This is a genomic window from Nocardia sp. NPDC058640 (assembly GCF_042716995.1).
Lineage (GTDB): Bacteria > Actinomycetota > Actinomycetes > Mycobacteriales > Mycobacteriaceae > Nocardia.
The window spans coordinates 83,695-140,149 of record NZ_JBHXRG010000006.1 but is presented as its reverse complement, the minus strand read 5'-3'; the positions used below and the strand labels follow the sequence as shown (position 1 = coordinate 140,149).

General features: G+C 67.9%; 56 protein-coding genes (2 of these 56 running past the window's edge). 31 read left to right on the top strand and 25 right to left on the bottom strand.

What is annotated here, in order from left to right; translation table 11 throughout:
* The 3 genes in view from ACFWU5_RS11135 to ACFWU5_RS11125 are tightly spaced (at most 58 nt apart) and all read right to left on the bottom strand, a layout consistent with a single transcriptional unit that may run on beyond the window.
* A protein-coding gene (locus tag ACFWU5_RS11135) for a ubiquinol-cytochrome c reductase iron-sulfur subunit (RefSeq protein WP_379267011.1) crosses the window boundary here: on the bottom strand, positions 1-1,112 show its 5' portion. 28 nt of this gene lie to the left of the window's left edge; 1,112 of the gene's 1,140 nt are visible here — the first part of the coding sequence; its start codon is at positions 1,110-1,112; its stop codon lies beyond the left edge, outside the window.
* Positions 1,109-1,978, bottom strand: a complete 870-nt coding sequence (locus ACFWU5_RS11130; RefSeq protein ID WP_379244162.1) for a c-type cytochrome — start codon at positions 1,976-1,978, stop codon at positions 1,109-1,111. The genes ACFWU5_RS11135 and ACFWU5_RS11130 overlap by 4 nt, the downstream gene beginning before the upstream one ends.
* 58 nt (positions 1,979-2,036) lie before the next feature.
* Positions 2,037-2,648 carry a heme-copper oxidase subunit III gene (locus ACFWU5_RS11125; protein ID WP_379244160.1) on the bottom strand — a complete coding sequence of 204 codons (612 nt, stop codon included), beginning with the start codon at positions 2,646-2,648 and terminating at the stop codon, positions 2,037-2,039.
* A 181-nt stretch (positions 2,649-2,829) separates the two neighbouring features.
* On the opposite strand from ACFWU5_RS11125, the gene ACFWU5_RS11120 reads away from it, so the two are divergent.
* A complete protein-coding gene (locus ACFWU5_RS11120) occupies positions 2,830-3,246 on the top strand; it encodes a hypothetical protein (RefSeq protein WP_379267010.1) in 417 nt (138 codons plus the stop codon).
* A 93-nt stretch (positions 3,247-3,339) separates the two neighbouring features.
* Positions 3,340-4,401 (top strand): anthranilate phosphoribosyltransferase, encoded by a 1,062-nt coding sequence (gene trpD / locus ACFWU5_RS11115; protein WP_379267009.1) that lies wholly within the window; start codon positions 3,340-3,342, stop codon positions 4,399-4,401.
* A gap of 5 nt (positions 4,402-4,406) precedes the next feature.
* On the opposite strand, the gene ACFWU5_RS11110 is transcribed toward trpD, so the two are convergent.
* From ACFWU5_RS11110 to ACFWU5_RS11090, 5 genes are all read right to left on the bottom strand, one after another.
* Positions 4,407-4,682 (bottom strand): Lrp/AsnC family transcriptional regulator, encoded by a 276-nt coding sequence (locus ACFWU5_RS11110; RefSeq protein WP_379244154.1) that lies wholly within the window; start codon positions 4,680-4,682, stop codon positions 4,407-4,409.
* Between the two features lie 4 nt (positions 4,683-4,686).
* Entirely contained in the window at positions 4,687-5,238 is a 552-nt protein-coding gene (locus ACFWU5_RS11105) for a hypothetical protein (protein WP_379267008.1), read from the bottom strand.
* 117 nt (positions 5,239-5,355) lie between these two features.
* Positions 5,356-7,176: a DEDD exonuclease domain-containing protein gene (locus ACFWU5_RS11100; RefSeq protein WP_379267071.1), complete on the bottom strand. Its 1,821-nt coding sequence runs from the start codon at positions 7,174-7,176 to the stop codon at positions 5,356-5,358.
* Between the two features lie 107 nt (positions 7,177-7,283).
* Complete coding sequence (locus ACFWU5_RS11095) at positions 7,284-8,345, bottom strand: tetratricopeptide repeat protein (RefSeq protein WP_379267007.1); 1,062 nt, start codon at positions 8,343-8,345, stop codon at positions 7,284-7,286.
* Positions 8,342-9,562, bottom strand: coding sequence for an ATP-binding protein (locus ACFWU5_RS11090; RefSeq protein WP_379267006.1), 1,221 nt, complete (start codon positions 9,560-9,562; stop codon positions 8,342-8,344). Before ACFWU5_RS11090 ends, ACFWU5_RS11095 begins: the two co-directional genes overlap by 4 nt.
* A 662-nt stretch (positions 9,563-10,224) precedes the next feature.
* Between ACFWU5_RS11090 and ACFWU5_RS11085 the strand changes: the two genes are divergently transcribed.
* From ACFWU5_RS11085 to ACFWU5_RS11025, 13 genes are all read left to right on the top strand, one after another.
* A complete protein-coding gene (locus ACFWU5_RS11085; protein ID WP_379244145.1) occupies positions 10,225-10,794 on the top strand; it encodes a C40 family peptidase in 570 nt (189 codons plus the stop codon).
* A 193-nt stretch (positions 10,795-10,987) separates the two neighbouring features.
* Positions 10,988-12,052, top strand: coding sequence for an NlpC/P60 family protein (locus ACFWU5_RS11080; protein WP_379244143.1), 1,065 nt, complete (start codon positions 10,988-10,990; stop codon positions 12,050-12,052).
* Between the two features lie 9 nt (positions 12,053-12,061).
* Positions 12,062-13,060: a hypothetical protein gene (locus ACFWU5_RS11075; RefSeq protein ID WP_379267005.1), complete on the top strand. Its 999-nt coding sequence runs from the start codon at positions 12,062-12,064 to the stop codon at positions 13,058-13,060.
* A gap of 19 nt (positions 13,061-13,079) precedes the next feature.
* Entirely contained in the window at positions 13,080-14,207 is a 1,128-nt protein-coding gene (locus ACFWU5_RS11070; RefSeq protein WP_379267004.1) for a glycosyltransferase family 4 protein, read from the top strand.
* 44 nt (positions 14,208-14,251) lie between these two features.
* Positions 14,252-14,647 (top strand): polyketide cyclase / dehydrase and lipid transport, encoded by a 396-nt coding sequence (locus ACFWU5_RS11065; protein ID WP_379267003.1) that lies wholly within the window; start codon positions 14,252-14,254, stop codon positions 14,645-14,647.
* Between the two features lie 24 nt (positions 14,648-14,671).
* The gene (locus tag ACFWU5_RS11060; RefSeq protein WP_379244136.1) at positions 14,672-15,106 is read left to right on the top strand and encodes an SRPBCC family protein; all 435 of its coding nucleotides are present in this window, start codon (positions 14,672-14,674) and stop codon (positions 15,104-15,106) included.
* 26 nt (positions 15,107-15,132) lie between these two features.
* Positions 15,133-16,383, top strand: coding sequence for an ArsA family ATPase (locus ACFWU5_RS11055; RefSeq protein WP_379267002.1), 1,251 nt, complete (start codon positions 15,133-15,135; stop codon positions 16,381-16,383).
* Positions 16,373-17,020, top strand: a complete 648-nt coding sequence (locus ACFWU5_RS11050; RefSeq protein WP_379267001.1) for a hypothetical protein — start codon at positions 16,373-16,375, stop codon at positions 17,018-17,020. Before ACFWU5_RS11055 ends, ACFWU5_RS11050 begins: the two co-directional genes overlap by 11 nt.
* On the top strand, positions 17,017-18,012 hold the full coding sequence (locus tag ACFWU5_RS11045; RefSeq protein ID WP_379267000.1) for an ROK family protein: 996 nt from the start codon (positions 17,017-17,019) through the stop codon (positions 18,010-18,012). Before ACFWU5_RS11050 ends, ACFWU5_RS11045 begins: the two co-directional genes overlap by 4 nt.
* A gap of 115 nt (positions 18,013-18,127) precedes the next feature.
* Positions 18,128-18,856, top strand: coding sequence for a lysophospholipid acyltransferase family protein (locus ACFWU5_RS11040; RefSeq protein ID WP_379244128.1), 729 nt, complete (start codon positions 18,128-18,130; stop codon positions 18,854-18,856).
* Positions 18,857-18,977: 121 nt separating this feature from the next.
* A complete protein-coding gene (locus ACFWU5_RS11035) occupies positions 18,978-20,348 on the top strand; it encodes an ABC1 kinase family protein (RefSeq protein ID WP_379266999.1) in 1,371 nt (456 codons plus the stop codon).
* A 68-nt stretch (positions 20,349-20,416) separates the two neighbouring features.
* On the top strand, positions 20,417-21,970 hold the full coding sequence (locus ACFWU5_RS11030; protein WP_379266998.1) for an alkaline phosphatase D family protein: 1,554 nt from the start codon (positions 20,417-20,419) through the stop codon (positions 21,968-21,970).
* Positions 21,971-22,021: 51 nt separating this feature from the next.
* Positions 22,022-23,293: an FAD-dependent oxidoreductase gene (locus ACFWU5_RS11025; protein ID WP_379244122.1), complete on the top strand. Its 1,272-nt coding sequence runs from the start codon at positions 22,022-22,024 to the stop codon at positions 23,291-23,293.
* A 62-nt stretch (positions 23,294-23,355) separates the two neighbouring features.
* On the opposite strand, the gene ACFWU5_RS11020 is transcribed toward ACFWU5_RS11025, so the two are convergent.
* Positions 23,356-23,772: a cytochrome c oxidase subunit 4 gene (locus tag ACFWU5_RS11020; protein WP_379244120.1), complete on the bottom strand. Its 417-nt coding sequence runs from the start codon at positions 23,770-23,772 to the stop codon at positions 23,356-23,358.
* A 10-nt stretch (positions 23,773-23,782) separates the two neighbouring features.
* The gene (locus ACFWU5_RS11015; protein ID WP_379266997.1) at positions 23,783-24,904 is read right to left on the bottom strand and encodes a cytochrome c oxidase subunit II; all 1,122 of its coding nucleotides are present in this window, start codon (positions 24,902-24,904) and stop codon (positions 23,783-23,785) included.
* Positions 24,905-25,256: 352 nt separating this feature from the next.
* Between ACFWU5_RS11015 and asnB the strand changes: the two genes are divergently transcribed.
* Complete coding sequence (asnB, locus tag ACFWU5_RS11010) at positions 25,257-27,200, top strand: asparagine synthase (glutamine-hydrolyzing) (protein WP_379266995.1); 1,944 nt, start codon at positions 25,257-25,259, stop codon at positions 27,198-27,200.
* Between the two features lie 116 nt (positions 27,201-27,316).
* Here the strand turns inward: asnB and ACFWU5_RS11005 are convergent, their stop codons facing one another.
* Positions 27,317-28,243: a carbohydrate kinase family protein gene (locus tag ACFWU5_RS11005; RefSeq protein ID WP_379244324.1), complete on the bottom strand. Its 927-nt coding sequence runs from the start codon at positions 28,241-28,243 to the stop codon at positions 27,317-27,319.
* Positions 28,244-28,465: 222 nt separating this feature from the next.
* Positions 28,466-28,822, bottom strand: a complete 357-nt coding sequence (locus ACFWU5_RS11000) for an iron-sulfur cluster assembly accessory protein (protein ID WP_056816608.1) — start codon at positions 28,820-28,822, stop codon at positions 28,466-28,468.
* 259 nt (positions 28,823-29,081) lie between these two features.
* Here ACFWU5_RS11000 and ACFWU5_RS10995 point away from each other — a divergent pair, with 259 nt between their 5' ends.
* Positions 29,082-29,738, top strand: coding sequence for a DUF3043 domain-containing protein (locus tag ACFWU5_RS10995; RefSeq protein ID WP_379244114.1), 657 nt, complete (start codon positions 29,082-29,084; stop codon positions 29,736-29,738).
* 82 nt (positions 29,739-29,820) lie between these two features.
* Here the strand turns inward: ACFWU5_RS10995 and ACFWU5_RS10990 are convergent, their stop codons facing one another.
* Positions 29,821-29,988, bottom strand: a complete 168-nt coding sequence (locus ACFWU5_RS10990; protein ID WP_379244113.1) for a hypothetical protein — start codon at positions 29,986-29,988, stop codon at positions 29,821-29,823.
* Positions 29,989-30,074: 86 nt separating this feature from the next.
* On the opposite strand from ACFWU5_RS10990, the gene ACFWU5_RS10985 reads away from it, so the two are divergent.
* Entirely contained in the window at positions 30,075-31,028 is a 954-nt protein-coding gene (locus ACFWU5_RS10985) for a helix-turn-helix domain-containing protein (protein ID WP_379244112.1), read from the top strand.
* Here ACFWU5_RS10985 and ACFWU5_RS10980 read toward each other — a convergent pair.
* Positions 31,017-31,454, bottom strand: a complete 438-nt coding sequence (locus tag ACFWU5_RS10980; protein ID WP_379266994.1) for a hypothetical protein — start codon at positions 31,452-31,454, stop codon at positions 31,017-31,019. The genes ACFWU5_RS10985 and ACFWU5_RS10980 overlap by 12 nt on opposite strands.
* Positions 31,451-31,897: a MarR family winged helix-turn-helix transcriptional regulator gene (locus tag ACFWU5_RS10975; protein WP_379266993.1), complete on the bottom strand. Its 447-nt coding sequence runs from the start codon at positions 31,895-31,897 to the stop codon at positions 31,451-31,453. The genes ACFWU5_RS10980 and ACFWU5_RS10975 overlap by 4 nt, the downstream gene beginning before the upstream one ends.
* A gap of 228 nt (positions 31,898-32,125) precedes the next feature.
* Between ACFWU5_RS10975 and ACFWU5_RS10970 the strand changes: the two genes are divergently transcribed.
* The 5 genes from ACFWU5_RS10970 (at position 32,126) to ACFWU5_RS10950 (ending at position 36,479) form a co-directional block, all read left to right on the top strand.
* On the top strand, positions 32,126-33,028 hold the full coding sequence (locus ACFWU5_RS10970; protein WP_379266992.1) for an alpha/beta hydrolase: 903 nt from the start codon (positions 32,126-32,128) through the stop codon (positions 33,026-33,028).
* Positions 33,029-33,173: 145 nt separating this feature from the next.
* Entirely contained in the window at positions 33,174-33,710 is a 537-nt protein-coding gene (gene cobU, locus ACFWU5_RS10965; RefSeq protein WP_379266991.1) for a bifunctional adenosylcobinamide kinase/adenosylcobinamide-phosphate guanylyltransferase, read from the top strand.
* 76 nt (positions 33,711-33,786) lie between these two features.
* Complete coding sequence (cobT, locus tag ACFWU5_RS10960) at positions 33,787-34,860, top strand: nicotinate-nucleotide--dimethylbenzimidazole phosphoribosyltransferase (protein ID WP_379266990.1); 1,074 nt, start codon at positions 33,787-33,789, stop codon at positions 34,858-34,860.
* Positions 34,861-34,885: 25 nt separating this feature from the next.
* Positions 34,886-35,632, top strand: a complete 747-nt coding sequence (locus tag ACFWU5_RS10955; RefSeq protein WP_379266989.1) for an adenosylcobinamide-GDP ribazoletransferase — start codon at positions 34,886-34,888, stop codon at positions 35,630-35,632.
* A gap of 133 nt (positions 35,633-35,765) precedes the next feature.
* Positions 35,766-36,479: an MBL fold metallo-hydrolase gene (locus tag ACFWU5_RS10950; RefSeq protein ID WP_379244098.1), complete on the top strand. Its 714-nt coding sequence runs from the start codon at positions 35,766-35,768 to the stop codon at positions 36,477-36,479.
* Between the two features lie 54 nt (positions 36,480-36,533).
* Here ACFWU5_RS10950 and ACFWU5_RS10945 read toward each other — a convergent pair whose 3' ends face one another.
* On the bottom strand, positions 36,534-37,631 hold the full coding sequence (locus ACFWU5_RS10945; RefSeq protein WP_379244096.1) for a branched-chain amino acid aminotransferase: 1,098 nt from the start codon (positions 37,629-37,631) through the stop codon (positions 36,534-36,536).
* A gap of 42 nt (positions 37,632-37,673) precedes the next feature.
* Entirely contained in the window at positions 37,674-38,774 is a 1,101-nt protein-coding gene (gene gcvT, locus ACFWU5_RS10940) for a glycine cleavage system aminomethyltransferase GcvT (protein WP_379244094.1), read from the bottom strand.
* Positions 38,775-38,878: 104 nt separating this feature from the next.
* Between gcvT and ACFWU5_RS10935 the strand changes: the two genes are divergently transcribed.
* Positions 38,879-40,450 (top strand): phosphatase PAP2 family protein, encoded by a 1,572-nt coding sequence (locus tag ACFWU5_RS10935; protein ID WP_379266988.1) that lies wholly within the window; start codon positions 38,879-38,881, stop codon positions 40,448-40,450.
* A 40-nt stretch (positions 40,451-40,490) separates the two neighbouring features.
* Here ACFWU5_RS10935 and ACFWU5_RS10930 read toward each other — a convergent pair whose 3' ends face one another.
* The 3 genes from ACFWU5_RS10930 to msrA form a co-directional block, all read right to left on the bottom strand.
* Positions 40,491-41,483 carry a hypothetical protein gene (locus ACFWU5_RS10930; protein ID WP_379266987.1) on the bottom strand — a complete coding sequence of 331 codons (993 nt, stop codon included), beginning with the start codon at positions 41,481-41,483 and terminating at the stop codon, positions 40,491-40,493.
* Positions 41,484-41,652: 169 nt separating this feature from the next.
* Entirely contained in the window at positions 41,653-42,621 is a 969-nt protein-coding gene (locus tag ACFWU5_RS10925) for a hypothetical protein (RefSeq protein ID WP_379266986.1), read from the bottom strand.
* A 135-nt stretch (positions 42,622-42,756) separates the two neighbouring features.
* Positions 42,757-43,272 (bottom strand): peptide-methionine (S)-S-oxide reductase MsrA, encoded by a 516-nt coding sequence (msrA, locus tag ACFWU5_RS10920; protein WP_379266985.1) that lies wholly within the window; start codon positions 43,270-43,272, stop codon positions 42,757-42,759.
* Positions 43,273-43,448: 176 nt separating this feature from the next.
* Between msrA and ACFWU5_RS10915 the strand changes: the two genes are divergently transcribed.
* Both ACFWU5_RS10915 and ACFWU5_RS10910 read left to right on the top strand, forming a co-directional pair.
* Positions 43,449-43,913 carry a carboxypeptidase-like regulatory domain-containing protein gene (locus ACFWU5_RS10915; RefSeq protein ID WP_379266984.1) on the top strand — a complete coding sequence of 155 codons (465 nt, stop codon included), beginning with the start codon at positions 43,449-43,451 and terminating at the stop codon, positions 43,911-43,913.
* Between the two features lie 111 nt (positions 43,914-44,024).
* On the top strand, positions 44,025-45,968 hold the full coding sequence (locus tag ACFWU5_RS10910; RefSeq protein WP_379266983.1) for a GMC family oxidoreductase N-terminal domain-containing protein: 1,944 nt from the start codon (positions 44,025-44,027) through the stop codon (positions 45,966-45,968).
* Between the two features lie 62 nt (positions 45,969-46,030).
* Here ACFWU5_RS10910 and ACFWU5_RS10905 read toward each other — a convergent pair whose 3' ends face one another.
* The 4 genes from ACFWU5_RS10905 to ACFWU5_RS10890 are packed head-to-tail and all read right to left on the bottom strand — an operon-like array spanning position 46,031 to position 50,692.
* Positions 46,031-47,332: an AAA domain-containing protein gene (locus tag ACFWU5_RS10905; protein ID WP_379244081.1), complete on the bottom strand. Its 1,302-nt coding sequence runs from the start codon at positions 47,330-47,332 to the stop codon at positions 46,031-46,033.
* A complete protein-coding gene (locus ACFWU5_RS10900) occupies positions 47,329-48,810 on the bottom strand; it encodes a hypothetical protein (RefSeq protein WP_379266982.1) in 1,482 nt (493 codons plus the stop codon). The genes ACFWU5_RS10905 and ACFWU5_RS10900 overlap by 4 nt, the downstream gene beginning before the upstream one ends.
* Positions 48,807-49,892: a hypothetical protein gene (locus ACFWU5_RS10895; protein WP_379244077.1), complete on the bottom strand. Its 1,086-nt coding sequence runs from the start codon at positions 49,890-49,892 to the stop codon at positions 48,807-48,809. Before ACFWU5_RS10895 ends, ACFWU5_RS10900 begins: the two co-directional genes overlap by 4 nt.
* Entirely contained in the window at positions 49,889-50,692 is an 804-nt protein-coding gene (locus ACFWU5_RS10890; RefSeq protein WP_379266981.1) for a hypothetical protein, read from the bottom strand. The genes ACFWU5_RS10895 and ACFWU5_RS10890 overlap by 4 nt, the downstream gene beginning before the upstream one ends.
* A gap of 90 nt (positions 50,693-50,782) precedes the next feature.
* Between ACFWU5_RS10890 and ACFWU5_RS10885 the strand changes: the two genes are divergently transcribed.
* Positions 50,783-52,291, top strand: coding sequence for a leucyl aminopeptidase (locus ACFWU5_RS10885; RefSeq protein ID WP_379266980.1), 1,509 nt, complete (start codon positions 50,783-50,785; stop codon positions 52,289-52,291).
* Here the strand turns inward: ACFWU5_RS10885 and ACFWU5_RS10880 are convergent, their stop codons facing one another.
* Positions 52,292-52,642 (bottom strand): oxidoreductase, encoded by a 351-nt coding sequence (locus ACFWU5_RS10880; RefSeq protein WP_379266979.1) that lies wholly within the window; start codon positions 52,640-52,642, stop codon positions 52,292-52,294.
* Between the two features lie 233 nt (positions 52,643-52,875).
* On the opposite strand from ACFWU5_RS10880, the gene sucB reads away from it, so the two are divergent.
* The 4 genes from sucB to lipB all read left to right on the top strand — a co-directional run.
* Positions 52,876-54,627, top strand: coding sequence for a 2-oxoglutarate dehydrogenase, E2 component, dihydrolipoamide succinyltransferase (sucB, locus tag ACFWU5_RS10875; RefSeq protein ID WP_379266978.1), 1,752 nt, complete (start codon positions 52,876-52,878; stop codon positions 54,625-54,627).
* 12 nt (positions 54,628-54,639) lie between these two features.
* Positions 54,640-55,533, top strand: coding sequence for a TIGR01777 family oxidoreductase (locus tag ACFWU5_RS10870; RefSeq protein WP_379266977.1), 894 nt, complete (start codon positions 54,640-54,642; stop codon positions 55,531-55,533).
* A 7-nt stretch (positions 55,534-55,540) separates the two neighbouring features.
* Complete coding sequence (locus tag ACFWU5_RS10865; RefSeq protein WP_379266976.1) at positions 55,541-56,044, top strand: GNAT family N-acetyltransferase; 504 nt, start codon at positions 55,541-55,543, stop codon at positions 56,042-56,044.
* A 65-nt stretch (positions 56,045-56,109) separates the two neighbouring features.
* Positions 56,110-56,455, top strand: partial view of a lipoyl(octanoyl) transferase LipB gene (gene lipB, locus ACFWU5_RS10860; protein ID WP_379266975.1) — the 5' portion only. It continues 404 nt past the right edge of the window; 346 of the gene's 750 nt are visible here — the first part of the coding sequence; the start codon lies at positions 56,110-56,112; its stop codon lies beyond the right edge, outside the window.

The following is a 56,455-nucleotide window of genomic DNA, read 5'->3' as shown; positions in this document are numbered from 1 at the left end:
CCGAGCGGCTCGATGAAGTCGCCCGCGGCGACCAGGAAGCCCTCGGAGTTGACGGTGATCGGCAGCTGAGGCAGTGCGCGGGCGGCAGGACCGAAGACCGGCTTACCCCACTCGGTCGCCAGGAACTGCGACTGGTGGCAGGGGCACAGAATGCGGTTGGTCTGCTGCTCGAACAGCGAGGTGGGGCAGCCGAGATGGGTGCAGATCTTCGAGTACGCGAAGTAATCGCCGAAGTTGAAGCTCTCCTGGCCCTTGCGCTTGATCGCCTTCTCGGCGTCTTCGGTGCGCAGGCGGATCAGCATCACGGCGTTACGGATGCCGCGCAGCGACTGCAGGGTCTCGTGCGAGTCCCCGCGCCACTTCTCTTTCCACGGGAACACGGTTTCCATCGAGCCCGCGTCCAGATCCTCCGGACGCACCAGCACGATGTCTTCCGGGCGACCGGTGTCGCGGCGGATGTAGACGGTCTCGCCCGGGTAGTCCGGGGTCCAGCCCGAGACCCACAGCGGCGACTTGTCGCGCTTGGCCCACGGGTTCTTGATCATGCCGCCGATGAACACCAGGCCGGCACCGATACCGAGCACGCCGACACCGGCACCCGCGGTACCGAGCATCATCTTGCGACGACCCAGCGTGGAGGTGTCCAGCGCGTCCTGCAGCTCGGCCACCAGGGTGCGGCGCTCGACCTCGGGCGACGGGCCGTCGTGGCGCTGCTGGATGGAGATCTCGGCCGGGATGAACTTCTTGCGGATCAACACCACCGCGATGCCGATGACCAGCACCGAGATGCCGAAGGTCAGGCCGATCAGCGGGGTGAACAGCGAGTAGGCCGCGTGGCCCTCGTCGCCGTTGCCCTTCCACTCCCACGGCCAGAACAGGAAGACACCGATCAGCGCGGCGGCGGACAGGCCGGAGATGGCGAACCAGAACGTGACCTCACGTTCGGCGCGCTTCTCGGCCTTGGTGCCCGGCACCGGCCACCGCTCGTTGCGGTAGACAACATCGACGTCGTCGCGCTTCGTGCCGAGCTCCGCGAGCTCGGCGGTCGACATCGCGTCGAGTTCGTCTTCGGTGGGTTCGCGACCCATGTCGCCAATCTCCTGTCCACTCATGATCGGGATCCGATCCACATCGCTGCGCCGACCACGGCGGTGATGCCGATGACCCAGATGGCGAGACCCTCTGTGGCCGGACCGAAGCCGCCCAGATCCCAGCCGCCGGGAGCCTTCTCCTCGGCGGAGTTCCTGACGTAGGCGACGATGTCGCGCTTCTCCTCCGGCGTGAGCTGCCGGTCGGAGAACTTGGGCATGTTCTGCGGGCCGGTGAGCATCGCGTCGTAGATCTGCTGCTCGTTGGCCTCGGCCAGCGGCGGCGCGAACTTGCCACCCGACAGCGCTCCACCGCGACCGGTGAAGTTGTGGCAGGAGGCGCAGTTCATGCGGAACAGCTCCGAGCCACGGGCGATGTCGTCGCCGCGCAGCGATTCCTGCGCGATCTCACCGTTGGCGTCACGGACCACCGAGGGGCCGCCGCCGTTGGCCGCGACGAACGCGCCCATCGCGTCGGTCTGGTGCGCGTCGAACTTGGCCGGCTTGCGCAGCGCCTGGGCGCCGTTGGCGGCCATCGGCATACGACCGGAGGAAACCTGGAAGTAGACCGCGGCCTCGCCCACACCGATCAGGCTGGGACCACGGTCGGGCACACCCTGCAGGTTCGCGCCGTGGCACGTCACGCAGGAGGTCTCGTACAGCTGCTTGCCCTCGCGGATGAGCGCGGACTGGTCCTCGTGCGCGGTGGCGACCTGCGGCGCGGGGGTGAGCGCGGCAGCCAGGAAGCCGGCTCCGACCAAGCCGATCATCAGCGCGAGAGCACCCGCGATACGACGACGGGTGCGACGCTGTTTACGCGCCTTGGCGGCGGCCTGCCCGGTGCCGGGGCCGACGGCGGGCTCTGGGGCCGACGGGGGAGATGAACTCATCTGTGTCCCTTTGGAGTAGACGGAACCGACTTGTGCAAAAGCTTGGTGCGCCAGCGCGCTAGCGGACGAAGTAGATCGTGGCGAACAGCCCGATCCAGACGATGTCGACGAAGTGCCAGTAGTACGACACCACGATCGCGGCGGTGGCCTGGGCGGGGGTGAACTTGCTCAGCGTGGTGCGGATGAGCAGGAACACGAACGCGATCAGACCGCCGATCACGTGCAGACCGTGGAAGCCGGTGGTGATGTAGAAGACCGAGCCGTAGGAGCTACCGGCGATCGTGGTTCCCTCGTGCACCAGGTGGTAGTACTCGTACCCCTGGCCGAACACGAAGAACGCACCCATCAGCAGGGTGATCGTGTACCAGCGGCGAAGGCCGAACACGTCGCCCTTCTCCGCGGCGAACACGCCCATCTGGCAGGTGAACGACGATGCGATCAGCACGGCCGTGACCGGAATCGCGAGCGTCATGTTCAGCTCGGTCGGCTCCGGGGGCCAGTTGCCGTGCGCTTGCGCGCGCGCAACGAAGTACATCGCGAACAGACCAGCGAAGAACATCAACTCGCTCGACAGCCAGATGATGGTTCCGACGCTGACCATGTTGGGCCGGTTCAGCGAATGCACACGCTGAGTAATGGCCGATCCTGGGGTGCCTACTGCGGTCGTCACGGGGTAAGTATGACTCTTCGTAGTACGACACATGTACCCGGGTACGAAAGTTTGTGGCGCGAGTCGGAAAACCCACGCACAGAGGGGGTCTACGACTTCCGTCGGCGTGTTGGCGACGATCGCGCGACAACACATTGTGACAGCGGTTGATGTGGATAGGCTGAGACGCGAGGAGGCGGCGATGGTCGTGGTTCGGATGTGGCGGCGCCTGTTCGGTGGGTCCGCGCAAGCGTTGGATCCCGCGCGCGGGGACCTGGAGGTGGTGGCGTCGAGTTTCGACGACGTCGAGGCGTGTTCGACGGCGTTGGATCGGGCGAGCGAGCTGGATCGGGAGGCCGACGCGGTGTTGCGACACCATCTGCGCCTGCCCGCCGACCAGGTCGACGCGGCGTGTGAGATCGCGGGATACGACGGGTATGAACGCGTCGACAGCGATGCCGCGTCCGGGGACTTGGTTCCGATCATCTTGCAGCGAGTGCAACGACTGGATCCGCTGACCTGTTCACAGGAACGCTCGCGCATGGCGGGCCTCGCGCAACGCCACGACGGGATCGCCGACGGGTGGGACGCCCTGCAACCGCCGCGTACAGCCCCTTAAACTTGCCCGAACGGCGCAAAAGACATTGCGCCACCTCCGCGGTGCCCGATCTAGTAGTGGCGCAACGGTGTCGTCGAAGGAGAAGCAGAGCGAATGAGCGTGCGCAGCTGGCCCCAGGTGCTGGGAACCCTCGCCGACGGTGGCGACCTGGCCGCGGACGACACCACCTGGGTGATCGACGAGATCTTCACCGACAACGCCACCGCCGCCCAGATCGCCGCGTTCGGCGTGGCCATGAAGATCAAGGGGCCCACACCCACCGAGCTGGCGGGCATGGTGGCCGGCATGCTCGGGCACGCGAAACTGGTGCGCATCGACGGTGACGCGGTCGATGTCGTGGGCACCGGCGGGGATCGTTCGGGGTCGGTGAACATCTCGACCATGTCCTCGGTGGTCGTGGCCGCGGCCGGAGTGCCGGTGGTCAAGCACGGCAACCGGGCGGCGTCGTCGAAGTCCGGCGGTGCCGACGTGCTCGAGGCACTGGGTGTGAAGCTGGCGCTGGGTCCGGAATCGGTGGCGCGGTCGGTGCGCGAAGCCGGGATCGGGTTCTGTTTCGCGCCGCTGTTCCACTCCGGGCTGCGGTTCGCCGGGGCCGCGCGCAAGGAAATCGGCATTCCGACCGTGTTCAACGTGTTGGGTCCGTTGACCAATCCGGCGCAGCCGCGCGCGGGGCTGATCGGGTGCGCGTTCGCCGATCTGGCGCCGGTGATCGCGGGCGTGTTCGCCGCGCGGGGATCCAGTGCGCTGGTGGTGCGTGGGCGCGACGGCCTGGACGAGATCACCACCTCCGACCTCACCGATGTGTGGGTGGTCAGCGGTGGGCGGATCCGTCAGACGGTGCTGGATCCCACGGTGCTTGGCATCGCCCGCGTGGATCTGGCGGAACTGCGCGGCGGGGACGCCGAGGTCAACGCCAGGGTCGCGCGGGAGGTGTTCGCGGGGACGCCCGGTGCGGTGCGCGACGCGGTGCTGCTGAACTCGGCCGCGGCGATCGTGGCCTATGACCTGTCGCGCGGGGTCGGCGACGTCGATGCCGATCTGGACGCGGCACTGGCCGGTGGGCTCGAGCGCGCCGCCGCCGCGGTGGACAGCGGCGCGGCGGCGAAACTGCTACAGAGCTGGGCCGAACTCACCCAGGTGCTCGACGAGCGCTGAAAGCCCTACTCCCCCAACGAGAATCCGGCCTCGACATCGTGGCTGGCGTAGGACTTGAACGCGATATGCGTGGTGGTGTCGACCACGCCGTCCACCTTGTCGATGCCCTCGGTGACCACGTCGGCGATGCGTTCGAAGTCGCGTACGCGCACGATCGCGATCAGGTCCACGTCGCCCGCGCAGGAGTACACCTCGGTGACGCCTTCGGTGTCGGCCAGTGCCTGCGCGGTCTCGGGGATGCGAGAGCTCTGCGCCTGGATCATCACGATCGCGGTAATCATGGGATCACTCTAGAACTTCCACGCCCGCGGTGGCAGCTTTGAACCGTCGCATCAGGTCGTAGCTCTTCACACCCGGTGCGGTTTCCAGCGAACTGGACACGTCGACGCCGTAGGGGTGGTGTCGGGCGATCACCGCGGCGACGTTGTCGGGGTCGAGGCCGCCTGCCAGCACGACTCGGCCCGGTTGGGCGCGCACCCAGTCGGGGAACTCCTCGAACACGCCGGAGCCCGCGCTGGCGTCGTAGAAGAAGTACTGACTGGTCTGGTCGGGTTCGGGTGGGGTCGCGGAGCAGAAGGCCAGGTTCGGCAGGTCGGCCCACTGGTAGAGCTGGACGACGTCGAAGGCATCGGCGACATCCGCGACTTCTCTTGCTTCCAGTGCGACGGCGAAGGTGGTGATGCGGCCGCGGGCGTAGTCGGCCAGCGCGCGGGCCTGTTCGGGGGTGCGGTAGCGCTTGCTCTTGGTGGTGGTCATGACGCCGATCGCGGAGTACCCGAGCTCGACGGCCCAGTCGATCTGCTCCTCGGTGGTCAACCCGCACACCTTCACGAACATTCGCCGCTACTCCTTATCTCTGTGCCCGCCGCCCGCGGGTCGTGGTCCATGATCCAGGATCGCCCCTTCGGCCGACTCCAGCGGCTGCACCCGCCGAACTTCCACCCCTTGCATTTCTCACCGTTCGGCCAGGTATTGCTCTTCGGCACTCTTGGTGGTCGCGGCCGTGCGCGCGAGTTGCGCCCAGCCCATCCAGCGCGCGGCGCCGTGGAGGGGTTCGCAGTACCCGTCGCTGGTCCGCACGATCCGTGCACCGGGTTTGGCCAGCCACCGCGCGATGACGCCGACTTCCTCCGGCGGCGCACCACGCAGCGGCGGGACGTCGTGGTCGGGCTGCATAGATGCGAGGTCGCCTGCATCGGTGGGCAGATGGGTCCGGACTTCCGACCTATCACCCGTCTCGGGGATCACCGTTTCGGCGGCGGCCACGATCTGGTCGACCAGCGCCATCGGTGGGGTGCCGCGGGCGGCGGTGCCCGCGGAGGCGAGGCGGCCGTAGCGGATGACGGAGAATTCCCAGCCGCCCGCACCGTCGGGCAGCGCGATGATCAGCTCCGCCAGGCGAGCCAGCGCGGCCAGTCGCTGGGTGCGGTGCAGTCGGGTGACCACAGTGGCGGTGCGATCGCGAAGCCGGGCGGCTGCCTCGAAATGCTGTGCGGCGGAATAGGTTTCGATGCGATCGATCATGGATCGAAGCAGAGCGTCGGAACGCCCGGTGAACAGATCGCGGACCGCGTCGACGGCGGGTGCATACCTGACCGCGTCGAGATCACCGTCCTGGCGCGCGGCGGAGCACCCACCGACGACCGCGGGCGGACAGGTGTGTTTCGCCGCACGCGACAGCCGAGTCGCGCACGTCCGCATCCCCGCGAACTCTGCGATGATCAACCCCACCTCCACGGCATCGGCACGAGAAGTGAACGGCCCCACCGCCGTTCGAGTCGGCGTGCGCACCGCGATCAATCGAGGGAACGCCTCGTCGCTGAGCGTGAGCCACCATCCCCGCTTCGGGAACTTCGACCGACGGTTGTACGGCGGCGCGTGCGCGGCCAGCAACCGCAACTCCCGCACCCCCGCCTCGAGCCCGTGCGCGCACACCACGTGATCGACCCGAGTCGCCAGCGCCACCATCTCTTTCATCCGGCCGCGAGTCTCCGAACCGGTGAAGTAATTGCGCACGCGCCGACGCAGATTTACCGCGGTCCCTATATAGAGGACTTCATCCGACGGTCCACGGAACAGATACACGCCCGGTGAGGCAGGCAGATCGGTCGCGAAAGTGCGCTTGGCGCGCTGGGTTCCGGTGACGCCGGGCAGATAGTCCAGCAGTTCGGTCAGGCTGTGCACGCCCTGATTGCCGACGCGTGCGATCAGCGCGTGCAACACGTCGACGGTGGCGCGGGCGTCATCGAGCGCGCGGTGCGTCGGCGTGACCGACGCACCGAGAATCCGGGCCAGCACCCCGAGCTTCGCCGACGGCGCCTCATCGCGCGTGAGCACCCGCCGCGCCAACTTCACCGTGCACAGCACCTGCGGGTTGGGCCAGGCGATGTCCTGCCGTGCCGCGGCGGCTTTGAGAAAGGCGGTATCGAAGCGCGCGTTGTGCGCCACCAGCACCGCCCCCGCCGCGAACTCCATGAACCCCGGCAGCACCTCCGCGATCCGCGGCGCCCCATAAACCATCGCGGTGGTGATCCCGGTGATCTGCACGATCGCGGGCGGTATCGCGTACCCCGGATTCACCAACGTCGCGAACTCCCCCAACACCTCTCCCCCACGCACCTTCACCGCCCCGATCTCGGTGATCGCATCCCGATCAGCGCTGGTCCCGGTCGTTTCCAGGTCGACAACGACGAAAGTGGTGGCATACAGCGGCGTATCGAGCTCATCGAAGGCCAGCTGCCGCGCGGCGGCTGGGAGCGGAACGGGATCGGGCACGGCGAGCAGCGTAGGGCGGGGGTCCGACAGACTCGCCGCGTCCGAGCGGTTCACCCCTCCGACGATCGATGTCAGCGCCGTCCGTCGAACCGACGGCAGGTCGGCGATCAGCCGCCCGGCGACGTCCATCGCGGTGCGCCCGTCGGCGCCACTGTTATCGGCGCGCGCAGATCACCGGGCACGAATGTCTCGGAATGTCGAGGCTGCGACGGCGGCGCGAAAAGTGGAGAGTTCACCAGCTTCGCCAAGAACAACATGGCCAGGACGATCACGGCACCGACAACCCCGACCATTCTGAATGCCGCGCGCACCTTCGACTGGACGGGCTCCTGTGAGCGCCGCGCCGGTCGACCAGGGTGCCGCACCGGATCCGTCCCGGCCGCAGGAGCTGGTGCTCGTGCGGGCGAGCCGCCGTCAGCAGGCGAAGAGCTCGCTGAGTCGAACGCATCGGCAGGCTGGTCGTTGCCCGACCTCGCGGCCGCGATCCACGCCAGCAGATCACGCACGCGAGACCCGAAGCCCGGGTCGATCTCGGCAGCTCGCCGCAACCACAGGTCCGCTCGAGCCAACTCGCCTCGGTGCGCTGCGTCGTAGCCGAGCAGAAACAGCGCTTCGGCATCATCGGGATCCAGTTGCAGCGCGCGGTTGATCGCCTGCCGCCCAGCCTCACAGAAGTCGGGCTCTTGCCCGTCCCAGAGGATCTGTCCCCGCAAGCGATGGAGGTCGGCGTTGTCGGGTTCGAGTTCGAGCGCGGTCTCGATCGCCGCTATCGCACCGGGCTTGTCGCGATGCCGGACCGCCAATGCCAGCGCCCGATATGCCCCCACGCGTGTCGGATCCAGCTCGAGGCAGCGACGCGCTGCCACGATCGCCGCTTCCTCGTGCTGGACCGCGCGGGGGTCATCACCGGCACGCTCGGCCGAGACGCCCTCGACGATCGCGACGACCTCCCAGGGGACCGCGAAGTCCGGCCGCAGCCGGATGGCGTCCCGTGCCACCTCGGTGGCACGGGAATATTCGCCGGTCTGCATCAAGGTCACGGCCAGCATGGCGACTGCCACGACGTTGTCGGGCTCGGCGGCGACCACCTGCGCGAACTTCTCTCGGGCGGCCTCGTGACGCCCGAGTTTTTCCAAGACCATCGCCCGGTCGAACTCCACCGATGTCATCGACGTCCCTTCAGATACCGCGCCAGCTCGTCATAGCTGCCGTCACCGTTGGCGAATTCGACCACATTGCGGGCAGATTCGAACCACGCCCCCGTGCTCGCCCGGATCTGAGCCAACGCCGCTTGCACGTCCGGCATGCCGATCGGGCGCACCTCACCGGTGCGCATCGAGTCGGCCATCGCGAGTTGGGTGGCCGAGGTGCAGACGTGGGCGAGGTCGGCGCCGGAGAGGCCGTCGGTGTGGGTGGCGAGGGCGTTGAGGTCGATGCCTGCCACGGGGCGCTCGCGCAGGTGGTAGTGCAGGATCGATTTTCGGGCGGCGAGGTCGGGGAGGCCGACGAAGATCATCCGGTCGAAGCGGCCGGGTCGGCGCAGGGCGACGTCGACGTCCCAGGGGTGGTTGGTGGCACCGAGCACGAACACGCCGTCGTTGCTGTGGGTGGCCGAGTCCATTTCGGTGAGCAGCTGGTTCACGACCGTGCGCATGCCCGAGGACGCGTGCATCTGACTGCGTTTGTGGCCGAGTGCGTCGACCTCGTCGAGGAACAGCACGCAGGGGGCGTTGCGCCGGGCCAGCTCGAAGACGCTGTGCAGGTTGCGTTCGCTGGCACCGATGTAGATGTCGAGAATGTCGGCGATCTCGATCGGGTAGAAGTTGGCCCCGAGCTCACCGGCCACCGCCGAGGCGATGAACGTCTTGCCGCAACCGGGCGGGCCGTAGAGAAGAAGGCCGCCGCGCGCCGACGTGCCGAAGGCCTTGGCCAGTTCGGGATTGCGCAGCGGGCCGAGCAGCGTGAGGTCGAGTTGCCGCTTGACCTCGGCCATGCCGCCGACATCGGCCAGTCGCAGGGCGGGGCGTTCGACGGTGGCGGCGTCGTCCTCGGTGACGAAGTCGGTGGGCACGCCGTGCACGAACGCCGGTTCGATGATGTCGCCGACTTCGTGTTCGGCGGCGGCCCAGTCGAAGCCCGACGGTGCCGCGGCGGCGGTTTCCTGAGCGGGAGAAGCGCCGGACAGCGCCGTCGTGCACCGCGTCATCAACCCCAGGACCTGCGCGTTTCCCGGATCATGGCCGAGCGCGACCCCACAGTGTGCCAGTCCATCGGCATAACGCTGCCGCTCGATCAGCAGCTCGATGACACACACGCGCAGCGCGAGCACCTCCGGACTGCGATCCAGCATTGTCAGCATGTCGGTCAGAACCTGGTCGTCGGCCACCCGCGCCCCCTTCGAACTGCGAACATTCGGCCGTACCTTAACTGCCACAATGGTTTTCCGCCGAGGCGATGGGACCGGACCGGACCGCTGCGCGACGCGGGGCAACGGGGCTCGGGATCTTCTGTGCCGGGATTTCGGTGCGAGGGTTTCGTTCTGATCCGAACAAAATGCCCAAGATCAAACTCAAAAGTGACCGGGCTCACACATATTGGAAATTCACATGAATTCCTAAGATTCCAACGGGTAATCGGCCTTACCGGTCGGCGGGTGCCGGAGTCGGCGGCGCGCCGCCCGCGCGGTGAGCCACGCAACACACCCCGCGCGAGCGCTTGTTACGTACGCCACCTGCGCATTCACCGATTCCCTTCGGGAAAACGCCCGAGAAGACGGCGCCTCCGACGCGCCGCTAGCACCGAAAAATCTCGGCTGACGCGACCTGGCGTTATCGTTTCGTGATCGGGTGTGACCCAGCTCGCACCCATTCTTCGGCGATATCACCCAAAACGCCCTTTGGACCCATGTCCGACTTTACAAACCCCCGTGATGTCTTCGTAACCTTTTCGAGACCTCACGGAGTCCCGCCGACCGGAAACGGCTAGCGAGACGAAGCCCGCCGCGTCATACGGATGCGTCGTCGTGGGGCAGATTGGAAGTTCCGCATCATGGCGAACAACACCGTCAAGCGTCAGGCGCAGCGTGCCGTTGCCGTCGGAGCCGTCGGCGCTGCCACCATCGGCGCGTTCCTCCTGCCGATCGCCCCGGCATCGGCGACGCCGGTGACCGTGCCCGGCATCGGCACCTTCGAGGTTCCCAACGAGATCCCCCTGCCCCAGGGTGTGCCCGGCATCGAGATCCCGGCCGCACCGCCGGTGTTCACCGCACCGCGCGCCACCGCCGCCGACATCGCCGTCGACGCCGCGCTGAGCAAGATCGGCTCCCCCTACGTCTACGGCGCCGCGGGCCCCAACGCCTTCGACTGCTCGGGTCTGGTCCAGTGGGCCTACGCCCAGGCAGGCGTCGACATTCCGCGCACCAGCGGTGCCCAGCTGGGTGCGGGCACCCCGGTGTCGATCGACGCCCTGCAGCCCGGCGACATGGTGTCGTTCTACGGTGGCGGCCACTCCGGCCTGTACACCGGCGACGGCAACGTCGTGCACGCCTCCACCGCGGGCACCCCGGTCCAGATCGCCTCGGTGTCGTCGATGCCGTTCGCGGGCGCTCGCCGCTTCTGAGTCGACGCGGGGTACGGTGCGTCGTTCACGGGGAAGGGCGCACCGTCACCGCCGGTTCAGCGGAAGTCCAGCCTCGCTGGACACGGGCGCATACTGTTCCGTAACCTGATCGAGACCTTCTCGGCTGACGGGAAGTTCGCGCTGCGGTATGCGCTGGAATCGGCGACAACGAGAGAACGGGGCACGGGGCACTGTGACTGCACACCACCGGAACTCACGCGTCACGCGTGGTCTGGCCGGGACCCTGTCCGCCGCGATCCTGGTGTGCGCGATCTACTCCGCGGGCCCCTCGGTCGCCGACCCGGTCGCCCTGCCCACCACCGCCACGGACGCGATCACCGCGATGGTTGACCTGTCGCACCGGTCCGAGCAGCTCAATCAGCAAGCGCTGAACGCCCAGATCGATCTCGACGCGAAGCTGGCGACGCAGCGCGTGGCCGACGACAAGGTCGCCGCCACCACCGCGGTCGTGGAGGCCGCCCGCGCCGAAGTGCGCAAGTTCCAGCCGATGATCGACCGCACCGCCGTGGCCGCCTATACCGGCGTGCGCACCAACAGCATGTTCGCGGTGCTGTCCAGCGGTTCGCCGCAGCAACTGCTGGACAAGATGTCCACCCTGGATGTGCTGGGCCAGCAGACCGCCGACACCGTGCGCCAGTTCAAGCTGGCCGCCGACGCCGCCACCGCCGCGGACACCGTCGCCCGCGCCGCCGCCGACACCGCGCACGCCGCGACCGCCGCCGCCGATGCCGTGCGCATCGACGTCGACCGCAAACGCCAGGAGCTGGCCACCTCCACGACCCAGGTGGTCGAAGCGTGGAGCCAGCTGTCCGCGCGCGACAAGTCCGCGCTGGCCGGTTCGCCGTTCCCGCCCGGTTTCGACCGTGATTCGCTGCTGGCCGGGCTGGTCCCCGGCAGCGGCACCAGCGCGTTGGCCGCCGCGTTGACCCGCGTGGGCGATCCGTATGTGTGGGGTGCCACCGGCCCCGATCAGTTCGACTGCTCCGGTTTGGTGCAGTGGGCGTTCAAACAGGTCGGAAAGAGTGTGCCGCGCACCAGTTCTCAGCAGGCCAGCTATGGCACGCCGGTGTCCAAGGACGAGCTGCTGCCCGGTGACGTGATCCTGTTCTATCCCGACATCACCCACGTGGGTATCTACGCGGGCAACGGAATGATGGTGCACGCCTCCACCTTTGGTGTGCCGGTGGCTGTCGCGCCGATCAACACCACCCCGTACCACTCGGCCCGGCGATACTGAGCGGCACCGGTGACCGATCCGTTCCCTCGCCCCGGCCTGCGTTCGTGGTTGTCGTCGAACGGCAGACTCGAATTCTGCATCACCCTCGCCTCGGTCACCCTGTTGACCGGGGCGTGCGTGGCCCTGATCCTGGTGCCGCGCAACGCGGGTCCGCTGCAGCTGGCCACCGATGAGGCCGAGGTGCTGGGCACGTCGACCGCGATCGACAATCCGCGCCTGAGCTCGGTGCGCCGCGACCTGCAGCCCTACGGCCCGATCCTGGTACGTGAAGTCGACGCCTCGCAGGCATTGCTGGTGGCGCATCCGAGCCATCGCGCCGACCTGGATGTGCTGGAACATCAACTGCCCCCGGCCATTTCGGATGTGAGCCAGGTGTGGGGCACCGACTGGAACCGCGCGCCGGTGGTGGTCGTGGCGGGCAGCCCGGCCGAGTTCACCGCGCTGACCAGGTCCGCGGGCACCACCGCCGCCGACGTGGCCGCGGTGTCGCTGACCGGGTCCTACACACCAGGCACGCAACCCACCGACCAGCGCGTGGTGTTCAACCCCGACGCGCGCCGCCGAGTCGGCAACGAAGGTCTGGCCACGCTGTTGCGTCACGAGCTCACCCACGTCGCGACCAGGGCCGATACCGCCGACGGCGCGCCGCTGTGGATCCTCGAGGGTTTCGCCGAGTACGTGGCCCAGCGCACCCAGGGCAGCACTTTCTCTCAGATCGCGCCCACCCTGACCACCCGGTTACGCGCGGGCACGCTGCCCACCGACTTCGTCGTCGACGCCGATTTCACCGGTGTCGACGCGGCCTACGCGTACGAAAGTGCTTGGAGCGCTTGCGCATACCTGGCCGACCGGTACGGCACCGCCACGCTCACCGCGCTGTACAAGCAGCTCGCGACCGGCCCCAAGTCCCCCGCGGCGCAAGATGCCGTGTTCACCGATGTCCTGCGCGCCTCGCGCGCGGAGTTGCTCGACGGGTGGCGTGCCTGGTTGCGCGGCCACGCCGTCTGACCGGTTAGGTTGTTCTCTTATGGCTCGAACTCTGCTGGTCACCAACGATTTCCCGCCGCGGCCGGGCGGAATCCAGTCCTATCTGCAGGCGCTGTCGCATCAGCTGCCGCCCGAGGATCTCGTCGTGTACGCGCCGCGCTGGCGTGGTGACAGCCACGAGAAGTTCGACGCCGCGCAGAAGTTCCAGGTCGTGCGTCACCCGTCCACGCTGATGCTGCCCACCCCCGCGGTGATCAAGCAGGCCGGCGCGCTGCTGCGCGAACATCAGTGCGACACCGTGTGGTTCGGTGCGGCCGCACCGCTGGCGGCGATGTCGCCGATGCTGCGCCGCGCCGGTGCGCAGCGCATTCTGGCCAGCACGCACGGGCACGAGGTCGGCTGGTCGATGCTGCCGGGTTCGCGCCAGGTGTTGCGGTCGATCGGCGAGCACACCGACGTGATCACCTACGTCAGCAAGTACACGCGCGGGCGTTTCGCGTCGGCGTTCGGCCCGCACGCGGCCCTGGAACACCTGCCGCCCGGCGTCGACCCCAGCGAATTCCGGCCCGATCCCGCCGCCCGCGAGGAGTTGCGGGCCCGCTATGGGCTCGGCGACCGGCCGACGGTGCTGTGCCTGTCGCGGCTGGTCCCGCGCAAGGGCCAGGACATGCTGATCGTGGCGATGAACGAGATCCGCGAGCGGGTGGACGGCGCGGTGCTGGTGATCGCGGGCGGCGGCCCGTACGAGCCGCGGCTGCGCGCGTTGTCCGAGGCGCTGGGCGTGCAGGACAGTGTGGTGTTCACGGGCAGGGTGCCTTCGGGCGAGCTGGCCGCGCACCACACCCTCGCCGACGTGTTCGCGATGCCGTGCCGCACGCGCGGGGCCGGCCTGGACGTCGAGGGCCTTGGCATCGTGTTCCTCGAGGCGTCGGCCACCGGTGTGCCCGTGGTCGCCGGTGATTCCGGTGGCGCCCCCGAAACCGTGCGCGAGGGCGAGACCGGGCTGGTCGTGCACGGCCGGTCGGTGTCGCAGATCAGCGACGCCATCGTCGAACTGCTCACCGATCGCGACAAGGCCGCCGCGATGGGTGCCGCGGGTCGCGCGTGGGTGGAACAGAACTGGCATTGGGATCGGCAGGGTGCCCGCTTGCGGGAACTGCTGCGGTGACACCCCGGCCGGTCGCGGGTGTGGCGTCTACTACGCTGCACCAGGTGAGCAGTATCCAGGTCGCCGATCAGACTTTCCTCGCCGCCCCCGGCACCGCGGTCGCCCCGGTGCTGTGCGCCCCGAACAACTGGCAGCGCTGGTGGCCCGACCTGCGCCTGGACGTGCGCGAGGACCGCGCCGACAAAGGCATCCGCTGGACCGTGGCGGGCGCGCTGACCGGCACCATGGAGGTCTGGCTGGAAGCCGTCCCCGACGGCGTGATCCTGCACTACTTTCTGCACGCCGAACCCACCGCCGCGGAGTCGAAGTCGGCCCGCACCCTGGCCGCCGCCAACCGCTCCCGCCGAGTAGCGGGCCGCAACATGGCCTTCGAACTCAAAGCCCGCCTCGAAGCAGGCCGCCCCGCAGGTGTCGCCCCCGCAGTCGCAGCACTCCACTGATTCAGAGAATAGGGATTCGTTGTTATGGCTGACAGGACTCAACGCTCGATCCTCATCGACGCACCTTCACGGGAAGTGATGGCCGTCATCGCGGATCTGGAGTCCTACCCCGAGTGGGTGGCCGCCGCGAAGTCTGTCGAGGTCCTCGACCGTGACGCGCAGGGCCGCGCCGCCAAGGCCCGTTTCGTGCTGGACGCGGGCGTGGTCAAGGACACCTACGTGCTGTCGTACACCTGGCGCGCGGACGGCATGGCGGTGAGCTGGGAACTGCTCACCGGCGACCTGCAGAAGGCCCAGGACGGCAGCTACGAACTGTTCGATCGACCCGGCGGCACCGAGGTGGTCTACGAACTCACCGTCGACCTGAACATCCCGATGATCGGCATGTTCAAGCGCAAGGCCGAGAAGGTCATCACCGATACCGCGTTGAACGAACTGAAGAAGCGGGTCGAAGGCTGAACGCCCCGGGCGGAACCCGCGTCGAATTGTTCGTCGGCAAGGGCGGTGTCGGGAAGACCACGCTGGCCTGCGCGACGAGCATGACCTATGCCCGCTCCGGCCAGCGCGTGCTGATCGCGTCGCTGGACCAGGCGCATTCGCTGGGTGACGCACTGGGTTTCCGTATCGCCCACGACCCCGGCACGGTCGCGGGCGTGGTCGGGGTCGCGCCCGGCATCGAAGCGATCGAGATCGACTCACTCGCCCTGCTGGAAGACCGTTTCCGCGATGTGGTGGCAATGCTGGCCAAGGGCGGCAACCACGACCACGGCATCGACCTGGCCGCGCTGGACCCCGCCGAGCTGACCGGTCTGCCCGGCGTGCAGGAACTGTTGATGCTGGTCGAAATCGCCCAGTACGCCGAGGAAAACGACTGGGACGTCATCGTGGTGGACTGCCCGCCCTCGGCCGACATGCTGCGCATCGTCACCGCCCCCGACACGATGCTGAACTATCTGGAACGCCTGTGGCCCAAGCACGCCCGCACGATGAGCGCGATCAGCCTGGACCTGCGCAAAGCGGTCCTGGCGGCGGCGGTCGAACGGATCGTGGTCGCGGTGACGCAGGTGCGTGACCTGCTGGCCGACCGCACCCGCACCAGCGCCCGCCTGATCACCGGCCCCGAACAGGTCGCCGTCGCCGAGGCCCGCCGGGTCCGTTCCGCGGCCGCGCTGCTCGGCCTTCGGATGAACGCGGTGGTGGTGAACAAGGTGCTGGCCGCGGTGCCGCCGCCCGGCGACAACGCCCACCCGGCCGTGCACTGGTACCTCAATCGGCGCGCCGAACAGTTGGAAGTCGTTGCCCGGCTGCACGAACAACTCACCGACGTCCCGATCTTGATCGCGGCGCACGCGGGCGCCGAACCGGTGGGTGTGCATTCGCTGTCGGCGTTCTCCTTTTCGCTCGACACGCTGCCCGCCCAGCACGCTGCAGGTGCGGAAACCGGTGAACCGATGGTTCGATGGGAGTCCGGCTCCGGTGTCGACTCCGTGTACGCGATGCGGATGCGGCTGCCGGTGGTCGATCCCGGCACCTTGCGGCTGGGCCGAGTGGAGGACGATCTGATCGTGGGAGCCGACGGGGTACGCACCCGCGTGCGCCTGGCACCGGTGCTGCGCCGCTGCACGGTGGCGGGCGCCGAACTCGATACCGGTCATCTCGTGGTCCGCTTCCGGCCCGATCCGCGGGTGTGGCCCGCCGATCCGAACTACACGAAGGCCACCGCAGATGAGCAGTGACTCCCAATCCGATCGCCGCGGGCCCAACCCCGACGGCTTCGCCGAGTTCACCGAGGAAATGCGGTTACTCGCCGAAGTCCTGCTGGCGCGCGTGGAACCGATGCTGCGCCGCACCGCCGCCGACGGCCAACCCGACCTGGGCGGCTGCGCCTGGTGCCCGGTCTGCGCCGCCGCCGCCCTGGTCCGCGGCGACCACCACGACGTCATCGCCGCCCTGGCCGAACACGGCACCTCCATGGTGACGGTGCTGCGCGAAGCCCTGGCCGGCATTCCGGTGGAACCGGTGTTGCCGCCGGAGTGGGCGGATCACGCTGCGGGACACCCTGATTCGAACCCAGCCGCACCGTTCGCCGCTACCGCCCAGGACGACCAGACCGCCTCGAACCGAGCACACCAGCACCACACCGCCGCGCCCACCGACGCCGCCGGTCACCCACGGTGGGCCACCGCCGACCATGCCCAGTCAGCACCCCCGCGCCCCCGCCGAGTAGACGGCCACGCCGCCCCCCGCCCGACCCGCGCACCCTCCACCCCGCACATCACTCCCGAGCCGACCGAAGCCGCCGACGATCGATCGACCCCCACCCGCGCGCCACGCTCGCAATATGTCGACATTCCGGTGACGATCCGGGGATGACGCAGCGGACCGACCCGGCCCACCTGCTCACCGTCGGCATCGATGTGGGTGGCACCAACATTCGCGCGTCGGTGGTCGACGCGCAGGGCGAGGTGCTCGACACCGTGCAGGCGCCCACCCCGCATTCGGCGCGCGCGCTCGAGGACGCGATCGACCGTTCGGTGCGCGAGCTGGCCCGACGGCATCCGATCGCGGCGGTGGGGCTGGCCGTGGCCGGGTTCATCTCCACCGATCAGTCCACGGTGCTGTTCGCCCCGCACCTGCCCTGGCAGAACGCCCCTGTCGCCCAACGTCTTTCCGCGCGTCTGGGCCTGCCGGTGATCCTGGAACACGACGCGAACGCCGCGGGCTGGGCCGAATACCGGTTCGGCGCCGCGGCGGGCGGGCACATCGTGATGCTCGTGGCGATCGGCACCGGCATCGGCGCCGCGCTGCTCATCGACGGCAAGCTGTACCGCGGCAGTCACGGCATCGCCCCCGAACTCGGCCACCTGCAGGTCGTGCCCGACGGCCGCGCCTGCCCGTGCGGCAAACACGGCTGCTGGGAGCGCTACTGCAGCGGAACGGCCTTGGCCGACACCGCCATCGAACTGCTGGCCACCGACCCCGTGCGGTCGGTGCTGGCCCGCGACGTGATCGCGGACCCCGGCTCCCTCACCGGCCGCCGAGTCGCGGGCGCCGCGCAAGACGGCGACCCCCTCGCGGTTCGCGTCATGGCCGACTTCGCCCGCTGGCTGGGTCTGGGCCTGGCGTTCGTCAGCGACCTGTTCGATCCCGATCTGATCGTGATCGCGGGAGGCGTGAGCAGTTCGGCCCCGCTGTTCCTCGACGAGGCCCGCGAGCACTACGCCGCCGCGGTCACCGGCGCGGGCCACCGCCCGCTGGCCCGCCTGCGCACCACCCAACTGGGCGAGGCCGCGGGCATGATCGGCGCGGCGGAATTGGCCAGGGCGGCGGTCGATGCCCTGGTGGCGGGTCGCGCGGGGAGATGAGCGTCACAGCCATGCGCGTCGGCTACCAGCCTGGGTTGGTTGTGACCTGTAACCACCGGTAAAGTCGGTATTCGACCAGGCACTACCCGTCATCCGGTCCCGGAGAAAGGACGCCATGTTCTACTGGCTACTCAAGTACGTTCTCGTGGGACCGTTCATGCACGTGTACAACCGGCCCGAGGTCGAAGGCGTCGAGAACATTCCGACCTCCGGCCCCGCGATCATGGCCGGCAATCACCTGTCTTTCTCCGACTGGCTGTTCGCCCCCCTGCTGAGCCCGCGCCGGATCAACTACCTGGCCAAGGCCGAGTACTTCACCACCCCCGGTTTCAAGGGCCGCCTGCAGAAGTTCTTCTTCAGCGGCACCGGCCAGTACCCGATCGACCGCAGCGGCGCCTCGGCTGCGGAGGACGCGCTCAACGCGGCCACCAAGCTCCTGGACGAGGGCCGCCTGGTCGGCCTGTACCCCGAGGGCACCCGCTCCCCCGACGGTCGCCTGTACAAGGGCAAGACCGGCATGGCGCGCCTGGCGCTGGAGACCGGCGTGCCGGTGATCCCGGTCGCGGTGATCGGCACCGACAAGGTGTCCCCGCCCGGACCGTTCAAGTGGCGTCGCCAGAAGGTCACCCTGAAATTCGGTGCGCCGCTTGACTTCTCGCGGTACGAAGGCATGAGCGGCAACCGTTTCGTCGAGCGTGCTGTCACCGACGAGGTGATGTACGAGCTGATGCGCCTGACCGGCCAGGAATACGTCGACGTGTACGCCCACAGCCTCAAGAAGGGCGTGGCCCCCACCGACCGTCAGCTCGACGCGACCCGCATCCCCGACACCGCCGCCAGCTGAAACCCGCTGTCCCCCTGAGATAAGTTGCCCGGACAGGCGCGCCCGCTGTTGGTAGCGTCTGCGGGCAGAGACCGACCGGTGGGTGGACAACCGGTCGGCGTCGGGGGACAGCGAGGGTCACATGGTCGGCGAATCCGAGGGCGGTCGGGTCATGCCGTTCGTTCGACGGTCTCGCGAGGGCAATCCGCCCACCGGCCGCGTTGTCCGCGGTGCTCGCCTGGCCGCTGTTCCGGTCGCGTACGCCGGTCGACGCCTGGCGGGCATCGGCAGACGCGTCGCGGGCCGCGACCCCGGCGAGGTGGACCGCGACATCCGCGTCCGCACCGCCGAACATCTGTTCCAGGTACTGGGCGAACTCAAAGGCTGCGTCGCGAAATTGGGCCAGTTCCTCGGCCTGCTCGAAATGGGCTTGGCCCCCGACCTCGCCGAACCGTTCCGCCAAGCCCTTGCCCGACTTCACGATTCGGTCCCGGCGATGCTGCCCGGCGCGGTCCACGCCGAACTGTCCACCCACCTCGGCCAGGACTGGCGCGCACTGTTCACCGAGTTCGACGACCGCGCCTGCGCCGCCGCCTCGGTCGGCCAGGTGCACCGCGCTCGCTGGCACGACGGCACCCAGGTCGCGGTCAAGATCATGTACCCCGGCGCCCGCGCGGCCGTCCTGGCCGACCTGCAAGCCCTACGCCGGGCCACTCCCCTGTTCACCGCACTGCTCCCCGGCGCTGACACCCGCCCGGTCGTCGAGGCCCTGTGCACCGAGATCCGCGACGAACTCGACTACGCCCGCGAGGCCGACAACCAGCGCGCCTTCGCCACCGCCTTCGCCGACGACCCCGAGATCGTGGTCGGCCGGGTGATCGCGCAACGCGGCGACATCCTGATCACCGAATGGCTCGACGGAATCCCCCTGTCCCAGTTGATCATCGGCGGCAACGCCGAAGAACTCGACCGCCTCGGCGTGCTGATTCTGCGGTTCCTGTTCTCGGCCCCCGCGCGCGCCGCCCTGGTCTACGGTGACCCCCACCCCGGCAATTTCCAACGCATGCCCGACGGCCGCCTCGGCGTGGTCGATTTCGGTGCCTGCACCCCGTGGCCGCCCGCGTTCCTGGACGTCGTCGGTGACGTAGGCGCCGCCGTCATCGCCGATTCCCCGGCCGACCTGGAAGCCGCCATGCGCCGCCACGGCTTCGTCGCCCCCGACCGCGACCTGGACATCGCCACCGTCGCACAGCGCTTACAACCGGTCCGCGAAGCCCTGCTGGCCACCACCTACCCGCTGTCGGCGGGTTGGCTGCGCGAACAGGTCCGCCTGATCACCGACCTGCGCCTGACCAATGTCCTGCGCCAACTGACCATGCCGCCCAGCCACACCCCCATCCTGCGTTCCTTCCTCGGCGGCGTAGCCATCCTGTGCCAACTGCACGCCACGGTCCCCCTGCGCGCCGAATGCACCCGCTGGTATCCCGAGACGGCCAAGGCCGCGGGCCTGTAGTTCGACGTTCACGCACTGTTGCCGCGCGCACGACCGCCCGTTCCCCTCGGTGGCGCACCGTAAGTCGTATGGCTGTCCCGAATTTCGCGATGTCTCGGCGCACGCTGCTGCGCGCAACCGCTCTCGGCGTGGTGACCACCCCCGCCCTCGTTGCCTGCGGCGACGACGGCCCCGGCCTGGTGCGGGCTCGTCCCACGCTGACTCACGGTGTGGCAGTGGGTGATCCGCGCAGCGACGGCGCGCTGATCTGGGCGCGCTCGGACAAGCCCGCGACACTGGTAGTGGAAACCTCGGCCACCGAAAAGTTCAGCGACGTCAAACGTTTCACCGGCCCGTTGCTCACCCCCGCCTCCGACGGCACGGGCCGCGTGCGCGTAAACGGTTTACCCGCAGGACAACTCGTGCACTACCGCGTGCGCCTCGATGGTGAAGACGGCGCGAGCTCGGAAACCCTCACCGGCGTGTTCCGCACCGCCCCGACGGCCCCTTCGGACATCTCGCTGCTGTGGTCCGGCGACGTCGCGGGCCAGGGTTTCGGCATCAACCCGGACCTGGGCGGCATGAAGGTGTTCTCCACCATGGCCGCCCGCGACCCGCACCTGTTCCTGCACTCCGGCGACTGCATCTACGCCGACAACGCTCTCAAAGAGACAGTCACCCTGCCGGACGGCCGGATCTGGAAAAACATCACCGCCGAGGCCAAGAACGCGCCCGCGGAGACCCTGGACCAGTTCCGCGGCAACTACGCCTACAACCTCAGCGACGACAATTACCGCCGCTTCAACGCCTCGGTCGCCCAGATCGTGCAGTGGGACGATCACGAGACCACCAACAACTGGTCCCCCGGCGGCACGGTGGCCGCGGACAAGAACTACGCCGAGCGCAGCATGGACACCCTCGCCGCGCGGTCCTGGCAGGCGTTCCACGAGTGGATGCCGTTGGAGCCCACAGAAGCTGCGGACGGACGCCTGTACCGCAAGATCTCGTACGGGCCGCTGCTAGACGTGTTCGTACTCGACATGCGCGCCTACAAGGACGCCAACACCGCCAACACCGGCCCCCAGGGGCAAACGATGGGCGCCGCCCAGACCAAGTGGCTCACCGACGGCCTGCGCGACTCCAAGGCCACCTGGAAGATCGTCGCCGCCGACCTGCCCCTGGGTGTGGTCGTCCCCGACGACAAGACCGCCTTCGAAGGCCCCGCCAACGCCGCCCCCGGCGCACCCTCGGGCCGCGAAACCGAGATCGCGCAGATCCTGTCGTCGATCAAGGCCAACAAGGTCAGCGACGTCGTCTGGCTCACCGCCGACGTGCACTACACCGCCGCGCACCACTACTCCCCCGCCCGCGCGGCCTTCACCGATTTCGACGAGTTCTGGGAGTTCGTCTCGGGCCCACTCAACGCGGGCGCGTTCGGCCCCAACCCCCTCGATCCCACCTTCGGACCCGAAGCGGCCTATGTCCACGCACCGCCGACGCCCAACACCTCCCCCATGGACCCGGAGTACCAACACTTCGGCGAAGTGAAAATCGACGGCCGCTCCGGAGAAATGACCGTCAACTTGTGCGATGCGACAGGAAAAGTCCTGTTCAGCAAGCTACTCGCGCCCACACGGAAATAGGTGGGAAGTACTGTGCGCAAGAACCGCGCGGCTATGGTTAGCTATGCGGTCATGGGCACGCCGCATACCGTTACCTCCGAAGAATATCTCCCCACCGACACCGCGGATGTCGTTCGCACCGTGCGGGATTCGCGCGATCGGTCGGAACGGTTGACGGTGCGCGGCGGTGAACAGACCGAAGAGTCCTTCGGCATGACCGACCAGCGCGGGGTGCTGTCGCTGCGCAAGATGAACTCGGTCCTCGACATCAACCTGGGCCGACGCACCGTGCGCGTGCAGGCGGGCGCGAAACTGTCCGAGATCGACCGACGCCTGGGCGCGCACGCGCTGGGTCTGCCCGTGGTCGGCGACCACCGCGACATCACCGCGGGCGGTTTCGCCTCCGTCGGCGGCGTGAGCACCGCCTCGCACCGCTACGGCATGTTCATCGACCAGATCGTCGACCTCGAGTACGTGGACCCCGACGGCCGCATCGGCACCTGCGGACGCGGCCACCACACCGAACGCTTCCATCGCATCCTGGGCGCGGGCGGGCGCGCGGGCATCATCACCGCCCTGACCCTGGACGTGGTCGACGTCGACAAAGACCACACCATGCTCACCACCGCCGCGGACCGGTTCCTGGACTTCGACTCCTTCGTCGAACACGCCACCACCGAGATCACCAACCCCGGCAGCGCCGCCCTGCAGGTCGGCCGCTGGGTCGACACGGCCCCGCTGAAGGTGGCACGTCCCGTGGGCACCGGCCAGGTGACCCTGGGCGCGGTCCGCTTCGGCCAGTGGTCGAGCCTGTACCCCACCGCCCCCACCCGCGGCCTGCGCGCCCGTCGTGAGGTCGGCACCCGCACCCGGAAGTCGTTGGGCGCCATCGCTTCCGCCGCCGGTGGTCGCGCCGGTATGCCCGTGCGCAACGCCGCCGCGGGCGCGCTGATGTTCGCGCCGAAGGTACTGACCATGCGCGACGCGGAGTACCTGGCCGACACCGTCATCAACTCCTCCGAGCGCGGCCCCGCCTACCGCGTCGGCGTGTTCGCCCCCCTGGCCAACTACGGTTCGGTGTTCTACGGCCTGCACGACCTGTTCTCGGCGCACCGCGAACGCTCGGGCTGCTTCACCGTCATCTCCGCGATGACCTACGGCGTGCGCTCGGAATACCTGCGCGCCGAAGCCGCCGCGCGCGGCCTCGCCCCCGCCGACTACGGCCTGATCACCTTCACCTGCCGCCTTCGCCCGTCGGCCCTGCCTTCGGAACAGCTGCGCGAGATCGTGTCCGGCATCGACGACATCTGCCGCTCGGAACAGGCGCTGCGCTACAGCGTGTAAGAGCAAGCCAATAAGGAAGGCCCCCACCGGATTCGGTGGGGGCCTTCCTTATCGCTTGTCGCTCAGTGCTTTTCAGCACCCAGGTAGTACTCGAACACCAGCCCGGCCGACGCGGCCAGCACCAGCACCACGCCCAGACCGATCAACCAGAACTGGAAGAACGCCAGGCCCAGCGCCGTCACCGCGCCCGCACCCGCGAGGGTGATGGGCCAGAAGCTACCGGGCGAGAAGAAGCCCAGTTCACCGGCGCCGTCGACGATCTCGGCCTCTTCGTAGTCCTCGGGCCGCAGGTCGATGCGACGCGCGACGAACCGGAAGTAGGTGCCGATGATCAGCGACAGGCCCGCGGTCAGCACGATCGCGGTGGTGCCTGCCCACTCGATACCGGTGCGCGACTGGGCGGTGAAGAACCCGTAGACGATGCCTACCAGGATGAAGAACGCCGTGAGCAGTTCGAAGATCCGCGCTTCGATCCTCATATCAGAATCCTCACTTGCTCTCGTTCACCGAAGCGCTCTTGGCATCGCGCTTGGTGTTGAAGGGGTACGTGGAGGTGGCCACCGGCGACTCGCCGATCGAGGCCAGGGCCTCACCGTTGGTCATGCCGGACTCACGTGCCTTGATGTACTGGGCGAACTTCTCCGGCGAGACCGCACGGACCTCGAAGTTCATCATCGAGTGGTACGTGCCGCACATTTCGGCGCAGCGCCCGACGAACGCGCCTTCCTTCTCGATCTTCGAGATCTGGAAGACGTTGTCGGAGTGGTTTTCCTTCGGGTTCGGCATCACGTCGCGCTTGAACAGGAACTCCGGCACCCAGAAGGCGTGGATCACGTCCGCGGCGGCGAGCTGGAACTCGATGCGCTTGCCGGTGGGCAGCACCAGCACCGGAATCTCTTCGCTGGAGCCGAACGTCTCGACCTTGTCGTAGTGCAGGTACGAGAGGATGTCGTTGGCCGGCTTGCCGTGCAACGGACCCGGCTGCGGGTGACCCTTGTCGTTCTTCAGCTCACGGTATTCGGCGAGCTGCTCTTCGTTCAGCAGCTCTTTCTCGGTGTCGATGCCGTTCCAGGTGAGACCGCCCACGTTGTTGACGTTGCGGTAGCCGAACTTCCAGTTCCACTGGAAGGCGGTCACGTCGACGGTGACATCGGGGTTGTCGGTCTTCTCGTGCACGTAGTTCTGCACGACCACGGTGAAGTAGAACAGCACCGCGATGATCACGAACGGAATCGCCGTGTAGGTCAATTCCATCGACACGTTGTAGCCGGTCTGCCGCGGGAACTCCGGGGAGTTCTTGCGCTTGCGGTGGAAGATGACCGTCCAGAAGGTCAGGCCCCACACCAGCACGCCCATCACGAGCGCGGCCAGCACCGACCAGGTCCACAGCTCACGCATCCGGGCCGCCTCGGGGGTGATACCCGATGGCCAGCCGAACCGCAGCCAAACATTGTCGATCGAGCAGCCCGAGACGAGCACCGCGGTGATCCCCAAGGACACCGCCAGCCCAGCCCGCCGAAGGATCCGGCCCTGCCGACCCGCTACGGGTCGTGCCCCGATCTCTTCGCTCGCCTTGTGCGCCACGCTCACGCCTTCCTGGTCGCCACACATTCGGAACACACTGCGCCGGTCCGGGCGGCGATTCGCCCGTTCCGACACCTCTTCAAAGCAATTTCAGGTCGCCTCGAGTATTGCCGCTGTGACGCACGCACACCTGAGAAGGACCTGAGTACTACGCAGCGTAGACCAAAGCGGGCACTGTCTTGTCGCGGGGTCACTTTCGACACTCCGCCGTGACCGCGTCCGCCATCGCGACCTGCGGTTTGCCCCCGATCTGTCGCGCGCGCACCGCACGTGACCGGGCGCACGCGGCGTGTCGGGCAGGTGTGCGGCATACTCGGACACAGCGTTTCGGCCCATTCTGTGGCCACTCATCATCGAACGAGAGAAGGTTGCCGACACCGTGTGCGGACTGCTCGGATTCCTGACAGCTGATACGGCGACGACCGAGGTGGTCGATCAGGTGTACGACGCGCTGCACTGCCAGCGGCACCGTGGCCCCGACGAGAAGGGCACCTGGCACGACGAGCACATGATCTTCGGGTTCAACCGCCTGTCGATCATCGATATCGAACACTCGCACCAGCCGCTGCGCTGGGGCCCCGCGGACAACCCGCAGCGGTACGCGATGACGTTCAACGGCGAGATCTACAACTATCTCGAACTGCGTGAGCAGTTGGCCGCCGAGCACGCGTCGCAGTTCCCCGACGGCCAGATGTTCGCCACCGAAGGTGACGGCGAGGCCATCGTGGCGGCGTTCCATTACTGGGGCCCGGAATCGGTGCGGAAGTTGCGCGGCATGTTCGCGTTCGCGATCTGGGATACCGAGACGTCGCAGCTGTTCCTGGCGCGCGATCCGTTCGGCATCAAGCCGCTGTTCATCGCGACCGGCCCCGGTGGCACCGCGTTCGCCAGCGAGAAGAAGAGCCTGCTGGATCTGCTGGGCCCGCTCGGGGTGTCCGACGAGCTGGATCCGCGCGCGCTCGAGCACTACACGGTGCTGCAGTACGTGCCGGAGCCGGAATCCCTGCACAAGAGCATCCGCCGCCTGGAATCGGGCACTTACGCCACGGTCGGCGTCGGCCAGGAGCCGGTGGCCACCCGCTACTTCCGCCCCGACTTCCGGGTTCGCCCGTTCACCGAGGGTTCGGAGAAGGCCCGCTACGCCGAGATCGCCGCGGCGCTGGAAGACTCGGTCGCCAAGCACATGCGCGCCGATGTGACCGTGGGTTCCTTCCTGTCCGGCGGCATCGACTCCACCGCCATCGCGGCGTTGGCCATGCGCCACAACCCGAAGCTGATCACCTTCACCACCGGGTTCGAGCGCGAGGGCTACTCCGAGGTCGACGTGGCCGCCGAGAGCGCCGCGCTGATCGGCGCCCGGCACATCGTCAAGGTGGTCTCCCCCGCCGAGTTCGCCGCCGCGATCCCCGAAATCGTCTGGTACCTCGACGATCCCGTCGCCGACCCAGCCCTGGTCCCGCTGTACTTCGTGGCCAAGGAAGCCCGCAAGCACGTCAAGGTGGTGCTGTCGGGCGAGGGCGCCGACGAGCTGTTCGGCGGCTACACCATCTACAAGGAACCGTTGTCGCTCAAGCCTTTCGAGTACCTGCCCGCCGGTGCGCGCAAGCTGCTCGGCAGGCTCGGCGACAAGATGCCCGACGGCAAGCGCGGCAAGTCCCTGCTGCAGCGTGGTTCACTGTCGCTGGAAGACCGCTACTACGGCAACGCCCGCAGCTTCAACGACGCCCAGTTGCGTTCGGTGCTGCGCGACTTCCGCCCCGAGTGGACCCACCAGGACGTCACCGCCCCCATCTACGCCCAGTCCACCGGCTGGGACCCGGTCGCCCGCATGCAACACCTGGACCTGTTCACCTGGCTGCGCGGCGACATCCTGGTCAAGGCCGACAAGATGACCATGGCCAACTCCCTGGAACTGCGTGTCCCGTTCCTCGACAACGAGGTCATGCGCGTAGCCGAAGGCATCCCCTTCGACCAGAAGATCACCAAGGAAACCTCCAAGTACGCGCTACGCCAGGCCCTGGACGGCATCGTCCCCGACCACGTCCTCAACCGCGCCAAGCTCGGCTTCCCGGTCCCCCTGCGCCACTGGCTGCGCGGCACCGAACTCTACGACTGGGCCGAAACCCAGATCGCCGAGTCCCAAACCGACCACCTCCTGAACAAGCCGGCCATCCTCCAAATGCTGCGCGACCACAAAGCCGGCGTCTCCGACCACAGCCGCCGCCTGTGGACCCTGCTGGTCTTCATGGTCTGGCACGGCATCTTCGTGGAGGACCGAATCAAGCCCGAAATCCAAGAACCGGTCTACCCGGTCTCCCTCTAAACGCGCGAAAACCCCCCAGGACCGAAAACCCAGGGGGGACTTCAAGATCACCACGCTGTGGTGGCGGAGGCCTCTCGGGCGATGCCGCCACCACAGCGTGGTGATCATTGGTCCAGTTAGAGCAGGCGGGCCAGCTCGTCGGCGGCTTCGGGGCCGTAGGCCTTGGTGAGGCGTTCGAGGGCGTCTTCGGTGGACAGGGTCCATTCCTGGGTGCCGGTGGTTTCCAGGATCAGCACCGCGATCAGGGAACCCAGTTGGGCGGCGCGTTCCAGGGACAGGCCGGCGCGGTGGGCGGTGAGGAAGCCGGCGCGGAAGCCGTCGCCGACGCCGGTGGGGTCGATCTTGGCGACCTCGGGGACCACGGTGACGCGGACCTCGGTGCCGTCGGTGTCGACCACGAGCACGCCTTCGGAGCCCAGCGTGGTGACCCGGATGCCGACCTTGGCGGTGATCTCCGCTTCGCTCATGCCGGTCTTCTGCTGCAGCAGCGCCCACTCGTACTTGTTGGTGAACAGGTAGGCCGCGCCGTCGACCAGCTCGGTCGCCTGCTCACCGTCCAGGCGCGCCAGCTGCTGCGAGGGGTCCGCGGCGTACGCGATGCCTTGCGCCTTGGCCTGGCGGGTGTGCGCGACCATGGCCTCGGGGTCGTTGGCGCCGACCAGCACCAGGTCGATGTCGTGTTCGGCGGCGATCGCGGCGATGTCGATATCGCGCGCCTCGCTCATCGCACCGGGATAGAACGACGCGATCTGCGCCATCGTCTCATCGGTGGTGCACACGAAACGCGCGGTGTGCGCCTTCTCGGAGACATGCACGGCCGAGCAGTCGACGCCGCTGCTTTCCAGCCACTGCCGGTAATCGGCGAAATCGGCACCGACGGCGCCCACGAGCACCGGCCGCTGCTTGAGCAGACCCATCGCGTAAGCGATGTTGCCCGCCACTCCGCCGCGGCGGATCTGCAGGTCGTCGACGAGGAAGCTCAGGGACACATGGTCGAGTTGATCGGCGAGCAGCGCATCGGCGAACCGGCCGGGAAAACGCATGAGGTGGTCGGTGGCGATGGATGCGGACACGGCAACAGGCACGAGGCAGGGCCCCTTCGACGCTAGAGGTAGGAAAACAGAGAAGTCCGGGATCACCGAGATCCCGGACTTCAACGGTAGCAAGCGCTACCGCCTGTGGTTCACCTGTTCGCTACCTCGCCACGCAACGACAACGATCCCGGGCGTGGCCTGGTGGGTGCCGCTGACTCGCGGCACCGAGCATCAGTTGAACGAGTCGCCGCAGGCGCAGCTACCCGTGGCCTGCGGGTTGTCGATGGTGAAGCCCTGCTTCTCGATGGTGTCGACGAAGTCGATCGAGGCGCCGTCGATGTACGGGGCGCTCATGCGGTCGACAGCCAGCTTCACGCCGGAGAACTCCACGACGATGTCACCGTCGAGGATGCGATCGTCGAAGAACAGCTGGTAGCGAAGGCCGGCACAGCCACCGGGCTGAACGGCGATCCGCAGGGCGAGGTCGTCGCGACCCTCCTGATCCAGCAGCGCCTTCGCCTTGATGGCGGCAGCGTCGGTCAGCGTCGCACCGTGGGTCTCGGTGGCGGTCTCGTTCTGCACAGTCATGGACACTCCTAGTTCGACTCAGCCCGTCAACGGACCTGCGGTGCACAGCGCACGACGTATTCCAACGCTGTCGCAGCTACTACTTATTCCTATTTTGCCACCCTCGGCGCAGCCAGTAGACGCCACCTGGGTGCTGATGGCCACACTACGCCCCGAACGGGTGTGATCGCGGCCTCAGCCCGACGATCGATGAGACCGGGCCCACCGCTGAGCGGACCGCATTTCCCGATGATCGGCCCCATCGAATAGCCTGGTGAACGTGAAATTGTTCCGTCGCGACGAGTCCAGCACCATCGACGAGTCCGTCGACCCGTCGGTGCCCGGCTCCGAACAGGCCGCCGCCACCACCTCGTCGACCCCCGGTAAGGGCAGGCCGACTCCGAAAAGGCGTGAGGCCGAAGGCAAACGGCGCGGTCCGGTCGCGCCCGCCCCGCTCACCGCCAAGGAAGCCCGCGCCCGCCGCAAGACTGTCAAGGGCACCAAACAGGACCGCAAGGCCGCCGCGGCAGACCGTCGCGCCGCCGTGCAGGACCGTCGCGCGCGCATGCTCGCCGGTGAGGACAAGTACCTGCTGCCCCGCGATCAGGGCCCGGTGCGTGCGTACGTGCGCGACCTGGTCGACGCCCGCCGCAACCTGGTCGGCCTGTTCATGCCGATGGCGTTGGTGCTGATCCTGTCGATGTTCGTGGCCCCCGGCCTGCAGACGATCGTCACCCTGGCGATGCTGGTGATGATGGTCTTCATGATCATCGAGGGCTTCGTGCTGGGCAAGATCGTGAACAACCGGGTGATCGAACGTTTCCCCGACACCACCGATACCGGTTTCAAGCTGGGCTGGTACGCGTTCGTGCGCGCCTCCCAGATCCGCAAGATGCGCGCCCCGAAGCCCCGAGTAGGCCCCGGCGCCGCCGTCTAGTCCCTCCTTACAACGAATGCCGTTCCCTTCAGAAGGGGACGGCATTCGTGTTTTCCGGGTAGGTGCGGCACAGGCCGCCTTGTCAGATATGGCCGGGGCGGATGTAGCCGGAATGTCCTGCGATGGCCGCGAGTTCTACATTCATGCGCTGGGCGTCGCGATCGACGATTCCGGTGGAGCCTGCGGTGCCGCGACCGATCAGTACGGCGAGTCCGACGATGACGGTGAGGACGATCAGGAAAGTAAGCATGGCAGTAATTTTGCTCTCGCTGACATCCTGCCGAAAGTGGCTGTTCTGTCATTGTGCGTAAAGATTCAGCCAGCTATGCTTCAGGCATGCTGTCGAAGGTTTCCGTAGTCCTCAACGATCGACTCGCCATGTTCGAATTCGGTGTCGTCTGTGAGGTTTTCGGCCTGGACCGCACCGCCGACGGCCTGCCCGGCTTCGACTTCCGCGTCTGCGGCGCCGACCCCGGCAAGCCCCTACGCTCGACCACCCCCGGCATCACGGTCACCCCCGAGTTCGGCCTCGACCAACTCGCGGGCGCCGACCTGGTCGCCCTGCCCGCCGCCCCCATCGGCGAGTACGACGACCGGGTCGTGGAAGCCGTGCGCAACGCCTCCGACGCGGGCGCCACCATCCTCACCGTCTGCTCGGGCGCGTTCCTGGCCGGCGCGGCGGGCCTGCTCGACGGCCGCAAATGCACCACCCACTGGCGCTATGTCGACAAACTCGCGGGCATGTTCCCCGAAGCCACCGTCGACCCCGACGTCCTCTACGTCGACGCGGGCAACCTGATCACCAGCGCGGGCACCGCCGCGGGCATCGACGCCTGCCTGCACCTGGTCCGCCGCGAGATCGGCACCGCCGCCGCCAACGGCATCGCCCGCCGCATGGTCGTGCCCCCGCAACGCGACGGCGGCCAACGCCAATTCATCGAAAAGCCCGTGCCCGAATGCTGCTCGGTCGGCCTGTCCACCACCCTGACCTGGCTCACCGAAAACCTCGCCCACCCGCACACCGTCGACGAACTGGCCGCCCGCTCGAGCATGTCCACCCGCACCTTCGCCCGCCGCTTCGCCGCCGAAACCGGCACCACCCCGGTCAAATGGCTCACCACGCAACGCGTGCTGTTCGCCAAGCAGCTCCTGGAAGACACCGAGATGGGCCTGGAACGCATCGCCGACGAGTCCGGCTTCGGCTCCGGCGCGCTGCTGCGCCACCATTTCCAACGCCAGGTCGGCATCGCCCCCACCGAATACCGGCGCCGCTTCGGCTCAGCGTGTTGAACGGCCGGTGATGCGAAACCCGTCGCGGGCGTTGAGTGACATGAGCACGATATTGGTTGCGCCGGCGATCAATTCGATGGCCTGCACGCCGTAGAACAGCGGCCCGAACTCGTCGCGACCGGCGAGCACCGCCAGGATGATCGCCGAGGGAACCAGGACCAGCAGGCCGTTGCCCGCGATGAACGGCATGCGACGCTTCTTGGCAAGGATGGCGGGCAGCGTCGAGTCCCCCGCCAGGCGGAATCCGGTGCCGCCGGTGAGGGCGAGCGCGACTATCAGGATCGGCAACGCCCACGGAATGGCCTGTTTGACCGCGACGATCGCCTCCGTGGACCCACTGAGCTCACTGACCACCGTGGAGATCCAGAAGGTGGCAATGATGAGCAGTCCGACCGAACCCGCTATCGGATGGATGCGCGACATCATGGCGTGCCCCTTTCCGATGCCGCGCGAACGGCCTCGAGGTTGTCGATCGACTGTCGGGCCATCCGAAGGAACTCGTCGACGTCGGTAAACCCCGCTGTGGCAAGGTCATTCACGTCCTCGGCGGCCGAGGTGAGGGCGGTGCGTAGCGCGCGGGATCGGTCGGTGAGGTAGATCAACGCCCGCCTGCCGTCGCGCGGATCGGGAACGCGCGTGATGAGGCCGTCCCGCTCCATCCGTTTGAGCGTGTGCGCCATCGTCGACTGATCGATGCGCACCTTGTCGCACAGCGCCAGTTGTGAGATCCCCTCTTCCTCGTACAGCGCGAGCAGTTGCGCGAATTGCCCTGGTACTACACCGTATTCGGCGATGCGATCGCGCAACGCCTGTTCCATGAGCCGCGCGAGGTGGTTGATCACGTACCCCAGCGAGTTGCCGCGATCCATCAAAATCCGCTCCCCTCCATGACCTGATTATCCGCCGACTCCAGTTTACATGGCAAGCCATACACTTGCAGAATGTCGGCAAATCCGACCCCCAGGGGCGTTGTGAGGCACCACAGTCGGCTTGACGCAAGTCGCTGAAACTGATCAGCTTGCCGTGTGTTTCACGTTGGGTGGGGTAATTTTCGTCGGCTGAGCAAGGCTCTCACGATCGCTACGGCGGCCGTGGTCATGTCGACCGTGGGTACATCCGCGGCCAGTGCCGTGCCGTCGCCGGTATTGCGCACGCCCGCAGGCGGTTTCGAGGAACTGTGGGTGCCGTCGGGTATGGGCCCGATCAAGATTCAGGTGCAGTGGGCCTCGCGCGGTGGCAGCGCGGCACTGTATCTGCTCGACGGTTTGCGTGCGCCCCGCGATCACAGCCAGTGGACCACCGACACCGACGCGGTGCGCCAATTCGCCGGTGACAACGTCACTTTGGTGTTCCCGGTCGGCGGCCATTCCAGCTTCTACACCGACTGGTACCGACCCAGCAGCACCAACGGGCAGTCCACGCCCTACAAGTGGGAAACGTTCCTCACTCGTGAACTGCCCGATTTCCTTGCGGGATACGGCGTTTCACGCACGAACAACGGCGTGGTCGGTGTGTCGATGGGTGGTAGTGCCGCGCTGGCGTTGGCCGCGCACCATCGCGATCAGTTCCGGTTCGCCGGTTCGTTCTCCGGCTTCCTGAACCCGACCTACCCGATGTGGAACCAGGCCATGCGCGCGGCGATGCTCGACGAGGGCGGCTTCAATGTCGACGACATGTGGGGTCCCGCAGGCGATCCCGCGTGGGGCCGCAACGACGTGACCGTCCAGGCCGAGCGCCTGCGCGGCCTGCCGATGTACATCACGACCGGCAACGGCGTGCCCGGTCCGCTCGATCTGCCCGGTGGGGTCGGCAACACGATCAATGCCGCCGGGATCGAAGCGCTCGCGGTGATCGCGGCGAGCATCTTCCGCGACCGCGTCAACGCGCTCGGCATTCCCGCCCGCATGGACTTCACCAACGGCACCCACACCTGGCCGTACTGGCAGCAGTCGCTCACCAATGCCCGCCCGATGATCCTCGATGCCCTTGGCGCGCACTGATCTCGCAAGAACATGGGTAACTCACCAACCACCCCAAAACCGCAGTCCTACTAACCGCAGGCCCGGCACAACACCGTCCCACCGCCCTTCGACCGGCAGAATACGCGGAGAGGCGGAGGGGCGGCAGACAAGCTACCGTGCTCGAATGCCCGCCACCGCCAGGCCACCCCGGACCCTCGTGCTCGGAGGCGCCCGTTCGGGTAAATCCGCCTTCGCCGAGAACCTGCTGACCGACGCACCCACGGTCCGCTACCTGGCCACCGCCGTCCTCGACCCCACCGATCACGACTTCGCCGACCGCATCACCGTCCACCGCGACCGCCGCCCCGCGCACTGGACAACGGTCGAGAACACCGAGCCCGCAACAGTTCTCGCCACCGAAGCCCCCGCGACCCTGCTCGACGACATCGGCACCTGGCTCACCGCACGCCTGGACGCCCGCAACGCCTGGGACGCACCGCGCGGCACCGTCACCCCCGATTGCGACGAGCTCGTCGACGCCGTGCAGGCCTACGAACAGCGACTGGTGATCGTATCGCCCGAGGTCGGCATGGGTGTCATCCCGGCAACGCGCTCGGGCCGGTTGTTCCGCGACGAGATCGGCACCCTCAATCAGCGACTGGCGGCGGTCTGCGATCAGGCCTACCTCATCGTCGCCGGGCTGCCCGTTCGACTGAAATGAGCCGGGTCGGTCGCCGCCGCGCACCGTGATCCGGGCAAGATGGGCCCCGAACACACCACTTTCGAAAGGCTTGCCAGTGACGCACGGATTCGACCCGGTCGCGGCCCCGGACGCGCAGGTGCGCGCGGCGGCGCAGGTGCGCCAAACGCAGCTCACGAAACCGGCCGGATCGCTGGGACGGCTCGAGGAACTGGGCAACTGGGTCGCCGCCTGCCAGGGCGTGTGCCCGCCGAAGCAGTTCGACCGTGCCCGCGTGGTGCTGTTCGCCGGCGATCACGGTGTCGCCAAGCACGGGGTTTCGGCGTATCCGAGCGAGGTCACCGCACAGATGGTGGCCAATTTCCTGGCCGGTGGCGCCGCGGTGAACGCGCTGGCCGCCGTGGCGGGCGCGACCGTGCGCGTGGTCGATATCGCCGTCGACGGTGACACCGAAGCGTCGATCTCCCAGCACAAGGTGCGTCGCTCGAGCGGTTCCATCGACCGCGAGGACGCCCTGTCCGAAGACGAGGTCGCCGCCGCGTTGGCCGCGGGTCGCGCGATCGCCGACGAGGAAATCGACTCCGGCGCGGACCTGCTCATCGCCGGCGACATGGGCATCGGCAACACCACCCCCGCCACCGTGCTGATCGCCACCCTCACCGGTGTCGAACCCGTGGCTGCCGTAGGCCGTGGCACCGGCGTGGACGATCAGGGCTGGATTCGCAAGGTCGCCGCCATCCGCGACGGCATGCGCCGCGCGCGCCCCGTCGCCTCCGACCCGGTCGATCTGCTGCGTGTCGCCGCGGGCGCCGACTTCGCCGCCATGACCGGTTTCCTCGCCCAGGCCGCCGCGCGCCGCACCCCGGTGCTGTTGGACGGCGTCGTGGTCACCGCCGCGGCCCTGGTCGCCGAAGACCTCGCCGCGGGCGCGAAAGCCTGGTGGCTCCCCGCCCACCGCTCCACGGAACCGGCCCACGACCTGGCCTTGAAACACCTGCGCCTGACCCCGCTGATCGACCTCGAGATGCGCTTGGGCGAAGGTTCCGGCGCGCTCACGGCCCTGCCGATCCTGCGCGCGGCCGTGGCCACCCTGGCCGAAATGTCGACCTTCGCCGACGCGGGCGTGAGCACCGCCGCCGAGGAGACCGCCACCGTCGACCTCGCCAAGTGAACCTGCCACGTCCGAGCACAACGCCATGAACGCACTGCGGCTGGCCATCTCCTGGCTGACAGTCATCCCGGCTCCCGGCCCGTCCGAGGTCGACCGGCGTACCGCAGGCCACGCGATCACCCTGGCCCCGCTGGTCGGCCTCGCCCTCGGAGCATTCGCGGCGGCAGCCCTGTACCTGCTGGTCGCCGCAGGTTCAACCACCCTGCTCGCAGGTCTACTCACGGTCGGCCTGCTAGCCCTGCTCACCAGGGGTATGCACCTGGACGGCCTGGCCGACACCGTCGACGGACTCGGCAGCTACGGCCCACCCCAGCGCGCCCGCGAGATCATGAAGTCCGGCGGCGCGGGCCCCTTCGGCGTCGCAGCCCTCATCTTCGCCATCGCCATCCAATCCGTCGCGTTCGCGACCCTGGCCGAGCAAAATCGCTGGTTCGCGATCGCCCTCGCCGTCACCGCAGGCCGGGTCGCGGTGGTCCTGGCATGTCGAGGCTTCCCCGCCGCCCCCGACGCGGGCTTCGGTGCCTTGGTAGCGAACACCCAACCGCGCGCAGCCGTCCTGCTGTGGCCCGCCCTGGCCACCCTCGCCGCGGTCGCAGCCATCCCAGACAACCTCTGGCTCGGCCCGATCGTCATGCTCGCCACGCTCGCTGTGACCGTGTTCGTGACCCGTCACTGCGTCCGTCGTTTCGAGGGCCTGTCCGGAGATGTTCTCGGCGCGGTCCTGGAAATCGCGGCTTCTTGTGCCGCAGTGGGTTTCTCGCTGGCGGGATAATCAAACGGCCGGCGCCGACAAACTCGGACTGGTCACAAGACCAACAGGCCAGGTTTTGTGTGGTCCCACAGACCGTCCGGTCAACGGTACTCGGGTGCACCCCCAGCACACCGGTGGCAATACAGTGGACCGCATGTCATCCGAGCGCCTCTATTTCCGCCAGCTGCTGTCCGGCCGGGATTACGCCGTCGGCGATCCGATCGCCACGCAGATGCGCAACTTCGCGTATCTGATCGGCGACCGCGAGACCGGCGAGACCCTGCTGGTGGATCCCGCCTACGCGGCGGCCGACCTGGTCGACGTCGCGGCGGCCGACGGCATGCGCGTGTCCGGTGTGCTGGCCACCCACCACCACCCCGACCATGTCGGCGGCACCATGCTCGGTTTCACCCTCGGCGGCGTGGCCGAACTGCTCGAGAAGGCCGACGTGCCCGTGCACGTGAACAAGCACGAACTGGAGTGGGTCGCGCAGACCACCGGCATCGCCGACAGCGAGCTGACCGGCCACGACCACGGCGACAAGGTGAAGGTCGGCGCCTTCGACATCGAGTTACTGCACACCCCCGGCCACACCCCCGGCAGCCAGTGCTTCCTGTTCGACGGCCGCCTGATCTCCGGTGACACCCTGTTCGTCGACGGTTGCGGTCGCACCGATTTCCCCGGTGGCGACTCCGACGAGATGTACCGCAGCCTGCAGCAACTGGCCGCCCTGGACGGCAACCCCGTCGTCTACCCGGGCCACTGGTACTCCGAAGCACCCAGTGCCGCACTGGCTTCCGTGCGCGACAGCAACTACGTCCTTCGCCCGAAGTCGCTGGGCGAGTGGCAGGCATTGATGCCGGGCTGACAGCACGAGAGCGGGCCCCGCGAAGGGACCCGCTCTCCAATGCTGTTGTGGGACTTACAGAGTGCGCATCCACCCGTGCGTATCGGCGAACGTCCCGCGCTGAATCCCGGTCAACGTGTCACGCAACGCCATGGTCACCTCACCGGGTTCCCCACCGCCGATAGCGAATTCGCCCTCCGCGGACTTCACCCAGCCGACCGGCGTGATCACCGCGGCGGTCCCGCACGCGAAAACCTCACTGATCTCACCGGATTCGGCACCCTTGCGCCACTCCTCCACCGAAATCTTGCGCTCCTCAACGGGATACCCGGAATCCGCGGCCAGCGTGAGCAGCGAATCACGGGTGATACCGGGCAGCAGCGAACCGGACAGTTCCGGCGTCACCAGACGCGCGTCGGAACCGGTGCCGAACACGAAGAACAGGTTGTTGGTGCCCATCTCCTCGACATACCGGCGCTCGCAAGCGTCCAGCCACACCACCTGGTCGCAGCCTTCTTCGGTGGCCTGCGCCTGCGCCAGCAGCGACGACGCGTAGTTGCCCGCGACCTTCGCCTCACCGGTGCCGCCGGGTGCCGCGCGCACATATTCGGTCGACAGCCACACCCGCACCGGCTTCACACCGCGCGGGAAGTACGCGCCCGCGGGCGAGGCGAGCAGCAGGTACTTGTACGCCGACGCCGGCTTCACGCCGAGCCCCGCCTCGGTGGAGAACATGAACGGCCGCAGGTACAGCGAATCCTCGCCCCCGGCGGCGGGCACCCAGTCGGCGTCCACGTCCAGCAGCTGACGCACCGATTCGATGAACAGTTCCTCGGGGAGCTGCGCCATCGCCATGCGCGCGGCCGAGCGACGGAAGCGCGCGGCGTTGGCGTCGATGCGGAACGTGGCGATCTCACCGTCGGGCTGACGGTAGGCCTTCAAACCTTCGAAGATCGCCTGCCCGTAGTGGAACACCATGGTCGCCGGGTCCATCGACAGCGGACCGTACGGCTCCACGCGGGCATTGCCCCACACGCCGTCGGCGTAGTCGATCGACACCATGTGGTCGGTGAAGTACCGGCCGAAACCGGGCGCCGTCAGTACCTGTTCCCGCTGCTGCGCCGGGGTGGGCGCGGGATGCGGGATACGGGTGAACTGAGCGGCGACTGTCATGGTGCGATCCTATCCGGGCCGATGTGGTGGTGGTACGGGGAGTTACTTGGTCTTGGTATCGACGAACGGCGGCCGGATGACCTGCGCGCGCAGCTTGCGTCCGCGCACGTCGACCTCCACCTCGTCGCCGGGTTCCAGCTTCGCGTCGGTGTCCAGCAGTGCCAGCGCGATGCCGACCTTCAGCGACGGCGAGAACGTGCCCGAGGTGGTCTCACCGATCGGCTCGCCGTCGCGCAGCACGGTCTGACCCTGCCGCAGCACGCCGCGATCCAGGGCTTTCAGGCCCATCAGCGTGCGACGCGGGCCGTCGGCCTTCTCCTGCGCGAGCGCGTCCTTGCCCCAGAATTCCGGCTTCTTCCAGCCGACCGCCCAGCCGGTGCGGGCCTGGTTCGGAGTGATGTCCAGGGACAGTTCGTGTCCGTGCAGCGGGTAGCCCATCTCGGTGCGCAGGGTGTCGCGCGCGCCCAGGCCCGCCGCCTGGCCACCGGCCGCTTCGACCTGGGCGATCAGCGCGCGGAACACCGGCTCCGCGTCGTCCCAGGCGGGCAGCAGTTCGTAGCCGTGCTCGCCGGTGTAACCGGTGCGGCACACGCGCACCGGGCGACCGTCCCACTCGGCATCCTCATAGGCCATGTACTCCATGTCGGTGGGCAGGCCCAGCGCGGTGAGCACCTCGGTGGCCTTGGGGCCCTGCACCGCGAACACCGCGAAGTCGCGATGCTGGTCGGTGATCGTGATGCCCGCGGGCGCCACCTTGCGCAGCTGCGCGACCACCGCGGCGGTGTTGGCGGCGTTCGGCACGAGGAACACCTCGTCCTCGCTGACGTAGTAGGCGATCAGGTCGTCGATCACGCCACCGTCTTCGGCACAGCACAGCGTGTACTGGGCCTTGCCCGGCCGGATGCGGTCCAGGTCGTTGGTCAGCGCCGAGTTCACGAACGCCGCGGCGCCGGGACCCGCGACCGTGGCCTTGCCGAGGTGGCTGACGTCGAACAGCCCCACCGTGGTGCGCACCGCCGTGTGCTCGCCGACCGTGCCCGCGTACTGCACGGGCATCTCCCACCCGCCGAAGGGAGCGAAGGTGGCCCCGAGTTCGACGTGAACGGCGTGGATGGGGCCCTCGAGCAGTGCGGTGTCGGTCATGGGGCGAGTTTATCGGTCGCGGTGTGACCGCTGTCGGCGAGATCGCGGACAGTGCCTGATCGCATCGAAAGATGCTGACGGCCAACGGCTGTAGGGTTCTCGGTGTGAGTGAGTTGCCCCGAGCACGCTTCGGCCATGTCGCCCGGATGGACGACACGATGAGCCGGGCGGTGTCGCGAATTCCCGAATCCGCGGTCGATCGCGGGATGCTGCGGTTGACCAGATCCGCCAACACCGGCGGGCTGTGGTTGGCGGTCGCGGCGGCGCTCGCGGTGAGACCCGGACCGCCGCGACGGGCCGCGTTGCGCGGGGTGATCGCGCTGGGTGGCAGCAGCTTCCTGGTGAACCTGGTGCTCAAAACGCTCATCCCGCGCCGCAGGCCACCGGCGGAACTGATGCCGCTGGGTCGCAGGCTGGTCGCCGCACCGGCGTCGTCGTCGTTCCCGTCCGGGCACAGCGCCAACGCCGCCGCCTTCGCCACCGCCGTCGCCCTGGAGAGCCCGCGCACCGCACTGGCCGTGGCGCCGGTGGCCGCCGCGGTGGCCTATTCGCGCATCCACACCGGCGCGCACTGGCCGTCAGACGTGCTGGTCGGCGCGGGCGTTGGCACCGCGATCGCCCTGACCACGCGTCGCTGGTGGCCGATCCGCGAATCCGACGAGGCCGACGCGCACGTGGTGCACGGTGCGCCGATCCTCGCCGACGGCAAAGGTCTTCTGCTGCTGGTGAATCCGCGTTCGGGCGATTCTTCTTACGATCCCACCGCCGATATCGCGGACGCGCTGCCCGCAGCCACCCTCGTGCAGACCGAACCCGGACGCGACGCCGTCGAAATTCTGCAGAACGCGCTGAACCGTTCGGCCGACGACGAGCACTCAGCGATCCTCGCGGTCGGCGCGGCGGGCGGTGACGGCACCATCGCCGCGGCCGCAGCGGTCGCGATCCGCAACAAACTCCCCCTGGTCGTCATCCCCGCGGGCACCCTGAACCACTTCGCCCGCGACCTGGGCGTCTACGACCTGCGCGAAGTAGCCGACGCCACCGGCGCGGGCGAAGCCGTCGAAGTCGACATCGCCGCAGTCGAATTCGACACTCCCACCGGCCCGCACACCCACCACCTGATCAACACCGCCAGCATCGGCGCCTACCCCGACCTGGTCCGGCTGCGCGAGCAGTGGGAGGACCGCTGGGGCAAGTGGCCCGCGTTCGCCGCCGCCCTCGTGGTCACCCTGCGCCGCGCCGAACCCATCCACATCCGCCTCGACGACCGCTGGCACGACATGTGGTTCCTGTTCATCGGCAACGGCCCCTACCACCCCCACGGCGCCGTCCCCGCCTTCCGCTCCCGCCTCGACGAGGGCCTCCTGGACGTCCGCTGGCTGCGCGCCGACGTCCGCTTCTCCCGCACCCGCGCCGTCATCGCCCTCATGCTCGCCGCCATCGGCCACAGCCGCGTCTACGGCGAACGCCAAATGCACGAACTCACCATCACCTCCAAAATCCCCCTGGCGGTAGCCGCCGACGGCGAAGTAGTAGGCACCGCAACAACATTGCGCTTCTCGGTAGCAGGCCGAGTCCCGGTCTACCGCCGCGACGAACAAAACCCCCGCTGGGAAAACCGCCCCCGCCCCCACCACCGCCGCCCCCTGGCCTGGCTCACCGACCGCCGCAGATAACCCCAGAATTCCGACAAACCGCCCACCCGTGAGCCCTGACTCAGTCGGCCATCCGACACCAATCCCGTCGATAGTCGGCCCAATCTCGAGGCGTGGCAGCGAAATCCACGTACATCGCGACACCGAAGTTCGCACGGTGGACATCGGAATCCGTCAATCCGAGGCGGATTCCCCGCACGGCCGCGGCAACCGTTTCGGCCGCACCCCGGTGGCCACGGTCATCAGCCCAGAACGCGGGTGCTCCCATCAGCAGGTCGACGTCGGCGGGTGTCACCTGCGCGGCCAGTTCGGTCTGTTGGGCCACGTATCCGCTGTACAGGGCTCGCGTCGGCATCGCCGTGTCGTAGGACATCACCGCGACCTGATCTACTCGGCGGGCCACCTGCGCGAAATAGTGTTGGCTCCACCATTTTCCGTGGTCGGCCACGGCCAGACCCACCGAGTGCAGACCCGGCAGCGGATCGATCACCGGCGCCGATACCGACAGCGGCACGTGGGCCGCGGTCGTCACCGCGCGCGTCGCGTCGAGCAGGGCGAGAAATCCCGGCGACCCCGACCGGATGGGTTCGAGGTCGTAGTGGATCCCGTCGAACCCGTAGGCGAGCACCCGCCGAGCCGACGCCACTACTCGATCACGGGATTGCGCGGATTCCACGTCCAGGCCGTCGAATTCGGGCTGCACGATGTCGCCCAGCCAGGACTGGACCCGAATCTCGGGTAATCGCGCGTGCACCGCGTCGACGAACCATTGCGCGCGCGGCGCGAGATCGTCGCGCAGACTTCCGTCGTGCTCCAACGGCCCCGTGTGCACGTACAGATCCCGAACACCGGTGCCCGCCAGCAAGGTGACCAAGCCGTCGATATCGGCATCGGTTCGACGTCCGTCAACCCAGGCGTGTCCGAGCCATACCGCGTCCTTGCCCCTGGTCCGTGCCTGGTCGGACTGCTCCCCGACGTTGTACACCAGCAACGCGATCACCACCCCCACCACCGGAAGCGACACCACGACAACGGCAACCAGCGCGATCACCACACCCCGCACCCACCACGACCGACCCCGCCATGTCCCCCGCATCGTTCCCCCTTGTTCGAAGAATTCTGATGCTACCGACAGCCACCGACAAGTGCGTTTCCGACGAACTGCCCCTGAACAGCACGAAGGGCGTGCGATCGAACATCGCACGCCCTTCGTGGGTCAACTGTCAGCGGTTGCCTTCGGGTCCCCAGCCCTGGTCACCGGGCTTGCCCAGATCAGGACCGTCGGGGTAGCCGGGGCCACCGTAGCCGGGTCCGCCGGCACCCGGACCGCCGTAGCCCGGTCCACCGGGACCGCCGTAACCGGGCCCACCTTCGGGGCCGCCGTAGCCGGGTCCGCCATAACCCTGTCCACCTTCGGGGCCGCCGTACCCCGGCTGCCCACCGAATCCGCCTGCGGGCCCGCCGTATTGCTGCGGGTACCCCGGATCAGCCACACCCTGTCCACCCACGACCGGTCCGCCCACGATCACGCGGTAGGCGTAGGTCGAGGCGATGACCGAGACCGGCATGGTGACCAGCAGGCCGATGCCGCACAGCAGCGCGCCGACGATGTTGATGCCGACCAGGGCCAGTGCCAGCAGCAGCAGCGTGCCCGCGTTGGCGGCGACCGCGGAGAAGCTGGATTTGATGGCGGTGATGGCGTCCTGGTCGCGGTCGAGCACGAAGTTGATCGTGAACCAGGTGAAGAACATGATCACCAGGCCCGGCAGCACACACAGCGCGAAGCCGATGCCGGTGGCGATGCCGACGAGGAAGCACGCCAGAATCACCGCGCCCACGTTGGTGAACTGGAAGAAGTCACCGAAACCTGGCTTGCGGCCGTCGGTTTCCTCGAGCGAGCCGCGCACCATGGCCGCCGAGATCAGGTACCCGACCACGGTGCTGATGACGCTGCCGAGGAATCCCCAGAGGCTGAATCCGAAGCTGATGTCACCGTCGGCGTCGGTGACCAGGAAGCCCGAGGAACCGAAGATGAAATTGATCGCGACCTGGATCAGCGCGAACACCACGATGATGCCGATCCACACCAGGGCGTTGTTCTTGAATTTTTCCCAGCCGTAGCCGAGTGCGTCACCGACGCTGAGTTGCGGTCCCGGCGCGGCATATCCGGGTTGCTGTTGTCCATACGTCATTCGAAATCTGTCCCCTCATCGTCTGCGGCGACCACGGCCACCGTCGTGAGTTATTTCGAGCCGACGCCTTCGCACGCAACGCCGATACTGCCGATCATGGCATATCGGCGGTGCGCCGTGCGGAGTACGAAACAGTTAGCCGCCCATGGTGTCGCGCCGGGGCAGTGTCCAACCGGGGCGCGGGAAATGGCAGGTATAGCCGTCGGGGTAGCGGATCAGGTAGTCCTGGTGTTCGGGTTCGGCATCCCAGAACGTGCTCGCCGGGGTCACCTCGGTGACGACCTTGCCCGGCCACAGCCCCGAGGCGTCCACATCGGCGATGGTGTCGAGCGCGATGCGACGTTGTTCGTCGTCGAGATAGAAGATCGCCGAGCGGTAGCTGTCGCCGAGATCGTTGCCCTGCCGGTCCTTGGTGGTCGGGTCGTGGATCTGGAACAGGAACTCGAGCAGCGCACGGTAATCGGTGACCGTCGGGTCGTATTCGATCTCCACCGCCTCGGCATGGCCGGGATGGTTGCGGTAGGTCGGATTGTCGTTGGTGCCACCGGTATAGCCCACGCGGGTGGCTAGCACGCCGGGTCGACGCCGGATCAGATCCTGCATTCCCCAGAAACATCCACCGGCCAGAATCGCTTTGCGAGTGTCGGTCACACGTCCTCCTCGTTTTGCGCTCTACGGTCGCACAGGTCGGCCACAACCCTGTCTATGGAACGCCGGTGTTCGCTCCGGAATTCCCGACAGTATCGTTGCCGCCGCAGCAGCGTTACCTCGTTCGAAATCCACGCGCACATCCAGTGTCACCGAGGAAGTAGGAGGAACACGGCCCGATGCCACGGTTGGTCATCTCACAGTGTTTGACGATCGGATTGGCAGCCACCGCTGCGATCGGCTTGGCGGTGGGCAGCGCGGGGGCGCATCCCGGCCACGACGATACGATCGCGCAGGAGGCAGCACCCTGCGAGCAGGTACGGCAGGCGCAACCCAACGACCGGGGCGTGCGAGTAGCCACCCCGACGGCCGCGGGCCAGATCGACGCGGTGTTGATCGCGCAGGCCAGCCGCAAGCCGATCGCCGGCGGCAAGATCGTGCTCACCGGTATCGATGCGTGCGGTGACAACATTCACCGCCACATGTCCACCGGCGTGAACGGCCAGGTCAGTTTCCGCGGCCTGCAGCCGGGCCGCTACCAGCTCACCGCGTATCGCCACGATTCGGCGGTCCGCGCGGTCACCTCGGCTGAAGTGGATCTGACCACGCCGACGCTGAAAACGATTCAGTTCACCGCGGACTGACCCGTGTTCGGGCCGGGCATTGCGATGCCCGGCCCGAAACCCGTTGACCCCCTGCGTAGTCGCGTCGACCGTGATAGACATCACCCCAGACTGAGATGGGGTTGTGCGCACATGGAAATGACGGCCGAACAGCGGGCAGCGCTGCGCATGATCTGCGATACATTCCTCCCCGGCGACGACGGTCTGCCCAGCGCGACCGAGGTGGGTGCGGTCGAGACGATCTTGTCGATCCTGAGCCGCAATCCGCGCGAGGCGGAGCAGAAGCAGCTGGCAATGCTGTTGGGGATGTGGGACTCTCGCGCGTTCGGCCTGCTCACCGGCAGCGGGTTCCGGCGGTTCTCGTCGTTGACGCACGGGCAGCGTGAAGCGGCACTGTTGCGTCTGGGCGATTCCGGATTGGCCCCGGCCCGCGCGATTTTCCAGGCGCTCAAGCAGGCGTCGCTGTTGTCCTACAACGTGAGTCCTGCGGCGAATCCGCTGTGGACCGCGATCGGCTATCCGGGCCCCGCCGGACGTCTGGACAGCGCACCGAAACCGCCGCTACAACCGCTCCGATACACCGAAGCGACGACCTTGGATTGCGATGTCGTAGTGGTCGGCTCGGGTGCCGGCGGTGGTTCCGCGGCCGCCGTGCTCGCCGAGGCCGGTCTCGATGTAGTGGTGCTCGAACGCGGAAACTATTACGACGACCAGGATTTCGGCGACGGTGAACTCGATGCGCTGACCCGCCTGTACTCGCCGGGCCCCGCAGCGACGGCCGAAGGCCAGCTCACCCTGGTCGCCGGTAGCTGCCTGGGCGGCGGGACCGTGGTCAACTGGAGCACGTGCCTACCCACACCCGACGCGGTCCGCGCACAGTGGGCCGACACCGGGGTGCCGCAGTTCGCCGAGGACGAGTTCGGCGACGCGCTCACCGTGGTGCAGAAGCGAATCGGGGTCACCGACCAGAAGTCCCCTCTGTCGGCGCGTGACGGCATTCTCGAACGCGGCGCCCGCGCCCTGGGCTGGGAAGTAGACACTCTGCCGCGCAACGTGACTGAAGCCTGCGATGCCGGAATTGAATGCGGCCGTTGCGGTTACGGATGCCGTCTCGGTGCGAAGCAGTCAGCAACCAAGACATGGCTCGCCGACGCGGCCGCGCACGGTGCCCGCCTGGTCATCGATGCGAATGTTCGTACCATCACGGTGAATTCCGGTCGCGCCGAATCGGTTTCGGCGCTGACCTCCGACGGAGTCGAGATCACCGTGCGCACCCGTGCGGTAGTGGTCGCCGCGGGAGCGATCCAGACACCGGCGCTACTACGCCGATCCGGCCTGGGCAACAAGAACATCGGCAAACACCTGCGACTACACCCGGCCGCAGCGGTTTTCGGCGTCTTCGAGGAACAGATCCGCCCGTGGGAGGGCGCGCTGCAAGCCCGCATCAGCCGCGAACACGCCGACCTCGACGGCAACGGCTACGGCGTCATCTACGAAACCGGCCCGATGCATCCGGGTCTGGCAACCGGCTTCATGAACTGGCGCGGCGCCGCCGAATTCCGCACCGCCATGGGCGCTTTCGCACGCACGAGTTCGATCGGCGTGATCACTCGCGATCGCGACTCGGGCATGGTGTCGGTAGACAAAACCGGCGAGCCGATCGTGAAGTACCGCCTGTCCGACTACGACGCCGACCACCTGCACACCGGCATCGTCGGCGCGGCCTCGGTGCTGGAAGCTGCAGGTGCACAACGGATCTACTCCGGCCATCAGGCAGGCGTGTCCTTCGAACCAGGCACCCGAGGCTTACTCGCACAGTTCGACGCAGCCTGCAGGGCAGCGGGTTACGGACCGGGCAGATGTTCGATGGGCGCCCTGCACATCATGGGCTCAGCCCGCATGGGCGGCACCCCAGCCCTGTCGGCGACCGACCCGGACGGCGCGACCTGGGAGGTACCCACCATCGTGGTCGCCGACGGTTCGACCTTCCCGACCGCTCCCGGCGTGAACCCGATGGTCACCATCGAGGCAATCGGCTATATGAACGCCAAACGCCTTGCAGCACGGTTGAATTAGAGCGGCCTACGGATCGCAGGTGTGGGTCGGCCAGGCGCTCGGCCCGAGCTCCATGTGCAAGATCAGCCAACCCCGCGAACCCGATGCGCCGAGAGATGGCTCAGCACAGCCTGATTCGCCTCCCACCCATCCGGAAACTTCACCGCCACACCCAGGTGCACCGGTTCAGCCGACGGATGAGCATCGAGCAACTCAGGAATACCCGCCCGACCGACCAGAATGCAAGCATGCCGATGCCGTGACGCCAGCACACACAACCGCCCCGCCTCCAGGTGAAACGCACTGGCATCCCGCCGCCCCGACAGCGGATGCAGCACCAACGTCACGTCATATTCCCGCCCCTGCAACCGATTAGCCGTATCCACGGTGACAGCCTCAGCACACGTCCCCCGCAGGGCAGTACGCACAGCATCGGCCTGATCCCGATGCGCCGTGCCGACCGCCACCCGCTCGACCGTCACCGGATGACTACCCGATTCGGAGTGCGCGGTAGCCCCCCGCTCGATCAGCCGAGCAGCGATCGCGGCGATCGCGGCCACCGCCTCCCGGTCCGTGCGCAAAGTATGCCGAGCGGGCAATTCATACCAGCCCCACCCGGATACAGCCGCTTCCTCCAACACCGCGTCGACCGACCCACCCATCCCCCGCGTGGTGAAATCCATACGCCGATCACCGAATCCGGTGCCCGACTGGAATTCGGTGAAGGGGTAGAACGCCTTCGACACCACCGGCGCCGCGGTCGCGGGCAGTCGCCACGACACCGGCAGCCGGTGGGTGGGGATGTTGTCGTTGTTGGCCAGCATCACACTGACCGCACTCATCGTCGGATCCCAGGTGAGCCCGGCCCACCGCGCGGTCTCCACGGTCGCGAACGGATCCAACTGCCCCGGATCACCCACGAACAGCCCGCGCTCGAACCGATTCGCGATGCGCAACAACATGTCCGAGCGCATCTGGTACGCCTCGTCGATGATGGCGTGCGTCCAGGTGCCGTCGGTGATAGTGGCCCATTTGGCCGCGGTGCCGATCACGATCGCACGGTCCTCGAGATCACCCGGTTGCTTGGCGACCCGGACATTGCTGTGCCGGTCGACCCGGTCGCTGACCACATAGGCGGCACTGGACAGCCGCCCGATCCGCAGCGCGGGGTCGGCGGCGGCCAGGCGGTCGATGAGGTCGTCGACCTGTTCGTTGGTCTGGGCGACGATCATCCGCTGATCGCCGTCCTCGGCCAACTGTCGGGCGGCGCGCACCACGAGCGTGGATTTGCCCGCCCCCGGCGGCGAGTCGACGACGATCGCGCGATGGGTGTCGTCGCGCAGGTCGGACAGAATTCCCGCGACGGCCTGGTCGGGTGTGGTCACTGCAGTTCTTCCCCGTCGTCGTCGGTCGGCGGTGTCCACTCCGGCGGCGGTCCGCCGTGGGTCCACGGAGTCTCTTCGCGGGCAGGCAGATTCAGCATTCCGTTGAACGGTGTCGGCTTGAACCGGGCGAACCCGAGCTCGTCGCCTTCCTCGGGCACCGTGCCCGGATCGGCGATCATCTTCCGACCCATCCCGCCGGACAGTTCGAGAACCATGCTGTCGCCGTCGATGTCGACGACGAGCCCGGTCTGCTTCGGCCGTTCGACGCACGTCAGCTCTTCACCGACCACGGCAACAAACGGATCGGTGGTGCGAATATGGATGTGCGGGCGAAGCTTTGGACGCGACCCCGTCCTGTCCACTCGTTCCGGCTCACTGTGCACGACGGTGCCCCGAAAGGCCGCCCCGCTGACCCGATGTTCGAGCATGAGCAGCGGATCATCGAAAGCGCACTGCGCCTGCAAAGCTTCCAACGCCCGTTCGCGTTCCAACAGCCTGCGCACCGCGGGCACCGCGGAATCGCGACGAGCCTGCGGAATACCCTCCAGCACGTCCGCGGCGAACCGGGAGAACGCGCCCCGATCGTCGGTCCAGCGATTCTCCACACTGGCCCCTTCGGGCAACGCATCCAACAGCTCGATCGCACGCCACGTCAGCTGCCACGTCGGTTCGAGCTGACCCCGCAGCGACCGCTCGAGCCGTTCGGCCGCAACAGATCTCGCCGAATCATCAGCGGCCGCGTTATAGGCGGCGATCAACGGCGCGAGTTCTTCGTTGTCGAATCCGGGATCACTGGCCGGACCCGCAGGCGGCGACAACAACGGATCCTCCGCCAGCGCAGCAGCTTCCGCACCGGTCAACCCCGCCGGCGGGTCGATCCACCCCAGCAGCGCCGCGAGGTTGCCGTCCTCCAACGAGGATTGACCCGACGCCCAGTGCGCCGCAAGCACCGACGTCATCGCGGGCAACACCGCCGAACCCGGATGCTCGGCCCGGTCACCGAACCAGGTGAGCCAACGCCCCAGCAGCGGAATCGATTCCGGCACAGGGTGTTCCCCGTCGACCCGATGAAACCGCACCGAACGCCCCAGCAGCTTCAGGAAATTCACGCCGCCGGGGTTCGGCGTCCACATCTGCGGGGCGTCCAGGCACCGGGTGTAGGTCTCCCCCGCTTTGGTGGTGAGCTCTTCGGTCTCCACCAGATACGACGAAAGATACGGCAGCACAACATCAGCGAGCTGTTCGATGAAACGCAACCGCAGCACCCGGTCACGCGGCTGCGCCACCGTCAACACATTCTGGTCGCCGGGCGAGCTGCCGATCATGATCGCCACCGGCGCCGCCGCCTCCCCCGCCAACCGCAACGGCACCGCGACCAGCGGCCGTTGCGCGAGGTGGATGTGCCGCATCGCCGCGGTCGCCTGCGCACGCCCCGCCCGCACCGCCTCGGCTTTGGCCAGCGCCGCCAGCACGCTCATCCGGCCATCTCCCAGCGCAGCCGGTGCGCGGTCCGCAGCATGGCGGTGATGTCGGCGTGTTCGGGTCCGGGTTCCAGTGTGCCGTCGGCCAATCCGAGCACGGTGTGCACGTTCTCGATCCCGCCCATCACGTCACACACGCCCCGCCCCAGCGCGTCCACCGAACCGCACACCCGCGCCTCGTCACGGCACGCGAACGCCAACTCGCAACTGGACATGCATTCGGGCGCATAGCGGGCCGGGATCGCCGCGATGGTCTTCTCCAGGTTCTCCCCCGGTGCGAACGTGGCCTCGGGCGGCAATTGTTCGAGCAATTCGGGAATCGCGGTGAGGCGGGTCAATTGCCGTGACACCACCGCGAGCTGTTTGCGCAGATCGACCATCGCGGCGGTCGGCCGGTTCGAGAAATCCTTCGCGCACACCAGGATCGCGTTGTGCGACACGATCTCCGGCGATTCGCCGATCTCGGTCATCAACTCGCGCAACGCGATCACGTACACCGCCGACTGTCGCGCCGCGGCGGCCACCTGTTCGGGATCGGCCTGCCCGTCGATCACCGGAAAGGCCTTGATCTCCACCACATGGAACTTGCCGTCCACCTGCACCGCGACCACATCGGGTTCGAGATAGGCGGTGGCACCGGCGATATCCAGCCGCAACATCGGATGATCGAACAGCGTCCCGTCACCGGCGGAGATCGTGCTCTTCAGCAGCTGCCTTGTGCGTTGATAGCGCACGGCATTGCCGGTGTTCTCGCCCACCGAATTCAGGTCGTGGTAGGCGACTTCGGGAATGGTCAGGCCCAGGGTGTCGCGCAATAGAGCCAACAATTCCGCGCAACCGTTCGCCTTCACCATCGCCTCGAAGGCATTGCCGCGAGTGATCGCGAACTGGGACTGACCGAATTGCGGTGGGAAACCCAGTGATTGGGCGATCACGGTCTTGTCCACCGCGGCCGCGTCGAGCAGGGCACGGCGGGCACATCCGGGATTGGCCGTCAGCGCGGCGATGGTGCGGGCGTTGTGCCTGGTCGCGGGGGTGTCACCGCGCAACTGATCCAACTGTGCTGCGAGAGTGCTCATTTCACCTCGATTCGTCGCCGATCGGCTACGCCGAGCCGAACACCGAATAGTTGTGCCGCCGGATCGGTGAGCTGATCCGCCGCCCGTCGCGCGGCGGATAGTCGCTGCCGCGCGTCTTCGTCCTCGTGCACCGCCAGCTCGCGCCGCGCGGCCTCGATCACCGTCGCCGGATCCAGCGAATCCGGGGCACTGGAGATGCCGGGAATCGACACCGCGAGCCGCCACAGTACGCGCAAACCCGACGTTTCCCGCGCAGGCTGCGCCGAAAGATGTTCCGCCAACCGAATAGCGGAAATCAACAACCCCACCCGCGGACTCAACGGCCCCACCATCCGCTTTTCCAGCGGCCACGAACTCACCGCCATCAACCCCCGCGCGGGAGCGAGCAGATCGGTGGTCAGCGCCGCGCACAGGTAGTACGGACGCGCATACGGCGCCGACCGGAACGACCGTTCCTCATCGCGTCGCAAACTGGTCAACCGAGCGGGCAGCAGTTCGCCGGAGAAGAACGCGTCATGGGTGGCCAGCACCAATTTCGGCGAGGACGGCACCGACAGCAACGTCAACGCGCGGTGCACGTGTTCGCGTACCGGCACCCCCGGCGCTTCGGCCGGTTCTTCGGGCTCCGATCCCAGAACGGCTGCGTCCCAAGCCAATTCGGCCCTGCGCAATTCCGACCGCAATTGTCGAGCCGACGCCCGATCCCCACCCGCGGCGGCGCGGCGCACCTGCGCCCGCAAACCGGAGATGCGCTCCTCCAGCTGTTCCGCCGAGTCCATCACGTCACGGAGCGTATCCACAGCTACCAGTATTGTCCAGTAATTCCCAGTAATCCCGGACCATCCGGACTCGTGATGCGAGCCCCGAGCGCGACGGAATAGCCTGGGGCAATGACAGCTGTTGCAGAACGCTCACTCGGACCGGAACTGGCGCGCACCGAAACCCTCGCCGCGGACACCGACGTGCTGGTGATCGGGTTGACGTCCTCGGAGAACGGCCCGGCCATCGTGCCCGCCGACCTGTTCGGCGATGTGCTCACCGCGCAGGTCCGCGCGGAACTGCTGGACGCGCTGGGCTCAGTCGGTGCCAAGGGCAAGCCCGAGGAACTCACCCGCGTGCCCGCGCCGTCCGCACTGGCCAACGTCGGCAGCGTGCTCGCCGTGGGCCTGGGCGCGGCCGACAAGGTCGACGCCGAACAGGTGCGCCGCAGCGCCGGTGCCGCCGCCCGCTCGCTGGCAGGCACCGAACTGGTCGCCACCACCCTGTCGGGCATCGATCTGGGTGCCGCGGCCGAAGGCTTCTACCTCGGCGCCTACACCTTCCCCACCTTCAAAGCCAAGAGCGCTCCCAAGCCCGACGAGCAGCCGGTCGTGCGTGTCGAATTGCTGGTTCCCACACCGGAATTCGGCACCCTGGAACTGCTGCGCGCACAGCTGGTGGCCGAGGCCATCGCCACCGCACGCGATTTCGTGAACACCCCGCCCAGCGCCCTGTACCCCGCCGAGTTCGCCGACCGCGCCCGCGTGCTCGCCGAGGCGGCAGGCCTCGAGGTCGAGATCCTGGACGAAAACGCGCTCGCCGCAGCCGGTTACGGCGGCATCATCGGCGTCGGCCAGGGCTCCTCGCGCCCGCCGCGGCTGATCCGCATCACCTACGCGGGCGGCCCGAAGAAGGTCGCGCTGGTCGGCAAGGGCATCACCTTCGACACCGGCGGCATCTCGATCAAGCCCGCCGCCAACATGGAGAACATGACCTCGGACATGGCCGGTGCCGCGGCGGTCATCGCGACCGTGCTGTTGGCCGCGCGCCTCGGCCTGCCGGTCACCGTCACCGCGACCGTACCGATGGCCGAGAACATGCCCTCGGCTACCGCGCAGCGCCCCGGCGACGTGCTCACCCAGTACGGCGGCACCACCGTCGAGGTCATCAACACCGACGCCGAAGGCCGCCTGATCCTGGCCGACGCCATCGTGCGCGCGGTCGAAGACGATCCCGACTACCTCATCGACGTCGCCACCCTCACCGGCGCGCAGATGGTGGCGCTGGGCACCCGCACCCCCGGCGTGATGGGCACCGAGGAATTCCGCGACCGCGTCGCCGCGACCTCGCGCGAGGTCGGCGAGAACGGGTGGGCCATGCCGCTGCCCGCCGAACTGCGCGCCGACATCAATTCCAAGGTCGCCGACCTGGCCAACGTCGCGCCGCACCGCTGGGGCGGCATGCTGTCGGCCGCGCTGTTCCTCAAGGAATTCGTGCCCGAGGGTCTGCCGTGGGCGCACATCGACGTCGCAGGTCCGGCCTACAACACCGGTGGCCCGTTCGGCTACATCGGCAAGGGCGGCACCGGCGTTCCCGTTCGCACGCTGATCACCGTGATCGAACAGATCGGCGCCGAGTAGTCAGTCGCCGAGTTCGGCTTCGCGAGCCCGCCGCGCTTCGATACGGCGGCGGGCATCGAAGTCGCGCATCCGTTGCGGATATCCGGTGCGGTTCACGTCGTAGACCGGAATCTTCAACGCGCCCGCCAACCGCCGCGCGCCCTTCTCGCCGACGATCCGACGGGTCCATTCGCCGTCGGAAGCGACCAGCACCGCTGTGACATCAGTCACAGTCGTCCGCGGTTCGATGAACGCCTCGACCCCGCGCCGCGCCCGCGCCCAGTCCGCCAGCGCGCTCACCTCCGACGCGCCCGTCCGCGCGACTGACCTGCTCGCACCGCGCCCAACGCGGAAACGATCCAGCAAACCCATCCGGCCCGACCTCCTACATTCCGGCGGAATTCTGCTCACCGCCGTACATTCCATGGTGCCAGCTTCGCCCGGATCGCCGCCCTGCGCTACACCGGCGGCGAGCGAGTGCAAGGATGGTTGCCGGAACAAGAACCAACGTTTCCCGGGTGCTCCGCCGAGACCGGCGGGGTGGACGAAAGCCGCGACCCGCGACGAATGTCCGCCGGGTACACACTGCAGAGGAGTCAGAGGACATGGCCTTCTCCGTCCAGATGCCAGCCCTTGGTGAGAGCGTCACCGAGGGAACGGTGACCAGGTGGCTGAAGCAGGAAGGGGACACGGTCGAGGTCGACGAACCGCTGCTGGAAGTCTCCACCGACAAGGTCGACACCGAGATCCCGTCGCCCACCGCGGGCGTGCTCTCCAAGATCGTCGCGCAGGAAGACGACGTCGTCGAGATCGGCGGTGAACTCGGCGTGATCAGCGATGCCGACGAAACCCCCACCGAAGCCCCCGCGCCCGCCGCGGCACCGGCCCCCGAGCCCGAGCCCGCACCGGCTCCCGCCGCCGAGCCCGCCCCGGCCGCCGCGCCCGCCGCTTCCGCGGCTTCGGGCACGCCGGTGAAGATGCCCGAGCTGGGCGAGTCCGTCACCGAAGGCACCGTCACCCGCTGGCTCAAGGCCGTGGGCGACACCGTCGCGGTCGACGAGCCGCTGCTCGAGGTGTCCACCGACAAGGTCGACACCGAGATCCCTTCGCCGGTCGCGGGCACGCTGCTCGAGATCACCGCGCAGGAAGACGATGTCGTCGATGTGGGCGGTCAGTTGGGTGTGATCGGTAGCGGTCAGCCCGCTGCCGCAGCGCCTGCTCCGGCACCCGCGCCTGCTCCGGCTCCGGCACCCGCGCCTGCTCCGGCACCCGCGCCTGCTCCGGCTCCGGCACCGGCACCCAAGCCTGCCGCCGCGGCGCCCGCTCCTGCACCCGCGCCCAAGCCCGCACCTGCTCCGGCACCGAAGGCGGCTCCGGCTGCGAAGCCCGCCGCGGCCCCGGCCTCGTCGAACGGCAGCACCCCGTACGTCACCCCGCTGGTGCGAAAACTGGCCGACGAGAACAACGTCGACCTGTCCACCCTCACCGGTTCCGGTGTCGGCGGCCGCATCCGCAAGCAGGACGTGCTCGCCGCCGCCGAAGCCAAAAAGGCGCCCGCTGCGGCACCGGCTCCGGCCGCAGCCGCAGCACCCGCGGCCCCGGCCAAGCAGTCCGCCGCCCCGAAGCTGGCCGCCCTGGTGGGCACCACGCAGAAGGCCAGCCGGATCCGGCAGATCACCGCGACCAAGACGCGCGAATCGCTGCAGTCCACCGCGCAGTTGACCCAGGTCCACGAGGCCGACGTCACCAAGATCGCGCAGTTGCGTCAGCAGGCGAAGGCGTCGTTCAAGGCGCGGGAGGGCGTGAACCTCACGTACCTGCCGTTCTTCGCCAAGGCCGTGGTCGAAGCGCTGGGTGTGCATCCGAACGTGAACGCCTCGTACAACGAGGACACCAAGGAGATCACCTACCACGCGTCGGTGCACCTGGGTATCGCGGTCGACACCGAGCAGGGTCTGCTGTCGCCGGTCATCCACAACGCCAGCGACCTGTCGCTGGCCGGCCTGGCCCGCGCGATCGCCGACATCGCCAACCGTGCGCGTACCGGCGGGCTCAAGCCCGACGAGCTGTCCGGTGGCACCTTCACCATCACCAATATCGGTAGCGAAGGCGCGTTGTTCGACACCCCGATCCTGGTTCCGCCGCAGGCGGCCATGCTCGGCACCGGCGCGATCGTGAAGCGCCCGGTGGTGGTGACCGACGAGACCGGTGGCGAGTCCATCGGCGTGCGTTCGATGGTGTACCTGCCTCTGACCTACGATCACCGTCTCATCGACGGTGCCGACGCGGGCCGGTTCGTCTCCACCATCAAGCACCGGCTGGAAGATTCGGCGTTCGAGGCCGATCTCGGCCTGTAGTCGAGGAATCGCATGAAGGTGGTCATTGCCGGTTCGTCCGGCTTGATCGGCACGGCGCTCGTCGCGGCATTGCGCCGCGACGGGCACCAGGTCTGTCGTCTGGTGCGTCGCCCCGCCGCCGCGCCCGACGAATACACGTGGGATCCCGCGCGCGCCCAGCTCGATGAGCGGGCGTTGCGCGGGGCCGACGCGGTGGTGAACCTGTGCGGCGCCGGTATCGGTGACCGTCGCTGGAACGGCGGCTACAAACAGTTGCTGCGCGACAGCCGCATCACCACCACCGATGTGTTGGCCGCCGCGGTCGCCGCCGCCGGTGTCCCTACCCTGGTCAACGGCAGCGGCGCGCACTTCTACGGCAACGACACCGGCGACGCCATCATCGACGAAACCTCCCCTGCGGGAACAGGTTTCCTGGCCACGCTGTGTCGCGACTGGGAAGCCGCCACCGAGCCCGCGGTCGAGGCGGGCGTGCGCGTGGTGCTGGTCCGCACCGCCGTGGTGCTGTCACGTAACGGTGGAATGCTCAGCAAACTGCACCCCCTGTACTGGCTGGGCCTGGGCGGACGCCTGGGCAGCGGCCGCCAGTACTTTCCGTGGATCTCCCTCGATGACGAAGTGGGCGCGATCGTTTTCGCACTCACCCACCCCGAGATCTCCGGCCCGATCAACGCCACGGGCCCCGCCCCCGTCACCAACGCGGAATTCAACCGCGCCCTCGGCCGTGCGCTGAACCGCCCGGCCCCGTTCATCGTCCCCGGCTTCGCCCTGCACGCGCTGGTCGGCGAGCTGGCGGACTCGATCATGCACGGTCCTCGCGCCATCCCCGCCGTGCTGGAAGACGCCGGTTACACGTTCGCACATCCCACTATCGGCGCCGCTCTATCGGCCGCCGTCGGCCCACAGTGAGTTCTTCATGCTGATCCGCGACGCCGACAAGGCCGACCTGCCCGCCGTCCTGACCATCCACAACACCAACATCGCCGAGTCGACAGCGCTGTGGGACACCGCCGAAGTCGACCTCGACGACCGCCTCACCTGGTTCGCCGATCGCACCGCGGCCGGGATGCCGATCCTGATCGCCGAGATCGACGGCGAGGTGGCCGGTTACGCCTCCTACGGCCAGTGGCGCCCCAAGTCCGGCTTCCGCTTCACGATGGAGAACTCGGTCTACGTGGACAGCCGCTTCCATCGCCGCGGCGTGGCCACCGCTCTGCTCACCGAATTGATCACTCGCGCAACAGATTCCGGCCGCGTCCACGTCATGATCGCCGCCATCGAAACCAGTAACAGCACGTCGATAGCTCTGCACGAACGCTTCGGTTTCACCACCGTCGGACAACTCCCCGAAGTCGGCTACAAATTCGGCCGCTGGCTGGATTTGACCCTGATGCAACGCAACTTCCCCGTCGAACCCTGACACGGGCTGAAAGGCGCGACGACCAGCTTTCACCACCATCCGCCGGTGGGCGTAACGTCGCAACGGTGAACGACACGCGCCCCACCGCGTCCGCTCGATTCGATACGACCCCGATCGTGGTCGAGGATCTCGGACTCATCGATTACCACGCCGCCTGGGACCTGCAACGGCAGACCGCCGATCAGCGCGCCGCCGCAGCAGGCGCCGACCGACTGTTCCTGCTCGAGCACCCGTCGGTCTACACCGCGGGTCGCCGCACCGAGACCGAGGACCTGCCCATCGACGGCAGCCCCGTGGTGCAGGTCGACCGCGGCGGCAAGATCACCTGGCACGGCCCCGGCCAACTGGTCGGCTACCCGATCATCCGACTGGCCGAACCCGTCGACGTCGTTCACTACGTGCGTCGCCTCG

Excerpts from the sequence above, each read along its gene's own strand:
- ACFWU5_RS11130 (WP_379244162.1), bottom strand. The coding sequence starts at position 1,978 with ATGAGTTCATCTCCCCCGTCGGCCCCAGAGCCCGCCGTCGGCCCCGGC.
- ACFWU5_RS11120 (WP_379267010.1), top strand. The coding sequence starts at position 2,830 with ATGGTCGTGGTTCGGATGTGGCGGCGCCTGTTCGGTGGGTCCGCGCAA.
- trpD (WP_379267009.1), top strand. The coding sequence starts at position 3,340 with ATGAGCGTGCGCAGCTGGCCCCAGGTGCTGGGAACCCTCGCCGACGGT.
- ACFWU5_RS11110 (WP_379244154.1), bottom strand. The coding sequence starts at position 4,682 with ATGATTACCGCGATCGTGATGATCCAGGCGCAGAGCTCTCGCATCCCC.
- ACFWU5_RS11105 (WP_379267008.1), bottom strand. The coding sequence starts at position 5,238 with ATGTTCGTGAAGGTGTGCGGGTTGACCACCGAGGAGCAGATCGACTGG.
- ACFWU5_RS11095 (WP_379267007.1), bottom strand. The coding sequence starts at position 8,345 with ATGACATCGGTGGAGTTCGACCGGGCGATGGTCTTGGAAAAACTCGGG.
- ACFWU5_RS11085 (WP_379244145.1), top strand. The coding sequence starts at position 10,225 with ATGGCGAACAACACCGTCAAGCGTCAGGCGCAGCGTGCCGTTGCCGTC.
- ACFWU5_RS11070 (WP_379267004.1), top strand. The coding sequence starts at position 13,080 with ATGGCTCGAACTCTGCTGGTCACCAACGATTTCCCGCCGCGGCCGGGC.
- ACFWU5_RS11060 (WP_379244136.1), top strand. The coding sequence starts at position 14,672 with ATGGCTGACAGGACTCAACGCTCGATCCTCATCGACGCACCTTCACGG.
- ACFWU5_RS11050 (WP_379267001.1), top strand. The coding sequence starts at position 16,373 with ATGAGCAGTGACTCCCAATCCGATCGCCGCGGGCCCAACCCCGACGGC.
- ACFWU5_RS11045 (WP_379267000.1), top strand. The coding sequence starts at position 17,017 with ATGACGCAGCGGACCGACCCGGCCCACCTGCTCACCGTCGGCATCGAT.
- ACFWU5_RS11040 (WP_379244128.1), top strand. The coding sequence starts at position 18,128 with ATGTTCTACTGGCTACTCAAGTACGTTCTCGTGGGACCGTTCATGCAC.
- ACFWU5_RS11035 (WP_379266999.1), top strand. The coding sequence starts at position 18,978 with ATGGTCGGCGAATCCGAGGGCGGTCGGGTCATGCCGTTCGTTCGACGG.
- ACFWU5_RS11030 (WP_379266998.1), top strand. The coding sequence starts at position 20,417 with ATGGCTGTCCCGAATTTCGCGATGTCTCGGCGCACGCTGCTGCGCGCA.
- ACFWU5_RS11025 (WP_379244122.1), top strand. The coding sequence starts at position 22,022 with ATGGGCACGCCGCATACCGTTACCTCCGAAGAATATCTCCCCACCGAC.
- ACFWU5_RS11020 (WP_379244120.1), bottom strand. The coding sequence starts at position 23,772 with ATGAGGATCGAAGCGCGGATCTTCGAACTGCTCACGGCGTTCTTCATC.
- ACFWU5_RS11015 (WP_379266997.1), bottom strand. The coding sequence starts at position 24,904 with ATGTGTGGCGACCAGGAAGGCGTGAGCGTGGCGCACAAGGCGAGCGAA.
- ACFWU5_RS11005 (WP_379244324.1), bottom strand. The coding sequence starts at position 28,243 with ATGCGTTTTCCCGGCCGGTTCGCCGATGCGCTGCTCGCCGATCAACTC.
- ACFWU5_RS11000 (WP_056816608.1), bottom strand. The coding sequence starts at position 28,822 with ATGACTGTGCAGAACGAGACCGCCACCGAGACCCACGGTGCGACGCTG.
- ACFWU5_RS10990 (WP_379244113.1), bottom strand. The coding sequence starts at position 29,988 with ATGCTTACTTTCCTGATCGTCCTCACCGTCATCGTCGGACTCGCCGTA.
- ACFWU5_RS10985 (WP_379244112.1), top strand. The coding sequence starts at position 30,075 with ATGCTGTCGAAGGTTTCCGTAGTCCTCAACGATCGACTCGCCATGTTC.
- ACFWU5_RS10980 (WP_379266994.1), bottom strand. The coding sequence starts at position 31,454 with ATGATGTCGCGCATCCATCCGATAGCGGGTTCGGTCGGACTGCTCATC.
- ACFWU5_RS10975 (WP_379266993.1), bottom strand. The coding sequence starts at position 31,897 with ATGGATCGCGGCAACTCGCTGGGGTACGTGATCAACCACCTCGCGCGG.
- ACFWU5_RS10970 (WP_379266992.1), top strand. The coding sequence starts at position 32,126 with ATGTCGACCGTGGGTACATCCGCGGCCAGTGCCGTGCCGTCGCCGGTA.
- cobU (WP_379266991.1), top strand. The coding sequence starts at position 33,174 with ATGCCCGCCACCGCCAGGCCACCCCGGACCCTCGTGCTCGGAGGCGCC.
- ACFWU5_RS10955 (WP_379266989.1), top strand. The coding sequence starts at position 34,886 with ATGAACGCACTGCGGCTGGCCATCTCCTGGCTGACAGTCATCCCGGCT.
- ACFWU5_RS10950 (WP_379244098.1), top strand. The coding sequence starts at position 35,766 with ATGTCATCCGAGCGCCTCTATTTCCGCCAGCTGCTGTCCGGCCGGGAT.
- ACFWU5_RS10945 (WP_379244096.1), bottom strand. The coding sequence starts at position 37,631 with ATGACAGTCGCCGCTCAGTTCACCCGTATCCCGCATCCCGCGCCCACC.
- gcvT (WP_379244094.1), bottom strand. The coding sequence starts at position 38,774 with ATGACCGACACCGCACTGCTCGAGGGCCCCATCCACGCCGTTCACGTC.
- ACFWU5_RS10925 (WP_379266986.1), bottom strand. The coding sequence starts at position 42,621 with ATGACGTATGGACAACAGCAACCCGGATATGCCGCGCCGGGACCGCAA.
- ACFWU5_RS10915 (WP_379266984.1), top strand. The coding sequence starts at position 43,449 with ATGCCACGGTTGGTCATCTCACAGTGTTTGACGATCGGATTGGCAGCC.
- ACFWU5_RS10910 (WP_379266983.1), top strand. The coding sequence starts at position 44,025 with ATGGAAATGACGGCCGAACAGCGGGCAGCGCTGCGCATGATCTGCGAT.
- ACFWU5_RS10900 (WP_379266982.1), bottom strand. The coding sequence starts at position 48,810 with ATGAGCGTGCTGGCGGCGCTGGCCAAAGCCGAGGCGGTGCGGGCGGGG.
- ACFWU5_RS10895 (WP_379244077.1), bottom strand. The coding sequence starts at position 49,892 with ATGAGCACTCTCGCAGCACAGTTGGATCAGTTGCGCGGTGACACCCCC.
- ACFWU5_RS10885 (WP_379266980.1), top strand. The coding sequence starts at position 50,783 with ATGACAGCTGTTGCAGAACGCTCACTCGGACCGGAACTGGCGCGCACC.
- ACFWU5_RS10880 (WP_379266979.1), bottom strand. The coding sequence starts at position 52,642 with ATGGGTTTGCTGGATCGTTTCCGCGTTGGGCGCGGTGCGAGCAGGTCA.
- sucB (WP_379266978.1), top strand. The coding sequence starts at position 52,876 with ATGGCCTTCTCCGTCCAGATGCCAGCCCTTGGTGAGAGCGTCACCGAG.
- ACFWU5_RS10870 (WP_379266977.1), top strand. The coding sequence starts at position 54,640 with ATGAAGGTGGTCATTGCCGGTTCGTCCGGCTTGATCGGCACGGCGCTC.
- ACFWU5_RS10865 (WP_379266976.1), top strand. The coding sequence starts at position 55,541 with ATGCTGATCCGCGACGCCGACAAGGCCGACCTGCCCGCCGTCCTGACC.